A 54833-nucleotide genomic window follows, 5' to 3' on the forward strand; every position below is an offset into this window, starting at 1 on the left:
TCGCCGAGGGCGGTTCGCTCCTATACGTCGTGCCAGTGCTGTCCCTGCTGCTCGGGTGGATTTTGCTGGGCGAAGTCCCGAGTATCGCGTCCCTCCTCGGAGGCGCGGCCGCGTTGGCCGGCGTCGTCTTGCTCTCCCGGGCAACCGCATCCATCGCACCCGAGAAAGAACTGGAGCCCGCGCCATGACCGTCCCCCACTTCGAGGAGGAATACGTCGAGATTCCCCTCACTACAGCCGCGTCTGCCAAGCTCGCCGGCATCGCCGCCTCCGTCACAGCGGACGTGGGGGCATTGTTGACAACCATCTCCCTCTGGCGTCCTGGAACCGGGGACCTGGTCCGGGTGTATTCCACCATGCCGGAGCTCTACCGGGTGGGTGGGATCTCAAGCGAACTGGGCGAGGACTGGCTCGAACACTGCGTCGTGCACCAGGAATCATTCCTCGCTTCGGACCAGGGAGCCATCGATTCGGATGCGTTCGAACACCAGGATGTCCTTGGCGCGCTCAATCTCGGCGCAGCCATCAACGCGGTGATCGTCGACAACGGCCGATTCCTCGGCTGCCTCAATCTCCTGGACGTCGCAGGGGCGTACTCGGAGCCGTCGGTGCGACGCGCCGAGGCCTACGCCGCCCAGCTCGTGGAGACTCTTCGCACCCTCTGAAGTTCAAGTAACATCGATTGCTCCCCACCGGCCCAGTGCCCTTTTTGGGAACTGGGCCGGCGGGGAGACACCGACGATTGTGGGGACGCGCCTAGCTTGGACGGGCGTGCCCAGCGCGGCGCAGGACCATGTCTTCCAGGAGCGAAACGAGCGAGTAGAGAATGATGGACGCCAGAGTGATGACCACGACGGCGGCCCACACCTCATTGTTCTTGGCCCGGGAGACGGCCGAGATGATGGCGTAGCCGATCCCCTTGCCGGTCGCGAGCCATTCGGCCAGGAGCGCGCCCGTGATGGCTCCCGGAATCGAGACGCGAAGGGCCGTGAAGAATGCGGGCAACGAGGACGGAAGAGCCACTTTCAGCAGGGAGGTCCAGCGCGAGCCCCCGTATACCTCAATCACCTCGAGCATGGCCGGCGAAGCTGATCGCAGCCCGAACACCACGGTCACGAGCGCCGGAAACAGCACCACGATGCCGCCGATTGCCGCCACCGCGGGTTCCTGCCGCCCGAAAATCAGGATGATGATGGGCGCGAGGGCCACGAGTGGAACGGAACGCAGCAGCATGGCGATGGGCATGAGTGCATGCTCTACGCCGCGAAAGACCACGAACAGGGCCGCGATCGCCACGGCGCCCACGATACCCGAAGCGAAGCCCATGGAGGCGTCGATGAGCGTCTGTCCGAGGTTCAGGAAGATGGAGGTCCTGTTGGCCTCCGAGGCCGGAACGGTGAACAGGAAATTGAACACATCGACTGGACCCTTGCCGACGAACGGCGAGATATGGAAAAGCTCCAGGAGCCCCATCCACAGCAGCAGGACGACTCCCAGCGACACCACCAGGCCAATCAGTCCCCGTCCCAGGCCTCTAAGCAGTGATCCAGTCATTTAGAGCCGCCCTTCCGTCCGGCGATGCTTGAGGCTGCCCAAGGGACCAGCAACCTCGTCAGTACACCGAAAGCCGCGTAGCCGAGACCGGCGAGCAACCCGGCCATCAACGCAACTCCCCAGGCGCGGGCAATTTGCAGGTTCTGCTGCGCATTGACCATCGCGGGGCCGATGCCCTGGTCCACGCCACCTACATATTCGCCCAGCACAGCGCCCAGCACGGCGGCTGGAACGGCGATCTTGAGGGCGGTCAGGATCCCCGGGAGTGCAGACATGAGCTGGACCTTGAACAGTTGTTTGATCCGTCCACCACCGTAGACGGCGATGAGGTCGAGGCTGGACTTGTCTGCGCTCTTGAGCGCCGCTACTGCTCCCACCACGGTGGTGAAGAAGACCGAGATACCGGCCAGTAGCACCGCGGTCCCCGATGATTCGCCGTGCCCGGGCGAGCCGATAACGATGAAGGCTAGCGGGCCGATGGCGACGATCGGCAGGCAGTAGCTGATCACCGCCAGCTGGGTGACCAGCCGTTCCAGCGCCGGGACCACCAAGACGGTGGCGGCGAGCAATAACGCGGCGAGATTTCCCCAGAAGTATCCGATGGCGGCTTCTGTTACGGTGACGCTCACATTGGGCCAGTAGAAGCTGACACCATCGGTGACGAGCTGGCGGACGACGTCGAACGGCGTCGGAATGGCTCCACCTCCGCCGCCGGCGGAAGCCCCGACGCCCGCCAGTACCGTTACTGCGGCGATCCACCACAAGGCGATCGCGCCAAAGACTCCGGCAAGGCCGATGCCCCACGGCGGGAGGCCGCCAAGGCGGGCTCGGAGACCCGCGCCCGTTGTCATCTCGGTCATGTCAGTGCCTCGTTTCCGCGGCTAGCCCGACGTCGCCGAAGAGCAATTCGGAAGCGCGGTCGCAATAGGCGTGGAACTCCGGCGTGCGCATCATCTCGGGCGTGCGGGGGCGCGGCAGGTCCACCGTGATGATCTCCTTGATCCGGCCGGGTCGGGCGCTCATCACGGCAACCACGTCCGAAAGGAAGATCGCCTCGGAAATTCCATGGGTCACCATGAGCGTCGTGGCCGGTTTCTCGGTCCAGATCCGCAACAGCTCCAGGTTGAGCCGCTGCCTTGTCATGTCATCGAGTGCACCGAACGGTTCGTCAAGGAGCAGCACCGAGGGCTTGAGGACAAGTGAACGGGCGATCGACACGCGTTGCCGCATGCCTCCGGAGAGTTCTGCCGGTTTCGCCTTTTCGAAGCCTTTCAGCCCGATCAGATCGATCAGCTCGTCCACCAGCTCCTGATCCACGGGCCTTCCTGCCACTTCAAAGGGCAGACGGATGTTGGCTTCCACGCTGCGCCACGGCAAAAGGGCCGAGTCCTGGAAAGCGATGCCGAGTTCGTGGCCGGCCCGGAGCTCGGCCGGGGTGTGCCCGTCTACCACCACCTCACCGCTGCTTGGATCCTCCAGCCCGGCCAGAATCCTCAGGATGGTGGATTTTCCGCAACCGGAAGGCCCCAGGAGGGAGAGGAAGGATCCCCGGGATGTCCGAAGATTGGCGTCTTCCAAGGCCACGACTTTTCGCCGGCCCACGGTGAACGTTTTGTTTAGGTCCCTGAGCGAGATGCCGGTGCCGGAGAGGAACCCGGATCCCGATGTCGAAGTAGTCTGAGCGCTGGTTTCCATGTGACTGCAGTCCTTGCCCCGGGTCTTACTTGAGGCCCGGGTTTTCCTTGTAGACCTCGCCAAGGAGGCTCATGTCGAAGATCTTGTCCGCCGTGGTGTCGTAGCCGGCCAGCTTGAGGATCTCGATGTTCTTGGCCATCAGCGCATCTGAAACCGTGAAAAGACCATTCGCCTTGGTTTCATCGCTGACGATCAGCTTGGTGTTCTGGGCTTCGGCCTGGCCCTTTTCCTTGGCTGCGCTCAGGCCAAGCTCCTTACCGTAGACCTCCACTGCGAGACGCGCCGATTCCGCTGAATCGGCTACGGCGTCCTTCCAACCCTTGATGGAAGCCGCCAGGAAGGCCTTTAGCTCCGCGCGCTTGTTCTTGATGGCGTCCTCTGTGGCCACGAAGCTTTCGGCAATGAACGGCAGGCCGTTGTCGGCGAAGGGCAACACGGCCGTCTTGTGTCCGCCGAGCTCCAGCGTGAGGACTTCGTTGGTCAGGTAGGCGAAAAAACCGTCGACATCCCCGTTGGTCAGGGGCTGGGGATCGTATTGGACCGGCACCTTGGTGACCTTGCCGGCGTCGATCTTGTTGACCTTCAGGAGGGCATCAAACAGTGTCTCGTTCACGCCGGCCTGCACCCCGATCTTCTTGCCGATCAGGTCCTCGGGCTTGGTGATCGGCTTCGCGGCGAGCGAGACGATGGTGAAAGGGTTCTTTTGGTAGGTAGAGCCGATGATCTTCAGCGGAGCGCCCTCATTGAGGATGACCGGCGCAACGCCCACTGGCGACGACGTACCTACCAGCGCCTTGCCTGAGAGCACCATGGTCTCCGCAGAAGCACCACCGGGGCCACCGGCAATCAGGTTGACCTTCTCGAAGCCAGCTGCCTTGTAGTAGCCCTTGGAGTCGGCAAAGTACTCGCCGGCGAACTCCGAGTTCTTCAACCAGGACAGCTGGACTTCGAGAGTTCCGAACGAGGCAGCAGTCGGAGTGCCCGACGAGGTGGCTGCCGAGCCGGTACCGCAGCCGGCCAAAGCCAGCAGGCCGAGCGAGGAAATGCCCGCAATTACCGCTCTGCGCGAGGGGCGGGCGGTGGCCTGTTCCTGAATGCTGCTGCTCATTGTGATCTCCATATCGGGATGCCTCCGGTTCAATCGGGACACAATCGTCCCGTGACGTTCACGCTATGGAACAAATGTTTCAGCGAATGGATGTGGCTTGTTTCTGGCGGGTAACAAGTTCCATCGGCGCCGGGCCGGGAGGGCTACTTCCGGGCGCGCCACTCCGAGTCGAGCATGGCGTAGATGACTTCGGTGGACCATTGGCCCTTGTAGTGCCAGTTGTCCACCAGCTCGGCTTCGCGTCGCATCCCAAGCCGCTCGCACAATCCCGACGACGAGGTGTTCAGTGCATCCAGCTTGGCATCGATCCGGTGGAACATGAGGGTCTCAAAACCCAGGCGGAGCACGGCCTCGGCCGCCTCGGCGGCGTAGCCCTGGCCACGGCTTTCCGGCGCCAGGATCCAGCCGATTTCCGCTTGCCCCGTGCCCGGCAGCCACTTGAGCACCACTTCGCCGAGCAACCCCGGCGAGTCCGCGCGCTCGATGGCGAGGCACACCCAGTCGCCCTCTTGCTCGAAGGTGAAGTTGGCGTAGCGGCCCAGCGCTTCCATGGACTGGGTGAGGGTCAATTCCTGCCGGAGCAGGAATCGTGCAGTCTCGGGCAATGACTGGTAGGCGTGGAACCGCTCCAGGTCCGTGGCCTCGAACCTGCGAAGGACGAGCCTCGGAGTCCGGATGGGAAGTTCGATAAGCGGCATTCCTCGAGGCTACTACGTCGGGGTTTTGGGGGTCCGGAACCGTCCCGCCGAGCGATCACCTCTTGACAGTTCAAGCAAACTGGGATTACCTAATGAACATTCGGTAAATAAAGCTGGAGGCAATGACGCATGGTTGAGACCACCCTTTCTGGCGCAGCGCAGCACCAGATCCTCAAGAACGACTACGCCTCCGAGTGGATGGGCCTGGAGGTGCTTAAGGTCGACGACGGCCACGCCACCGTCCGCATGAAGCTTCGGCAGGAAATGCTCAACGGCTTCGGAATGGCCCACGGCGGAATGATCTTCGCCTTCGCGGATTCAGCGTTCGCCCTCGCGTGCAACCCGGCCAACCCCTCACCGTCGGAAGCTGACACCATAACTGTCGCCGCCGGCGTCGACATCAACTTCCTCAAGCCGGCCTATCAAGGCCAGGTGATCACCGCCGTCGCGAACCGTCGCGCCAACAACGGGCGCAGCGGCCTGTACGACATCCAAATCTTCGCGGCCGACGCAAGCGAAGCTGCCGCCGTCGGGTCGCCCGATGATCCGGGCAGCTACGGCGAGCTCATCGCCGAGTTCCGTGGCCGCAGCCGCACCATCTCCAAGAAGTAGGAAAACCATGACACAGAACACCGTCGCCGCTCCCGACACACCCGTGCTGGACCGCGAAGAAACCATCTCCCGCGACGAGCTCGAGGCCCTGCAGCTCAGCCGCCTCCAGCACACCGTGGCCTACGCCTACGATCGGGTGCCGCTGTACAAGCGCAAGTTCGACGACGCCGGCGTCCACCCCTCCGATCTCCGCGAACTGTCCGATCTCGGCAAGTTCCCGTACACCACCAAGGAAGACCTCCGCCAGGAATACCCCTTCGGCATGTTCGCCGTGCCGCAGGACGAAGTAGCCCGCATCCACGCGAGCTCCGGCACCACAGGCCGGCCGACCGTCGTCGGGTACACCAAAAACGACCTCGCCAACTGGGCCACCCTGGTGGCCCGCTCGCTCCGTGCGTCCGGAGTCCGCCCCGGCATGAAGGTCCACAACGCCTACGGCTACGGCCTGTTCACCGGCGGCCTGGGCGCCCACGCGGGTGCCGAAGCGTTGGGGTGCACTGTCATCCCGATGTCCGGCGGCCAGACCGAACGCCAGATCCAGCTGATCCAGGACTTCAAGCCGGATGCCATCCTGGCAACCCCCACCTACCTGCTCACCATCGCCGACGCGATGGCCCACATGGGCGTCGATCCGGCGTCGACCTCGCTCAAGTACGCGGTGCTCGGCGCCGAACCGTGGACCGAGGAAATGCGGCACGAGCTCGAGACCACCATGAACATCAAGGCCTGCGACATCTACGGGCTCTCCGAGGTCATGGGCCCGGGTGTTGCGGGCGAGGCCGTGGAGACCCAGGACGGCTGCCACATCTGGGAAGACCACTTCCGCCCTGAGATCATCGATCCGTTCGACCCCTCCCGCGGGGAAAGCGCCGTGCTGGCCGACGGAGAGCCGGGCGAACTGGTGTTCACCTCGCTCACCAAGGAAGCGCTGCCGATCATCCGGTACCGCACGAAGGACCTCACGCGCCTGCTGCCCGGCACCGCCCGCCCCGCGCACCGCCGCATGGGCCGCATCACCGGACGCAGCGACGACATGATCATCCTGCGCGGCGTGAACCTCTTCCCCTCCCAGATCGAGGAAATCGCCCTGCGCATCCCCGAGCTCAGCCCGCACTTCCAGCTCGAACTCACCCGCCCCGAGGGCAAGCGCATGGATTCGCTGACGGTCAAGATTGAGCGCCGCGAGAACGTTTCCATCGAGGCGGGCACGACGGCGGCACACGCCTTGCGCGAACAGATCAAGATCCACGTGGGTTCTTCGTGCGTCGTCGACGTGGTGGAGCCGGGTTCCCTCGAGCGTTCCAACGGCAAACTGCGCCGTGTGTATGACCTGCGACCCAAGAGGTAACCTGGCCGGGCGCGTGCACGAATCAACCGACCGTTCATGAGAAAATGGCCAGCATGCCTAGTGAAACAGCAACCAAGCGGGGACGCCCCGGATACGACCAGCAATCAGTGCTGCTCATCGCCGTCGACGTCTTCAACCGCCACGGTTACGACGCCACGTCCATGGGCATCCTGGCCGAAAACCTCGGGATCTCAAAGTCGGCCATCTACCACCATGTGCCGTCCAAGGGCGATCTCCTGAAGCTCGCCCTGGAGCACGCACTGGGTGGGCTCGAGGCCATCCTGGAACAGCCCGAGGCGTTGTCCGGTCCTGCTGATTCCCGGCTCGAGTTTGTCCTGCGCCAGACCATCGCCGTCCTGGTGGACCGGCTGCCGTTCGTCACGCTGCTCCTGCGGCTCCGCGGCAACACCGACATCGAGCGCGACGCCCTGGAACGGCGTCGTGCCTTCGACCACAAGGTGGCTGCACTGATTTCAGCCGCCCGCGAAGAAGGCACGCTGCGCCAGGACATCGATCCACGCACCGTGACCCGGCTCCTGTTCGGCACCATCAACTCGATCGTGGAATGGTACAAACCGGGAGGCTCCCTCTCCCCGCAGCGCCTCGCCGACGACGTCATCACCATGGCGTTCGACGGCCTCCACGCCTCGGCGTAGGGCTCGTTCCTCCCTCCCCTGCCCTCCCCTGCGACGCCCGCTCACATATATGGCCCTTTCGACCGACGCCCGCTCACATATATCGCCAATTGACAGAACGCTCTCTCACTAAAAAGTGAGCGAGCGTTCTGCGCGGTGTTCGTGAGTGCTTTTCAGCCGGTCAGAGCTGGTATTCGGCCTGGATACCCAAGCTTTCATGGACGCAGAGGATGTTGTTTTCCGTGTCCATGAACCAGGCACAACGGTCGGCGTCGGTGGTACAAATGTGGTGTTCGGTCTTGAGATCGGGGAGGTAGTAGTCCCGGAATTCGACGCCGCTCGCCTCCATTTCGTCGACTGTCCGCTCGATGTCGCTGACTTCAAAGGAAAGGGCAGTGTGCGATGAGTGCATGCCGTCCTTGATGGGCATCAACTGCAGCATGGGACCGCCGTCGATGCCGAACAAATCATTTCCATCCCAGGTCATGCCGCGATGAGGGAGGCCGAGTTTCTCTGCGTAAAAGCTGCGGGCTCGGGCTACGTCGTCGACGGGCAAGACGGTTGTGGCCGTTCTGAGTGCTAGGTTCATTTCGCCACCTCCTACGCAAAAAATCTTACGCCGGGCGGGATCGGAAAGACCTTGTGAGCGAGCGTTGACCTAGACCGTTGTCAGGGCGACGACCTCGGCCTAGTATGTGCACAGCCCCCTCGCAGGGGAACAACTCCGGGACCTTCCCTCAACGGGTGATGGGAGCACCTTAGGAGGCCCGAGTCCTGGACATCACGGGACGGGAAGACAATGACCAAATATCTATTCGAAGCAAACTACGTAGGCGACGGAATCAAGGGGCTGTTGCGCGAGGGCGGCACCAAGCGCCGCGATGCTGTGGTCGATGCACTCAAATCCGTAGACGGATCGCTCGAATGTTTCTACTACGCTTTCGGCGAGACCGACGTCGTCGGGGTCTTCGAAATCCCGGACGCGGCCAGCGCTGCCGCTCTCTCACTCATGATCAATGCGACAGGCGCTGTGCGCCTACATTTGAAGCCGCTCATGACGGTTGAGGATCTCGACGAAGCTGCCAAGAAGTCCCCGACATACCGCGCACCCGGGCAATAGAACCAACCAGCCGGCCAGAGGGATTCCCTCCAGCTTAGACACGGAACGCTCCCCATTGATGGGGAGCGTTCCACGTATGCAGTACACATGTGAGCGAGCGTCCGGCCAAACACCGACACAAGTGAGCGAGCGTCCGGCCAAACACCGACACAAGTGAGCGAGCGTCCGGCCAAACACCGACATAAGTGAGCGAGCGTTACTTCTCCACGAGGGTCAGGACGTCGTAGGTGGCTACGATTTCATCGTTCTGGTTGGTCAGCACGGCGTCCCAGGCTACTTCGCCGTATTCGTCGGTCTCGCGCGGCGTGATCTTCTTGGCCGTGAGCGTGACGCGGATCGAATCTCCTGCGGCCACGGGAGTGATGAAGCGCAGGTTCTCCAGACCGTAGTTGGCCAGGACGGGGCCCGGAGCGGGTTCCACGAACAACCCCGCTGCCCAGCTGAGCAGCAGGTACCCGTGCGCCACGATTCCCGGGAAGAACGGATTGGCCTCCGCCGCTTCCTGGTTGGTGTGTGCGTAGAAGGTGTCGCCGGTGGAGTTGGCGAAAGCGGTGATGTCGTCCAGGGTGACCTGCCGCAGTCCGGACCGCACGGCGTCGCCGATCCGCAGAGTCGCAAGCGACTTCCGGAACGGGTGCGTTCCTTCCGTCTCCACCGTGAAGTTGCGGTCCGCGCCAGTGTGCCAGACGCCGGTCACAGCAGTGAGCATGTTCGGCGAGCCCTGGATGGCGGTGCGCTGCATGTGGTGCATGACGGAGCGGATGCCACCGAGCTCCTCGCCGCCACCGGCGCGGCCCGGTCCGCCGTGGACCAGGTGCGGAACGGGCGAACCATGCCCGGTTGACGAGCGGGCATCCTCGCGGTTGAGCATCAGGACACGGCCGTGGTGGGCCGCGATTCCGGTCACCAATTCGCGGGCAACGGCAGGGTCATTCGTGCATACGGAGGCCACGAGGGAGCCGCCACCGCGGGCGGCGAGGCGGACGGCGTCGTCGAGGTCCGAGTACCCGATCACGGACGATACCGGACCGAAGGCCTCGAGCGAGTGGACAGCTTCCGAGTCCACGTCAGCCCAGCTCAGGACGACGGGCGACATGAACGCGCCGTCCTCCACGACGCCAACGGTGCCGTCGAGTGAGGTGACCGACGGCGAATCGAGCGTCCCGTACGCAAGCTCGCCACCGGCGTCGAGCATTGACTGCACGGCGGCGCGGACGTCGGCGAGCTGCTCGAGCGACGCCAGGGCACCCATCGTGACGCCATCTGCGCGGGGGTCGCCGACCACGACGCGCTCGTCGACGCGCGCGCCGATGGCGGAGACGACGTCGGACACCAGGGCCTGGGGCACGATAGTGCGGCGGATCGAGGTGCACTTCTGGCCGGCCTTGACCGTCATTTCGGTGACGACCGACTTGATGAAAGCGTCGAACTCGGGGGTGCCGGGCACGGCGTCGGGTCCCAGGATGGCGGCGTTGAGCGAGTCGGTTTCGGAGGTGAAGCGGACGCTGCCCTGGACAACGTTGACGTGGGACTTCAGCGAGTTGGCGGTGGAGGCGGAGCCGGTGAAGGCGAGAAGGTCGCGGTAGTCAAGGTGGTCCAGCAGGGTGCGGGCCGATCCCGAGATGAGCTGCAGCGAACCTTCCGGCAGGATGCCCGACTCGACAATTGCCTTGACCACGACGGCGGCAACGTAACCGGTGGGGGTGGCCGGCTTGACGATGGTGGGGACGCCGGCGATGAATGCAGGCGCAAACTTCTCGAGCATGCCCCACACGGGGAAGTTGAAGGCGTTGATCTGCGCCGCGACGCCCGGGATGCGGGTGTAGATGTGCTCGCCGGCGAATGAACCGTCCCTGGACAGGACTTCCATGGGACCGTCCACCACAACCTGCGAGTTCGGCAGTTCGCGGCGGCCCTTGGAACCGAAGGTGAAGAGCACGCCGATGCCGCCGTCGATGTCCACCATCGAGTCGATCTTGGTGGCGCCGGTCTTGAAGGACGAAGTGTAGAACTCCTCGCGGCGGCCGTTGAGGTACTGGGCCAGTTCCTTGAGCTTGAGGGCGCGCTGGTGGAAAGTGAGCTTGCCGAGTTCGCACTGGCCCACCGTGCGGCCGTAGTTCACGACGCCGGCAAGGTCCAGTCCGTCCGTGCTGACCGTTGCGAGGAGCTCTCCTGTGCTGGCGTCGCGGACGGGAACGCCCGCGGAGGCGTCGGCGCGGGGGGTCCACCACTCGCCCTGGACGAAACTGGGCACGGTTTCAACGGTTGTGGCTTCCGGAGCGACTGCGGTACTGGTCATCGTCGACGGGTCCTTCCAAGGCACGGGCACGAAATGGACTGAACGGCCGCAAATTACTGACCGGCCGTTCGGTAATATCCCCAGAATACATGAGAGCCCCGATCTGCACACTAGATGCTTCTTGGGACTGCATCCTTCCTGACCCTCTTTGACGCGTTTTGACGCCCGGAAGTTGCGACTCGCCGTGTCGCAAGCGCTTTCCGAAATCAAAGAAGGTCACGACGGCGCGTGGCCGGCACTGCTTCTACCGCGCCGGGGCGTTGAGCTTGGCACGAATGGCGGCGATTTCGGCTTCCGAGACGCCGTTGGTTCTCAGGAAGGCTGCTGTGTCCAAGGAATGCGCGAATTCCAAGAGGCTCACACTGCGTGCTGCCAGCATGGCTTCAAGTGCGTCTTCCTCAAGAAATGCATCATGGGCGTGCGGGGCGCGATGGTGGCGGTGGCGCTCGTTGATTCCTCGCATTCCCTGCTGGTAACCCCGTACGATTTCCTCGTCGCCGGCTCCGGCCAGGTTCTGCAGCATCACGGCTATGATCCCGGCGCGGTCGCGCCCGGCCGCGCAGTGCACTACTACCCCACCGCGCGCTGCGGCTATGGCCTTGAAGACCGCGGCAAGCCTGTCCGGGAAGAGCCTCAGATAGTCGGCATAGTGTGCTGGGTCTTTCAGGTACGGGCCAAAGAGCTCGGTGAACTCTTTGTTCGCCGGGTCCTCGGTGGGGCAATGGACGATGTCGAAGCGTGCAGTCGCCTCCGCTGAAACCTCGGGATCGACTTCCCTGGGCTGCTGCTCGCGCGGAGTCCGGAGATCGATCACGGTGCGGACGCCGGCGTCGTACATTTGCTGCCACCCGGCGTCGGTGAGCCATTCCCGCCGACCCATCCGATACATGCCTCCGGCGATATGCCAGGCGTTCACCGCGCCGTCCCAATGGATGCCCCGTTGCTTGGCGGCGGTTGAGATCCCATCCATACCGGATAGCTAACCACACGACGAGATAGGTGAGCGAGGGTCTGTGGGAAAGGCGAGATAGGTGAGCGAGGGTCTGTGGGAAAGGCGAGATAGGTGAGCGAGGGTCTGTGGGAAAGCCCACATAGGTGAGCGAGGGTTGGGTCTTGCGCGCTTTACGTGACTTATGTCATACTTTTTCTCGATGCGCATCGACGATGCGTATCGACAACACGGAACCACACATCACACCAAGACCACTGGACCCGGCGAGGAGGCCTGGAAGTGCCCACCAGCAAGGATGTCGCCCAGGCGGCCGGCGTAGCCCAAAGCACCGTTTCGTATGTGCTCAGCGGCAAGCGGCCCATTTCCGAGAAGACCCGGAAAAAGGTCGAGGCCGCCATCGACCAGTTGACGTACCAACCCAATGCGGGCGCCAGAGCCTTGGCAAGCCGAAAAACCCGGGTCATCGGCCTGGTCATTCCGTTCATCCCGGAGCTGGAAATGGGATCGATCATGGAATTCGTCTCGGTCATTGCCAGCACGGCCCGGCAATTCGACCACGACATTCTCTTGGTCACCGACGACGAAGGCGCCGCCGGGCTGCGCCGCGTCGTCGGGCAGCAGATCTGCGACGGCCTGATCCTCATGCAGGTTGAGGACGAGGACGAGCGCCTCCCCGTGGCGCGCAGCCTGAACGTCCCGGTGGTGCTGATCGGCATCCCTCGCGATCCGTCGGGCCTGGTCTGCATCGACGCGGACTTCGAAATGGCCGGTGAGCACTGCGTCCGCGATCTCGCCGCCGCCGGCCACTCCGTGATTTCCGTCATTGACTGGCAGCCCGCAGTGATGGACCGGCATGTGAACTACGTCGACCGGTTCTTGCACGGCACGGATGTCGCGGCCAAAGCTCTCGGCGTGACCGTGCTCCACCTTCCAGGCGGGACCGACCGCGCCACCATCTCCGAATCGGTCGACAAAGCACTCGCCAGCACCACGGGCAAGCCCGCATTCATCGCCCCCGATCGCACCATCCAGGACATTCTGCGCCGCATCTTGAGCAGCCGCGACCTGACCCTGGGGCTGGATGTTTCCGTTATCGGAAGCGCCTCCCCCACCCTTGCCGAGCTCCAACCCATACCGCTTTCCACCATCGATCTGCGGCCGGCAGAAGTATCCCGGCGCGCAGTCAAAATCATGTGCCAACTCCTCGAAGCCGACTCCCACGGACCACACGAATCCTTGGAGTTGGTGCCCGCGGTCATCACGCACCGTTCCAGCACCCTCCATCCGCAGTGAATCGCCACCCCTGATTCGCAGCGGGAACCTTTTTGTTCCAGCTCCATATCCTTTCGCTTCAGCATCGTCGATACGCATCGATGAATTCGCTTCCCATCAACAAACGCACCATTCCCTTCCTACACCAACAAAGGAACAGACAATGAAGTCAGCTATCAGGACACGCCGCCCGCTCGCCCTGGCCGTGGCAGCTCTAGTCGGCCTCCCGCTCGCCATCTCGGGCTGCGGTACCACCGCCTCCGCCTCCTCCACGGACGCCGTGAAGGAAATCTCCGTGATGGACTACTACAACAATGAGCCGGACAAGTCCTTCATCGGCGATGCCCTGACCGCCTGCGGCACCAAGGCCGGTGTGACGATCAAACGCGAGACCGTGCCGGGCAAGTCGTTGATCTCCAAGGTGCTCCAGCAGTCCTCTTCCAAGACGCTGCCGGATGTACTCATGCTCGACAATCCGGACCTGCAGCAGATTGCCGCTACGGGGGCGCTGGCTCCGTTGTCCGATTTCAACATCAGCACCGCCGATTTCGCGCCCGGGGTCCTGAGCGCGGGCACCTACAAGGACAAGGTGTATGGACTCGCCCCCACTGTGAACACAATCGCGCTCTTCTACAACAAGGACATTCTGGCCAAGGCCGGAGTCACCCCTCCCACCACCTGGGACGAGCTGAAGGCGGCGGCCACCAAGCTCACCTCAGGCGAGCAGTACGGCTTGGCTTTCAACGCCAACCCCACCTACGAGGGCACGTGGCAGTTCCTTCCTGTCATGTGGTCCAACGGTGGCGACGAGAAGAACATCGACACCCCCGAGACCGCACAGGCCCTCCAGCTCTGGACCGACCTCGTCAAGGACGGATCCGTGTCTTCGTCGGCGCTGAACTGGACGCAAGCAGACGTCAAGGACCAGTTCATGGCGGGCAAGGCAGCCATGATGGTCAACGGCCCCTGGCAGATTCCCGCGCTCGACAAGAAGACCACGCTGCAGTACGGCGTCGTCAAGATCCCGGTCCGTGATGCTAGCCAGACAGCCGTTGCCCCGCTTGGCGGCGAAGTGTGGACCGTTCCGCAGACGGGCAACAAAGCCCACCAGGCCAAGGCCGCAGAAGTGGTGGCCTGCATGAACAGCGACGAAAACCAGCTGGCCATGGCCAAGGTCCGCAACACCATCCCGTCCAAGACCTCGCTGGCCGCGAAGTTCGCCACCGACAACCCCAAGCTCGCCACCTTCACCGATCTCATCAAGACCGCCCGGGCCCGCACCGGCGAACTCGGAGAAGGATGGCCGGCACAGGCGACCAAGATCTACACCGCCATCCAGACTGCGCTGACGGGCAAGGCCTCTCCGGCCGATGCCCTCAAGCAAGCCCAAGGCCAGTAAGCAGCTGGACATGTCCCTCACAACTGATTTGTCGCAGGCCAAGTCACGCGCCAACCAGCGCGCCAAGTCACGCGCCAAGTCCGGGTTGGGCAACACCCGGGCCCGGGAAGCAAGCCCATCACCCCACAGGCGCAACCGCAAACGCCGCGAGCGCCTCTTCCAATGGCTGTTCCTGGTTCCTGCCGTGACCTACATGGCGCTGTTCTTCGGCTACCCCGTGGTCAAGAACATCGTGATGAGCTTCCAGGACTACACCACGGCCACGTTCTTCACGGGCGAGGCCCCCTGGGTAGGGTTAGCGAACTACGCGAAGGTGCTGTCGTCGTCGTTGTTTTCAACGTCTTTGGTGAACACTGCCCTGTTCACCCTGGGATCCATACTGGGCCAGTTCGTGATCGGCCTGGCGTTGGCGATCTTCTTCCAGCGCAAGTTCCCGCTCAACGGAATACTGCGTTCGCTGCTCCTGCTCCCCTGGTTGCTGCCGCTCATCGTGTCCAGTGCCGTGTGGAGATGGATCCTGGACAAGGACAGCGGAGCCTTGAACCGCTTCCTCGGCGAATTGCACATCGTGAACACGGGCGTTCCGTGGCTGACCAGTACCTCGCTGGCGCTGATCGCCGTGGTGGGAGTGAACATCTGGATCGGCATCCCGTTCAATCTGACCATTATCTATGGCGGCCTCCAGGAAATTCCGGATGAGCTCTATGAAGCCGGTTCCCTGGACGGCGCGACCGGTTGGAAGGCGTTCCGGCACATCACCTGGCCGATGCTGCGTCCGGTAGTGAGCGTGGTCCTGGTGCTCGGCGTCGTCTACACCCTGAAGGTGCTGGACATCATCCTGGGCCTGACCAACGGCGGCCCGGCGAATTCGACCCAGACCATCGCCACCCAGTCCTACGATCTGTCCTTCCATGAGTTCAAATTCGGCGAGGGCGCCGCGCTGGGCAACGTCCTGGTGGTCATTTCCCTGGTCTTCGCGGTCCTGTACTTGCGTGCCAGCCGGCGGTCCGTCGATGAGTGAGGAAACCATGACGACGACGAAAATCACCATCCGCCGTTCGGCGCCGGCGAGCGCCCGCAAAGGTAGCGCCCGCAAGGGCCACGGACCCGAGCGCGCCGCGAACGGGCCCGGACGCAAACAATGGGGCTACACCGTCCTGGCCATCTTCTTCCTGGCCATCATGCTGTTCCCCGTCTACTGGATGATCAACGCTTCTCTGCAGCCCAACGGCACCACGTTGGAAACCTCGTGGCTGCCGCTCAAGCCGGACTTCTCGGGATACGCCACGGCCATCAGCGAGCAGGGCGGGAACCTGGTCACCAGCCTCGTGATCTCGCTGGGCAGCGTGGTGCTCAGCCTGGCCATCGCCGCGCCGGCCGCTTATGCCTTGGCTTATTTCAAGGTCAAGGGCGCTGGCGTGGTCCTCTTTGCGATCCTGATCAGCCAGATGATCCCCGGGATCGTGGTGGCCAACGCGCTGTACACGGCCTACAACGATCTTGGCCTCCTCAATTCCATCCCGGGCCTGATCCTGGCTGATTCCGCCCACGGCATACCGTTCGCGATCCTCATCATCAGGGCCTTCATGAACGGCATGCCGGCGTCGGTCATCGAGGCGGCACGGGTGGACGGTGCCGGGCATTTGAGGGCGTTTTGGTCCATCGTGGTGCCGCTGAGCAGGAACTCGCTCATCACCGCGGGGCTCTTCACCTTCCTTTTCACCTGGAGCGACTTCCTGTTCGCCCTGACCCTGACCACCACCGAGGCTGTGCGGCCCGTGACCCTGGGAATCTTCCAGTACATCGGCGCCTACGTGAACGACTGGAGCTCCGTCATGGCGACGGCGGTGCTCGCCTCCATTCCTGCCATCATCCTGCTGGTCGCGGCGCAGAAGTACATCGCTGCGGGCACAACCGGCGGCGCGGTCAAATAGACCGCCCTTCAACATCAACAAGGAGAAACCATGTCTGAACCAATCCGCGTTACCGTCTGGAGCGAAAACCGGCACGAAAAGCGCGACGAACTGGTGGCGCGCCTCTACCCCGAGGGCATGCACGGGGCCGTGAAAGCCGGCATCGAGGAGAACCTCGGCGCCAAGGTGAGCGTCCGAACCGCCACCCTGGACGAGCCCGAGCACGGCCTCACCGAGGAAGTCCTCGCCAAGACGGACGTCCTCACGTGGTGGGGGCACATGTCCCACGGTGATGTCGACGACGAGATCGTCGATCGCGTGCACCGCCACGTCCTGTCCGGCATGGGCCTGATCGTGCTGCACTCCGGGCACTGGTCGAAGATCTTCACCAAGCTCATGGGCACTTCGTGCACATTGCGCTGGCGCAGTGAGCAGGACCGTGAACTGGTCTGGACCGTGGACCCTACCCATCCCATTGCGAAGGGCGTGCCTCACCCCATCGTGATCGATCAGCAGGAAATGTACGGCGAATTCTTCGACATCCCCACGCCCGAGGAGCTCGTGTTCATCAGTTCCTTCAGCGGCGGGGAAGTCTTCCGCTCGGGATGCACCTTCCGCCGCGGCCACGGCAAGATCTTCTTCTTCAGCCCCGGCGACCAGGACTACCCGGTCTACCACCACAAGGATGTCCGCCGGGTCATCTCCAACGCCGTCGAATGGGCAGTGACCGATCGGCCGGAGCGCGCCCACCCCGAACTGCTGCGATATGAGACCAACGACTTCTTCAACGGCAAGAGCTACCAGGGAGCCAACGCATGAGTACCCCTTTCGCCACCATTCCCGACGACGGCACTCCCGTTCGCGTCGTCGTCGTCGGCGCCGGGGGCATGGGCCGCGCGTGGCTTCGGACGGTGCAGGAGTCATCGCTCGTGGAGCTCGCGGGCATCGTTGACCTCGATCTGGACGCCGCCCGCGCAGGCGCGGCGGCTATCGGGCGTCCCGATCTGCCGGTGGGCACCGGGACGGCGCAGTTAGCGTCCGACGTCGGCGCCCAAGCGGTCATCAACGTCACCGTTCCGGTAGCCCACCATCCGGTGACCACCGAGGGGCTGGCGGCAGGGCTCCCGGTGCTTGGCGAAAAGCCCGTGGCCTCCACGGTGGCCCAGGGGCTGTCGCTAGCCGCGGCGTCGGAGCTTACTGGCCAGTTGTTCATGGTCAGCCAATCGCGCAGGTACAACAGGCATCTTTTCGAGGCCAAACGGCTCGCCTCGGCGCTCGGCACTGTGGGCATCGTGTCGGCGGAATTCTTCAAGGGCCCGCATTTCGGGGGTTTCCGGGATGCCATGGACCACCCGCTGCTGCTGGACATGGCCATCCATCAGTTCGACATGGCCCGGTTCCTGCTCGACGCGGATCCCGTCTCGGTGTTCTGCGAGGAATACAACCCGTCCTGGAGCTGGTACCGCGGCGATGCAGGGGCCACCGCCATCTTCGAAATGACAGGCGGGGAGCGCTTCGTGTTCACCGGGAGCTGGTGCAGCCCGGGTCAGGAGACCTCCTGGAACGCGGCATGGCGGATCAGCGGCGAACGCGGCACGGTCCTGTGGGACGGCGACAGCGAACCTGTGTCCTCGTTGCTCTTTCCGTCCGGAACCGGTTCGGAGGACCCAGGCCAGGAGATCGCCGGCTCATTGCGTGACTTCGTGGCGGCCCTGCGCACCGGGAGCACTCCCATGGGCCAAGTCCACCAGAACATCATGAGCCTGGCCATGGTGGAGGCGGCCATGCTCAGCGCCTCCACCGGAGCGCGCGTTTCCGTTGATGCGCTCCTTGAGGAATCCTACGCACAGGCCGTCCTGACTGAACGCGACCCGGACGTGCTGGAGGTCCTCAAGTCCTGGACCTCGGTCCGCAGCGCCCTTACTCTTCCTGCCCACCAACCCAACTAGCGGGCGGTTAGCTGGAGGCGAGGGATTTCGTCAGGATTGTCCCGCCGACGCCGATCAGTACAGTCCCCGATCCGCCGGTGATGATCCGCTTCACTCGGGGACGGGCCAGTGCCGAGGCGATTCTCTTGAGCGCATGCACCAGCAGCACGTACCAAACCAGCGCGGTGAGCAGAAAGATGCCCGCCATCAACGAGTGCTGGCCCAAAGGGGGAAGCGGTGCGAGGTTGAATTGAGGGAAAAGGGAAAGATAGAAGACGGCGACCTTGGGGTTGAGCAGATTGCTGACCATTCCCTGCAGGAACGGTGAGTTCCCGCGGAATCCTAGCCTGGGTTCCGGCGCCGTAGCTTGGCCGGCTTGACTGCGAGGGCGACCGAAGGCCTCCAGCAGGGCGCGGGCCCCAAGATAGAGCAAGTACACAGCACCGGCGATCCTGATGGCGTTGCCAAGGACTTCGGAGGCACCTAGGAGCGCCGTGACGCCGAGCACCGCGAGAAGGGCAAGGACCGTGTTGCCGACCATGATTCCGATCGCGGTGGTTGCCGCTGATCCGGGTCCGCGGGGTGCGTTTTTCAGCACAAGCGCAAAATCAGGGCCGGGAACGAGGACCACGACGACGCAGGTCAGCGCAAACGCCATCAGTTGTTCGACCATTGGGGACTGCTTCCGGAGGAATGGATCTTCGGCACGTGTTGCCTTCAAGAGTGTAGCCGGACGTGGGGGCGCCCCCGTTTCCCTCCCGCTAACCCAACTGGCTCGCACTTAATGTCGTTATCAGGGCTCAAAACGGCATCAACTGCGAGCTACTTGGGGAGGCGTGACGCGAGCCTGAACTCGAGACCGGTGCGGACCGCGGGCCACTCGTGTTCGAGGATCGAGAACACCACGGTGTCACGGAGCACTCCGTCCGAAGTCCGAGAGTGGTTCCGCAGGACGCCGTCCTGCTTAGCGCCCAACCGTGCGATGGCCTCGCGGGACTGGTGGTTGAGCCAGTGTGTACGGAATTCGACGGCAGGGCAGCCAAGGGTTTCGAAAGCGTGGCGCAGGAGCAGCAGTTTGGAGTCCGGATTGCTCCCGCGACCCTGCGCCGAGGCAGCGTTCCACGTGGAGCCGATCTCGACGCGCGGGGTGGCGGCGTCGATGTTCATGTAGGTGGTCATGCCGATCAACTTGCCGGTCGCCTTCAACCGGGTGGCGAACGGCAGCATGGATCCTTGCTCCTGCAGCCCGAGCCGGCGGTCGATCTCCGCGGCCATGCCCCCCGGCGTCGGAACCGAGGTGTACCAGAGTTTCCACAACTCGCCGTCTTTAGCGGCATCCACAAGGCCGTCGTGGTGCTCGGGGCTAAGAGGTTCCAAGGTTACGAAGCGGCCGTCCAGGGTCACGGGTGCAATGAGAGTCACCCAGCCAGCCTAACCGACCCAACTAGCTCGCATTTGTTGTCGTTATGGCGGCTGAAAACGACAACAACTGCGAGTCAGTTGGGGTTCCGGGGCGGTTGCCTGTGGATAACCCAAAATGGCGTTCCAGGATTTGCAACGATAGGGCGATGAGGACCCCGCAACCCTTGCCTGCGCTGCTGGCGTGCGCCCCGTTCACCTTTCAAGAAGCGGTCGACGCCGGCGTGAGCCTCCGGCGGTTGCGGCACCGATCGCTGCCCGCGCCCAGCCGGGGCATCAGGATTCCGGACCAGGCCTGTGCCCAAGGGCAACCAAAGGAGGTCAGTTTCGTCCGGCCTTTCACCGCGGTGACCGAGTTCTCGGCAGCGTCTCACGCCACGGCCTTCGGTCTGTGGTCGTTCCCGGGGTTCCTGCCAGGCAGCGATGATCCGCGCATCCACATTTCGCGTCCGGACACCATGGCCATTCCCCGGCGAACCGGAGTGGTTGGGCATGTGGGGCAGTTCTTCGACGACGAAATCACGAGTCTTGACGGCCTTCTGGTCACCACGCGCACCCGGACCTGGCTTGATGTGTCCAGGAAGATGAGCGTGGACGAACTGACCGTTGTGGCCGACCATCTGGTGCGGATCCCCCGGGCGGAGTTTGAAGGCCGGACAGAGCCGTACGCAACATTGGAACAACTGGCCGACATGCTGGACCGGCACAAAGGCACTCCCGGGATCCGCAAGGCGCGCCTGGCCCTCGAACAGGCGCGGATCGGCTCAGACTCGGCCCCCGAAACGCGGCTCCGGCTGGCCCTTGAAAACGGCGGACTGCCGGAACCCCAACTGAACGTAGCCACTGAGCTAAGTGCCGGCGTCGTACGTCAACCGGATCTCGCCTATCCGGAACACCGTGTGGCGGTCGAATACGACGGCGAGCCGCATTCCGAGCCGGCCCAGATAGTCCGGGACATCGCCCGAGAAGAGGATTTCGCCCGTGCGGGCTGGCACTTGGTGAGGATCTCCAAACGCCACATGGCTAACGAAGCACGGTCCGCCGTCGCGAAAGTCCGTGCCGTGCTCTTGGACCGAGGCTGGACGCCCAAGTGACTCGCATTTGTTGTCGTTATAGGGCCTGAAAACGACAACAAATGCGAGCTAGTTGGGCGCACGAGGCGCTAGTCAGTCCAGTCGAAGAAACCCTTGCCGGTCTTGCGTCCCAGCTCGCCGCGGGCAACCTTGTCGCGCAGGATCTGCGGCGGGGCGAAGCGCTCCCCCAGCGTCGAATGCAGGTACTCGGCGATGCCGAGGCGCACGTCCAGGCCCACGATGTCCGTGGTCTTGAGCGGTCCCGTGGGGTGCTTGTAGCCGAGCACCATGGCGGCGTCGATGTCCTCCGCGGAGGCCACGCCTTCTTCCACCATGCGCATCGCCTCGAGTGCGATCGCGACGCCCAGCCGCGACGAGGCAAAGCCGGGCGCATCGTTGACGACGACGGCGGTCTTGCCGAGTGCCTCGGTCCAGCTTTTCGCCGTGGCGGCGAGCTCCGGCGAAGTCTCCTTGGCCAGGACCACCTCGATGAGCGTGGAAGCCGGGACCGGGTTGAAGAAGTGCAGGCCCACGAAATTGGCGGGCCGCCGGAGCTGCGAAGCGAGCCCGGTCACGGAGAGCGACGAGGTGTTGGAGGCCAGGAAGGCGTCGGCGGAGAGGTGCTCCTCCACAGCTTTGAGGGCCGCAACCTTGAGCTCGTAGTCCTCGGGCACGGCTTCGACCACGAGCCCGCAATGGACGAAGGAGTCATAGTCGGTTGAGGTGCTGAACCGGGACAAGGCCTCTTCAGCGGTTTCCGTCAGGGTGCCTCGGGCGGCGGACTTGGCCACGGCCTCAGCAACGCGACCCTGCGCACCGGCGGCGGATTCGTGGTCTCGCTCGACGACGATCACCGTAGCGCCCTTGATCAGGAAGGCATGGGCGATGCCGGCACCCATGCGGCCACCGCCGAGGACACCGACAACATGCGGGATAGCGGGCGTTGCTGTCATTTTCGGGTCCTGTCTGGATTGTCGCTGGACTGCTTGGCGCTGGATTGCTTGGCGCTCTTTTTGTCCAGGAACGCCTGCATCCGGTCGAACTTGGCTTGCGATTCGAAAAGCATGCCCTGGGCCAGGGTGTCGATCACGGGGTGTGCCTCGGCCGGAGCGTGGAACACGGACTTGGTGATCCGCACGGCCAAGGGGTCCTGCCGGCCGATCCGGTCCGCAAGGTTGTGGGCCGCTTCCATCAGCACTGGGGCTTCATGGATCTGGGTGATGAGATTGATGCGGAGGGCTTCCTCGGCGCGGAGGACGGCGCCCGCCAAGAGGATTTCCTTGGCGATCGGTTCCCCCACGAGTTCCTTGAGGCGCCACGTGGCCCCGGCCGCGGCCATGATGCCCAGTCCGGTTTCCGGGTTGCCGATGCGCAGGCTCGGCGTGCCGATGCGGAAGTCCGCGGCGTAGGCGAGCTCGGCCCCGCCGCCCAGGCAATAGCCGTCCAGGGCCGCGATGACGGGCATGGGCAGCTTCGCGATCCGCACGAAGATGGTCGAGTTGATGCCGCGCAAGGCGTCGTCGCGCCGGCGTTCCCTCAGCTGGCCGATATCGGCACCTGACGCAAAGACGCCTTCGACGCCGGCAATAATCAGGATTTTGGGCTCGCGTTCAAGGTAATCGCACACCTGATGGAGTTCGTCCACCATTTGCTGGTCGATCGCGTTGCGGACCTCGGGCCGGTTCAGCAGCACGGTGACGCGGTCCTCGCGTTCCTCGATGAGCAACGTTCCGAATTCCTCGGGCTTCAACGCCATTACATGCCTTCCAGGAGAATCGCAGCGCCCTGCCCGACGCCGATGCACATCGTCGCGAGGCCGATCTTACGGTCGGCGGTGCCCAGCTCGCGTTCCATGCGGCCCAGCAAAGTGATCGCGATACGTGAGCCGCTGGAACCGAGCGGGTGCCCCAGGGAGATGGCACCGCCGTCGAGGTTCACGATGTCAGGATCCAGGCCCAGACGCCGCATGCTCGCGAGCGATTGTGTCGCGAACGCTTCATTGAGTTCGACGGCGCCAAGGTCGCCGACTGTGAGTCCGGAACGGCCCAGGATCTTCTGGGTGGCCGGAACAGGGCCGATGCCCATGATTTCCGGTTCACAGCCCGCCGAGCCGCCGTCGATGATGCGGGCCCGCGGGGTGAGGCCGAACTTTTCGATGGCAGCCCCGGACGCGACGATGATGGCTGACGCGCCGTCGTTGAGCGAGGAGGAGTTTCCGGCCGTGACAACAGAGCCGCCGGGAACCACTGGACGGAGCCCGGCGAGGACCTCCACGGTGGTTCCCTCGCGTGGGCCTTCGTCGGTGTCCACCACGGTTTCGCCCTTGCGTGTCCTCACGGTGACCGGCACGATCTCTTCCTTGAAGCGACCGCCGGCGATGGCAGCCAGCGCGCGTTCGTGCGAGCGTACGGCGAAGGCATCGGCGTCTTCGCGGGAGATACCGTCCACGCGGGCGACTTCCTCAGCAGTTTCAGGCATGGAATACGTCATCTTGCCGCCGCGGGACAGCTCGCCCTTGCTGAAAAGGGGGTTGGCGAAGCGCCAGCCGATGGAGGTGTCGAAGATCTGGCCTGGCTTGGCGAAGGCCGTGGTGGGCTTCTCCTGCACCCAGGGGGCCCGGCTCATCGACTCGACGCCGCCCGCCACCACGATGTCCGCGGCACCGGCCTTGATCATGTGGCTGGCCATGATGATGGCGCTCATGCCGGAGGCGCACAGGCGGTTGACCGTGATGCCGGGGATGTGGAGGGGCAGTCCCGCGAGAAGGGTGGCCATCCGGGCGACATTGCGGTTTTCCTCGCCGGCGCCGTTGGCGTTGCCCAGGATGACTTCATCGATCGCGTCGGGGTCGACGCCGGCACGGGCCACGGCTTCGCGGACCACGAGGGCTGCCAGGTCATCGGGCCGGACCGCGGAAAGGGCGCCGCCATAACGGCCTACAGGGGTGCGGGCACCGCCAACAAGAAAAGCCTCGACCATGAGAACATCCTTCGCGAAGGGAGCGGGGCCGGTGAATAATTTACCGACCGTTCGTTCTATAAAGATTACACGGCGCCGCCCCGCGGTCAACCGTCACGTCGTCAACCACCACCTCGCGACCCCGTTGCTCCACTCAGATCACCCGGATACCCAGGTGTCCGGCCAAAAGGGGTGCCAAAAGGCTGAGCTGGTAATCGTCAATGACCACGCCGGACAGTCCACCAAGTCCATTGATCATCCGGAAGTCCGAGCCACGCAGGTCCACATCCTTGAGCTTGGCCCCTGTGACATCCAGCGTCCCGATGGTGCAGTCCTTGAGCACCATCCGCGTCGCGGTACATGCCCCGAGGTCGAGCTCATTGATGATGCAGCCCGTGATCACCACATCCGTGAGCTTGGATCCACGCAGGTTCAGGAAGTCCAGCTTGCCGCCGTCGATCTTCACCGAATGCCAGGCGCCCTCGTACATCTCCGCAGAACCCCAACGCGGGTTGCTGATCTCCACTTCACGCCACGAGGTGCGTGCAGCGGTAAACACCGGCGCGTAGGGCTCATTCAGGATGCAATCCCGGAAGTTCGCGCCACGCAGCTGTGCCTCGTTGAATGAGACTCCGTTGAATTCACACTCGATAAAGTCCGCTCCGCTCAGCTCCGCTCCGTCAGCCACGGCCCGGGTGAGGCGGACGCCGTCGTACCGCTCCCCGCGCTGGAAGTCCGGCGCGGGATCGTCGCGGAGCTCGTCAAGCCTGATCGGGGAAATCCGGGGTGCCGTCACCTTGGCGACCGCCGCCATCAGAGCGCCTCCGCTTTCGCCGCGATCTCGGCGAGATCCTTCGCAAGCGCCTTGCGCGTGACGCTCATCCCGAGCTTTCCGAAGGCGGCCATCATGAGCTTGCTGAAGAAAGTCGACTTGACGACCTCGGCGCCGAAGAACAGCGCGAGTTCAGTCCCGCCGTCGCGCTCTTCCAAGGTGAATCGGGTGGTGTAGTCCGCGCCGCCCTGACGCGCCTTGACCGTGGTGCCGCGCGGAGGATCGCACTGGGAAACGTGCATTTCCACGGTTTCCTCCCTGCCCATCATGGCGCGGGTTTCCTTCCACCGCATGCCCTCACCATAGGGTCCCTCGCTGAGCATCTGAATGGCTTTGACGCCCGAGAGGGTCTTGGCCGAGCCCGGAATGTCGGTGATGACGGCCCAGACTTTCTCCCGGGAGGCGTTGACGTGCTGGCTGAGAGTGGTGCTGTGGTCCATGGATCGAGCCTAGCTGCGACCGCTGACAAAGACACTTGCGCGGACCGTCGGGATGGCAAACACTGGGCCTACGCCCGCAATCGGATCGGCCAACGAAAGGCTTCCACACCATGGTGCACATCGACTTGAGCGCGGACAGTGCGGCGGCAGGAGGCTCGCGGACCCTGCAGGGGTACCTTGCCGAGCCCGACGGCGAAGGGCCGTTTCCCGGCGTCGTACCTTTCCACGAAGCCTTTGGGCTCGACGACATGATGCGGCGGCACACAGACAGGCTCGCCTCGGCCGGCTACTTGACGCTCGCCGTCGATCTCTATAGCGACGGCGGCGCGAGGCGCTGCCTCGTGGCGACCATGCGCTCCCTGATGTCGGGCACGGGCCGGGCATTTACGGATGTGTCCACGGCACGTTCCTGGCTCCGCAGCGATGCCCGGTGCACAGGAAAAGTGGGGGTCATCGGTTTCTGTATGGGAGGCGCCTTCGCCCTGCTCGCGGCCCACGACGACTTCGACGCGGCCTCCGTGAACTACGGCCAATTGCCACGGGACCTGGAGCAGGCTTTGGAGGGCGCTTGCCCGGTGGTGGCCAACTATGGAGGCAAGGACCGGACGTTGCGGGGAGCGGCCGCGAAGTTGCAGGCTGCGTTGACGAACCTTGGGATCGAGCACGACGTCAAGGAACTCCCGACGGCGGGCCACGCCTTCATGAACGACGTTCCGGTCGGGCCCCGGCCACTGCGGCCGTTGATGCGGGTAATGGGCATCAAACCCGATCCGGCTGCGGCTCCGGAAGCCTGGCAGCGGATCGAGGACCACTTCGCGAAGCATCTGAGGGACTAGCGGCTGAACAGAGTACGACGGCGGGCGCCCCCGGAGCGGGAGGCGCCCGCCGTCGTGTGGGCCCACTCCGCCAGGGTTCCCTGGCCGAGCTTGCGAGGCGAGGGTGGCGGTGGGGACTAGCTAAACAGCTCGCTCTTCGGCTCGTTGTTCTTGACCTTCTGCCAGCCGAGCCACAGCACCAAGGCGAAGAACGGGATGGTCGCGAGGGTCCAGAGGCCCAGGAGGAACACCTCGCCCGTGGCCTTGTCCGTCATGGTGTCCATGCCGATCAGCACGGTGATGGCCAACAGGGCGATCAGGCCAACCCAGCTGGTCCACGGCGAACCCGGCATCGGCAGGCTGGAAACGTTGCCCTTCTTCTTGCGCAGCGCGATCTGGCTGGCGAAAATCGAGCCCCATGTGAAGATGACGCCGATCGAGGCCGTGTTCAGAGCGAGGTCGAAGGCGTGCGAACCGCCCAACCAGATGTTGAGCAGGATGCCCACGAGGTACACGGCGCCGATTGCCAGGATGGCCGCGTACGGCACGTGGCGGGTGGACATCTTGGTGAGCCACTTGGGGGCATGTCCGTTGTTGGCCATGGTGCGGAAGATGCGGCCGATCGAGTACAGGCCGGAGTTGCACGAGGACAGCGCGGCGGTGATGACGACCATGTTCATGACGTCGCCCATCCAGGGCAAGCCCATCTGGCCGAAGACCGTGACGAACGGGGAGGTTCCCGCGTGGTACTGGTCCGAAGGCAGGAGCATCGCCAGCAGCATGACGGAACCGACGTAGAAAACCACAATGCGGACCACGACGGCGCGGATCGCCTTGGGCACTTCGCGTTCCGGGTTCTGCATCTCGCCAGCGGTAATGCCGACCAGTTCGATGGCGTTGTAAGCGAAGATCACGGCGTTGAGGACCAGGATCATCACCAGGCCGCCCTTGGGGAACATTCCGCCGTCGGCAGCGAAGAGGTTCCCCACGGAAGCGTGGCCGGTGCCGACCTGCGCGTTCGTGACCACCATGAAGGTGCCCACGGCCAGGAAGATCAGGATCGCGGCCACCTTGAGGCAGGAAGCCCAGAATTCGAACTCGCCGAAGGCCTTGACGCTGAACAGGTTCACGGCCACCAGCAGCACCAGCGCGGCGATGGCGGACAGTTCAACGGGAACGTTCGGGAAGAAGAACTGGAAGTACAGGCCGATGGCAATGAGTTCGGCGATGCCCGTCATGGCCCAGTTGATGAAGTACATCCAACCGGAGAGGAAGGCGCCCTTTTTGCCGAACATTTCACCGGCGTAGCTGACAAAAGAGCCGGAGGTCTGGCGGTACATGATCAGTTCGCCGAGGGCCCGCATCAGCAGGTAGGCGATGACGCCGGCAATGGCGTACGAGAAGATCAGGGCCGGCCCGGTGGAGGCAAGGCGTCCACCGGCACCCATGAAGAGGCCGACGCCGATCGCACCGCCCATCGCGATCATCGTGACGTGGCGGCGGCTCAGGGTCTTCTGGTAGCCCTCGGCGCTGAGGTTTTCGGAAGTTGTAGAGGTACTGGGCGCAGCCAGGGTTCCCGGCTCGCGCTGAAGGTCGGTTGTGGTGTTTTGAGGCACAGCTGTTCCTTGTGGGTTGAGGAGATGCCGGCCCTGGCTTCACGCGCATCGGCACAAGCAATTCGAGCTTTCACCCTGTTGGCGAGTCGAATCAGTAGCGAATACACGGAAGCGTCGAAGGTAAATCCGGCAAAACCATCCTACCCGGTGATTTCGGCGGAGAGTGACGCGGGCAACAAACAGGGGCGTTACGCTGGGCATATGGGCACCATTCCGTCAGCCGGCAGGCTATACCGTTTCACGGGCTTGGACGCTGCGGCTTTCGGACTCTATGTGTCATTGGCGGCCGTTCTGAGCCTCGCCACCGCCCCGGTGACGACTTTCGTGCAGCGGATCTTTCCCGATCCGGCCACCGCCGTCTTCGCCATCAACCTCGCTTTCTACGCTTCGGTCGGCCTGTTCGCGGTTGCGGCTGCGTGGCGCGTCATAGCCCGCGACCTCCTGATCCTGGCCACCCGTCCGTGGTTCACGCTTGCCATGATTCCGCTGTCCATCGTGGCGATGCTGGTGATCACCGCCATCCTGGTGACGGTTACCGGCTCGGCCAAGTCGTCGCAAAACCAACTGGGCTTGCAGTCCCTCGTGCTGCAACTGCCGGCTTGGTTCGTGGTGCCTTTGCTGGTGGTGTTGGGTCCCTTCGTGGAGGAATACCTGTTCCGGCACCTGCTCATCGGCAAGCTGTCCCGTCGTGTCAACATTTGGCTCTGTTGCGCCCTGTCCGTGCTTTGCTTCGCCGCCATCCACGTGGTGGGACGTGAAGGCCTGGTGCTTCCCGCGCTGGCCCCGTACCTCGGAATGGGCGTTGTCCTGGTGGCCGTTTACGTCTGGACAGGCAGGAACGTGATGTTCTCCTACTTCGTTCACGCCGCCAAGAACCTGTTGGCGGTCGTGCTGATCTACGCGATCCCGCCGCAACTCCTGGGCGGCTGACCCAACCCACCTAGCCCACCCAACCTGCCTAGCCCACCCAACTAACTCGCAGTAGATGTCGTTTTCAGGCCGCTAAGCGACAACAAATGCGAGTCAGTTGGGAAACCCGGACCGGAACTGTCCGCTAGGCACTTCCCCGGCCACGCGCCGTCGTCGTAGGTTCAGTCCATGGCACTGAACTTTCAGGTAGTGATCGACTGCAAGAATCCGCACGTCCTCGCCGATTGGTGGGCCGAGACGCTCGAGTGGATCGTGGAGCCCCAGGACGAAGCGTTCATCCGGTCCATGGTCGATCAAGGCTTCGCCACGGAGGCTGAAACGACCACCCACAACGGCAACCTGGTGTGGAAGGACGGCGCGGCCATCGGCCCCGAAGAAGACCAGGACAAGGACACCCGCCGCCGCTTCCTGTTCCAGACCGTTCCGGAGGACAAGACCGTCAAGAACCGGGTTCACTGGGACGTGCGCCTCAACGGACAGGACAAGGACGAAGTCCGCGCCGCATTGGAAGCGCGCGGCGCGAAATACCTCTGGACGGCCAGGCAAGGGCCGCACGAATGGCACACCATGGCGGATCCCGAAGGCAACGAGTTCTGCATCAGCTGAGCGGATTACTAGACTCTGAGGGTGAGCAACGACTTCCCCGCCAAGGTATCCGACGTCTTTGACCCGTCGCGCTGGCGTACCGTGTCCGGTTTCGACGATTTCCAGGACATGACGTACCACCGGCAGGTCGAGCGGGACGCCGACGGAAAATTGACAAGGGACCTTCCGACGGTCCGGATTGCCTTCGACCGCCCGGAGGTCCGCAACGCCTTCCGTCCCGGCACCGTTGACGAGCTCTACCGCGCCATGGACCACGCCCGGATGACTCCGGATGTCGCTACAGTGCTGCTCACCGGAAACGGTCCCTCCCCCAAGGACGGCGGCCATTCCTTCTGTTCCGGCGGGGACCAGCGGATCCGCGGACGAGACGGGTACCGGTACGCCGACGGCGAGACGCAGGAGAGCATCGACCCCGCCCGCGCCGGCCGCTTGCACATCCTGGAAGTCCAGCGGCTCATGCGGACCATGCCCAAAGTGGTCATCGCCGTCGTCAACGGCTGGGCCGCTGGCGGCGGGCACTCGCTTCACGTTGTCTCTGACCTCACCATCGCCTCCCGAGAGCACGGCAAGTTCAAGCAGACCGACGCCACCGTGGGAAGTTTCGACGCCGGCTACGGCTCGGCGCTGCTCGCCCGCCAGATCGGGCAGAAAGCCGCCCGCGAGATCTTCTTCCTGGCCCGTGAATATTCCGCGGAGGACATGGTGCGCATGGGTGCAGTCAACGAAGCCGTGGACCACGAGCGCCTCGAGGAGGTTGCCTTGGAGTACGCGGCGGACATCGCGCGCCAATCTCCGCAGGCCATCCGTATGCTCAAGTTCGCCTTCAACCTGGCCGACGACGGCCTGGCCGGTCAGCAGGTGTTCGCCGGGGAGGCCACGCGTCTGGCCTACATGACGGACGAAGCCGTCGAGGGCAAGGAAGCCTTCCTCGAGAAGCGCGATCCGGACTGGTCCAACTTCCCTTACTACTTCTAGGACTCGCCCGTGAACATCGATCCCGTTCTCAATGCCCTCGCCGCCGCCCTCCACGACGAGGGCCCCGCCGTCGAAATCTTCGTCCGGGAGGACGGCACCCCGGTGGCGGTCCCCGTTGAGACACCCGGTTTCGATGACGCCGCGGTAGTGGTCCGCACCTCCGGTTCCACCGGTACGCCCAAGGCCACGGTGCTCACGGTCGACGAGCTCGCTGCTTCTTCCATGGCCACGGCCATCGCGCTCCGGGGCGAGGGCCAATGGCTCCTGGCCCTGCCGCTGCAATACGTCGCCGGGGTCCAGGTGCTGGTCCGCTCGCTCTTCGCCGGCACGCGTCCATGGGCCATGGACCTCTCGAACGGCTTCACACCGGAGGCCTTCACCGCCGCCGCCGAAGAGCTGACCGACACGATCCGCTTCACCTCCTTGGTGCCGACGCAGCTGCAGCGGCTCCTGGACTCGCCCTCGCCGCAGACCCTCGCGATGCTTCGCCGCTTCAATGCCATCCTTCTAGGCGGCGCGCCCGCGCCCGCCGCGCTGCTGGACGCCGCCAGGGAGGCCGGGCTGAAGGTCGTGACCACCTATGGCTCGGCTGAGACGTGCGGCGGTTGCGTGTACGACGGAAGGCCGCTTGACGGCGTCAGGGTCATGCTCGACGACGACGGCCAGGTCCTCCTGGGCGGCGACACCGTAGCTTCCGGTTACCTGGACGCGCCCGAGGCGACTGCCGAAGCGTTCTTCGAGGAGGACGGCACCCGCTGGTACCGCACCAACGATCTTGGCGGGCTCGCCGCTGACGGTACGCTCACTGTGCTGGGACGCGCCGACGACGTCATCATCACCGGCGGCGTCAAAGCCTCCGCCGCGTTCATCCAGGCGGAGCTTGAAAAGTTCGACGGCGTCACGGCGGCTTTCGTGGCCGGGGTGCCTTCCCGTGAGTGGGGCCAGGCGGTGGCAGCCTATGTTGCCGTGGAGGACAGCTCCCCGGAAAGCATCGCGGACTACAAGGCCCACTGCCAGGAATCGCTAGGTACCCTCGCTCCGAAAACAGTGCTGACCACGGATGGACTCATCATGCTCCCTAATGGAAAGCCGGACCGGCTGGCGATGATCGAGCTTCTCACCGAGGTGCATCAGGGAGAATAGACACGTTCTCCCCGACCGTCATTTGCCTTCCCCCAACGCGAAACAACACGAGGTACTGAACGTGGCAACAGCTGCACAATGGATTCAAGGCGCCCGCCTGCGCACCCTGCCGGCAGCGATCGCGCCGGTGCTGATCGGCACAGCGGCCGCCTACGAGCTGCAATCTTTCCGGATCTTGAATGCCATCCTCGCCGCCCTCGTGGCGCTGCTGCTGCAGATCGGGGTCAACTACGCCAACGACTACTCGGACGGCATCCGTGGCACCGATGAGGACCGCGTGGGTCCGCTCCGGCTGGTCGGTTCCGGCGCGGCACGCCCCGACCACGTCAAGTGGGCCGCCTTCGGAGCCTTCGGCCTCGCCATGATTTTCGGCCTGGTCCTGGTGATCATCACGCAGAGCTGGTGGCTGATCCTGGTGGGCGTCGGCTGCGTCCTTGCTGCCTGGGGGTACACCGGCGGCAAGAACCCGTACGGCTATATGGGCTTCGGCGACCTGTTCGTGTTTGTCTTCTTCGGCCTGGTGGCAACGCTGGGCACCACCTACACGCAGGCCGGGCAAGTGAGCCTTCCGGCCGTCATCGGCGCCATTGGCACAGGATTGATCGCCTGTGCCCTGCTGATGGCCAACAATGTGCGCGACATCCCCACGGACATGGTGGCGGGCAAGCGGACACTGGCCGTGCGGCTGGGCGACCGCCACGCCCGCGAGAGCTACGTCCTGATGCTGGCAGTCGCGATCCTATTGGTGGTGGTGTTGGCGCCTACCAAGCCCTGGATGCTTATAGTGCTGCTGCTGATCCCCGCCTGCCTCATGCCGGCCTGGCTCATGGTCAACGGCAGGAAGCGCAAGAGCCTCATCCCGGTGCTCAAGCAGACCGGACTGATCAACCTCGGCTACAGCGTGCTGTTCTCGCTGGGCCTCATCCTGAGCCACGGCTTCTAACCCTCGCTCACATATAGCCCGGATTTCCCGAACCCTCGCTCAGTCATGTGAGCGAGCGTTCGTCGAAAGTGGCCTAAAAGTGAGCGAGCGTCCTCCTCCAAACCCTCGCTCACATATAGGCCGGTTTTCCCGAACCCTCGCTCAGCTTTGAGTTTCTAGGATTCCTTGGGGCGTCGGTCGTTCTCGACCGTTACCGCAGGGTTTTCATCGACCAGCCGGTCCTCGATCGAGGCATCTTCAATCTCCAACGCAGAGCGGATGGGCTTGGCCCGCCCGGAGAAACGTTCGCGCATAGCAGCAGTGGCGGCGTCGCGCTGCTTCTGGAAGAACAGGTAGCTGACGGCGAACGCGATGAGGCCCGCGAAAATCGCTGCCAGGAACAAACCCGTCTGAAGGAGGGCGAAGAGGACGAAGAGCGGTACGAAGATCGCCAGGCGGATCAGGGAGTATTTGAGGAAAGCCACGGATCAAGTTTAGCCTCCCAGCCTGATTGCACCCTGATCGCACAGCTATCGTTGGACCCGGCGGCGACTAGACTTGACGGTATGCTCCGCGTTGTTGCAGTTGTCGCCGTCCTGCTCGTGTTCGTCTATGGGCTGGTGGACGTCATCCGCACCGACCGCCGCTCTACCCGGGGAATTTCCAAAACCGCATGGATTGTCGTGATGATCCTGCTGCCGGTTCTCGGCGCGGTCCTCTGGTTCCTTATCGGCCGTCCCTACAACATCCGGCCCACCCCGCAGCCCACGAGCCACCCCACCGCCCCCGACGACGACCCCGACTTTCTCCGCAACCTGGAGGTCCGCCGTCGCAACCAGGCCGAAGCCGAACGGCTGAAGAAGCTCAAGGCCGAACTCGAAGCCAAGGAACGCAAGCTCAAGGGCGAAACCAAGGCTGACGACAGCGGCGACGTCAACAGCTGACTGGGCCATGGCACGAGCGGGCGTCAGGGTCTTGCTAAGGAGCGCATCGCCGACCAGAGCTGAATGAGGCCGCCCGCGGCCGAATGAGGCGTCGGGAGGTGTCTAAGCGACGGCAAGGCGCTGATGCCCGCGGGCACCAGCGCCTTGAACTTACTGCGAGAGCCCCGAGTAAGAGTGCAGGCCGTTGAAGAACACGTTGACCACCGTGAAGTTGAAGATCACGCACAGGTAGCCCGCAATCGACAACCAGGCCGCGCGGGTTCCCGTCCAGCCGCGGGTGGCGCGCGCGTGCAGGTACCCGGCGTAGACCACCCAGATCACGAAGGTCCAGACTTCCTTGGTGTCCCAGCCCCAGAAGCGGCCCCAGGCTTTCTCGGCCCAGATGGCGCCGAACATGAGGGTGAAGGTCCAGCCCACGAATCCCACGGTGTTGATGCGGTAGGACAGGTTTTCCAGGCTCAGCGCGTTGGGTACGAGCCGCATGAAGCCCAATTTGTCGACCCCGCCGGCCGCCAGGGTTTTCTGCCGGTGCGATTGCAGCAACTGCAGGGCTGACATGGCGAACGTCAAGGTGAACAGGGAAGCCGACATCACGGCGATGGAGACGTGGATGACCAGCCAGTAGCTTTGGAGTGCCGGAACCAAGTGACCGACCGGGGTCCAGTAGGTCACGGACGCGGCCACCATCATGATCACGGCGAGGCCCAGCACGAAGGTGCCCAGGAAGCGAAGGTCGCGGCGGATGAGCGAGAGCAGGAAGACTGCAACCACCAGGAAAGCACCGGTGGTCAGGAACTCGTACATGTTGCCCCACGGCACGCGGCCTGCGCCGATCGCACGGGTGATGACCCCGGCACCATGGATTGCCACTCCGATGATCGCGACTGCCACCGCCACACGGGCGGGAATGCGGCGCTCGGCGGCGTACTTCATGTCACCGCCGGCGGTCTGGTTGACGGAGGTGATCGCCGACGTCGGGCGCTCGGTACGGCCGGCAGGTCCCCCGACGTCGTTTCCACCGGCACGGCCGGCGGCGACCGGAACCTTGACCTCGGCCACCACCGAAGAGGCTGCCTTCAGGTCCACTGCCTTCAGCATTTTGCTGCTCTTGGCGAGGTCCCACGCGAAAGCGACGAACGCCACCGTGTAGGTGCCGGCCGCGAGCAGCATGAAAAGCTCGCTGTATTGGCCCATGGTTTCGTTGATGGGGAACATTACTGGTCCTTCGAGGTTGAGGAAGAAACGGTGTCGGTGGACTGCTCTGTGGTGAGCAGCCATTCTCGTTGCAGCAGTTCGCGGATCGCGGCAGCTTCGCCGGCCAGCCTGTGGTCCTCGCCGCGGGCAAGGAGACCATACTCCACCATTGTGCGCCCGTCGTCGTGGGTTCCGGTCCGGACCCAGACTCGGCGTCGGTTCAGGTAGAGGGAGAGAATCAGTCCGGCGACCGCCAACAGGGCGAACACGAGCGCGGTGGCCTGGCCCGGATTGTGGTGGATGTCGACGCCAACGTACTTCTTGACGCCGTCAAAGGTGATGCTGCCCTTGCCGTTCGGAAGCGTGTAGGTGCCTCCGGGGGCGATTGCGATGGCCTTGTCCGCCATGCCGCGGCCATTGAGCGGGGTCAGCTTGGCTACGTCGAGTTCGAAGACGTTCTGCGGGGTGCCCTTGTTCAGGCCGAGGTCGCCATAGTACGAGTTCAGGTTCAACTGGGGGTTGATGAGTGAGGGATCGCCGCTGTAGGAGACACCCTTGTCCGTCACCATGGCGGTGGGAAGGAAAAACCCTGCAAAGCCGAGCTGATCGGGCTTGGCATCGGGAACCTTGATGACCACCGAGGAGTAATAGTTGTCACCTTGCAGCTTGGCCACCACCGGTCCCTGCATCGCGACGTTGCCGGCGCCGTCCCGGACGGTGACGACGGGAGCGTAGCCGTTGCCCGTCAGGTAAATGCTGGTATCGCCAAGTGACACGGGATCGTTGACCTTGAGGACCTGCTTCTTGGCAGGCGCGTCCGGGGTGTCCTTGGTGGTGACGTCGGCCGTGAAGTCGATGGGCTGGCCGAAGTGCGCCGGCGATTCCCGGTCGAACTGGACGTCGAACTTGTTCAGCTGGATGGAGTACGGCTGCAGCCAGCTGCTCTGGAAGTTGGTGCCGGGGCTGAATTGGTCATAGCCCACCAAGGTGTTCACGAAGGTGTCACCTTCCACCAGGATGCGCTGGCCGCTGTAGCCGAACAGCCCGCCGACCGCCACCGAAACCAGCACTCCGATCAGCGAAGCGTGGAACACGAGGTTGCCCACTTCCTTGAGGAAGCCGCGCTCGGCACCCAAGGAAGGCATGGCGGCGTCGACGTCGCGTACCTCCACACGGTAGCCGCGCTTCTTCAGCACCGCGGCGGCGTCCGAGATAGCCTTCGACGCCGGGATCCCGGCGTCGGCGGGCAGCACAAGCGTGCCGTACTCCGGGAGGCGGGACAGGCGCTTCGGGGTCCGCGGCGGCTGGGAGCGCATCGCCTTGTAGTGGGCGATGGCCCGTGGCGTGACACAACCGATCAGGGAGATAAACAGAAGAATGTATATCGCCGAGAACCAGGCAGAGGAGTACACGTCGTAGAGCTGCACGGAGTCCAGGAGCTTGCCGTAGTCCGGGTGGTCGCTGATGTACTGCGTCACGATCGAAGGGTTCGCCGGGCGCTGCGGGAACAGCGATCCGGGAACTGCCGCGACGGCCAGGAGAAGCAGCAGGAACAGCGCTGTGCGCATGCTGGTCAGCTGGGTCCAAGCCCAGCGCAGCATGCCTACGATGCCCAGGACCGGCAGTGCCGCTTCGGCCTTGGCCTTGTCGATCGCCTTGTCATTCGCCTTGTCAGCTGCGTTGTCAGCTTCCGCGGATTCGCTGGCGGACTTGTTTGACTTCTTTTTACCTTGCACGGGCTCGCTCATCAGATCGGCAACTTCACATCGGTTTGGAACCAGTACTGGAGCCCGGTTACCCAGGCGCCCCACACTCCCGTGGCCATCAGGATTCCCAGGAGGATCAGGATGCCCCCGCCCATCCGCTGGATCGCGAGGCGATGCTTGCGGAAGAAGGACATCACACCCATCCCCCGGCGGACTGCCAGGGCTATCAACAGGAAGGGAATGCCAAGGCCAAGACTATAGACAAACGCCAGGAGAGCCCCCTTTGCCGCGGACGATCCCCCGGAAAGGCTCAGCAACTGGACGGCGGAATAGGTGGGACCAATACAGGGCGCCCAGCCGAGTCCGAACGTGATGCCCAGCAACGGCGCACCCCACAGCCCGGCAGGCGGCTTGGCATGGATTTTGGCGTCGCGCTGCAACCACCCGAAGCCACCCAGGAAGACGACGCCCATGATGATCACCAGTACGCCCAGCAATTGCGTGATCCACGCGTTCTGCGGACCGGTGATGAGGGTCCCCAGTTGGCCGAAGGCACCACCGAGCAGGACAAAAATCGCGGAGAATCCGAGGACGAACAGGCCGATTCCCGCGAGCATGCGCCCGCGCCTTTGCTTCTGGAGGTCGACGCCGGTCAGCCCGGTCACGTAGCCAAGGTAGCCAGGTACCAGGGGCAGGACGCAAGGCGACAGGAAGGACACGAGTCCGGCCAGCAAAGCCACGGGGATGGCCAGCAGCAAGGAACCGCTCAGGATGGTCTCGGCGAAAGGGCTGTTCACGCTGTCGAGGCCACCTACTCGGCAACCGCGGTGGTGATGAGCGCCTTGAGCGTGCTCTTATCGATCTCGCCCAGGACGCGGGCGGCAACCTTGCCTTCTTTGTCCAGCACCAGCGTCGTCGGCACCGCACCCGGGGGAACAATGCCGGAGACCGACAGCAGCACGGCGCCGTCTTTGTCGTTGAAGCTGGGGTACGTGAGGTTGAACGTCTTGTCGAACGCGTCCGCCGTCGCCTTCTCGTCCCGGAGGTTCACACCGTAGAACTGGACACCTTTGGGCTTGAACTCCTGGTGCAGTTCCTCAAGAATCGGCGCTTCAACCCGGCACGGCGCACACGCGGCGAACCAGAAGTTGAGGACGGTCACCTTGCCTAGCAGGTCCTGCGGGGTCACGGCAGTTCCGTCGAACAAAGTGCCTTTGATCCCGACGGCGGCCTTGCGGTCCGCTTTGGCGAATTCGGTCACCGAGCCGTCCCCGGCGACGTAGTTCTTGTTGTCGCCGGCTTTGGCCTGCTGGGCCAGGGCGTCTTCCTGGGCACAGGCGGACAGGCCCATGGTCAATGCAGAAAGTGCCACGCCCCCGACGGCGAGGAAACTGCGGCGCGAGGTCAAGGTTGCATTGGCCTTCTGGCCGCTGGTCTTGCGGCTGGTGATATTGCGGTCCATTGTCATGCTCCGGGGGTCCTCGCGGCACCGGGCAGCAGCACGGCGGCGGGTTCGCTGTACTCCACCCGCGCAACCTTGCCGTCGTCGAACACGAGGGAAGTCAGGGACGTCAGAGTGCACTCGCGTTTGCGCGGATCGTGCCACAAGGGGCGGCCCTCCGCGCTGAGGCGCGTGGCGTAGATGGGGAGCTGGTGGCTGACGAGGATGGCTTCGGCGCCATCGCCGCCGAGTTCGGTTGCTTTCAGCCGGGCGTCCTCGACGGCGGCACGCATGCGGGTGACCTGGTCCTGGTAAGACTCGCCCCAGGACGGACGCAGCGGGTTGCGGTACTCGCGCCAGTGCTTGGGCTTGATGAATTCGGAGATGTTGGCCCTGAGCCCTTCGAAGTGGTTCTCCGCCTCGATGATCCGCGGTTCCGTGTGGATCTGGAGGTCCAGCGCCTGCGAAGTGGGAAGGGCGGTTTCCTGCGCGCGGGTCAACGGCGAGGAAACAAGGTAAACGATGTTGGCCCCCTGCGCGACACGGGCAGCGAAGTGGTCCGCGAGCATCTTGGCCATCTCGCGGCCGCGTTCGGAGAGGTGGAATTCAGGCAGCCTGCCGTACAGAATGCCGTCGGGATTGTAGACCTCGCCATGGCGGAGCAGATGGACAGTTGCTTGGGGCATGTTTACCAGTTTCTCAAAGAAGGCGGGCGATCTGAAATCTTCTACGTTTCGTAGAACTGAAAGTTTCTTCAGAATGTTCCCTGAAGGTGGAATAAAAGATGCATTTGCATGTTTATACTTGACACAAGGTTCGGTTGACACTTCAACTAAGTGCGGCCGAACGCCCGATGAAGCTACGATCACACCTTCCCAAGGAGAACCCCATGACTCTTCCCGCAAACGTCACCACCGGCGTCTGGACCCTCGACAACTCCCACAGCGAGATCGGCTTTACGGTCCGCCACGCAGGCATCAGCAAGGTCCGCGGCCAGTTCACCGAGGCCGAGGCCACCCTTGACCTTGGCAGCAGCCTGACCGACTCCAAGGTCGCCGCAACCATCCAGACCGCCAGCTTCGACTCGGGCGACGCCAACCGCGACGGCCACGTCAAGGGCGAGGACTTCTTCGATGTGGAGAAGTTCCCGGAAATCACTTTTGTCTCCCGCCACGTCAAGGCCAACGGCGACAGCTTCGACCTCGTGGGCGAGCTGACGATCAAGGGTGTCTCCCAAGAGGTCACCATCGAGACCGAGTTCAACGGCGTGGCCGTTGACCCGTTCGGCAACACCCGCGCAGGCGTCTCCGGTGAGACCACCATCAGCCGCAAGGACTTCGGCCTGACCTGGAACGCAGTGCTCGAGGCCGGCGGCGTGCTGGTCAGCGACAAGGTTGTCATCAACCTCGAACTGGCTTTCATCGCGCCTGCCGCCTGATCCACCGGTTTCCCGGACTGAATGGCGCCTCCGGGGCTGCACATGATCCCGTGTGCAGCCCCGGAGGCGCCATTTCTTTGCTTGCGGTGTCACCCGCCTATTGTTCGGCGAAAAGCCGATACTTAGCGGCGAATTAGCCAAGAATTTCCTATGAATCCTTAAACCTCAGGTCTAAAGTGATGCCATGAGTAACCCAAACGAAGCTCCTCAGCCTCAACAGCCCGGGGCCCAGCCACCGCAGCCCGGCAACGTCCCTCCTGCGGGTTACCAGCCTCCGCAGGGATACCAAGCACCTCCTTCTTACCAAGCGCCCCCCTCCTACCAGCAGCCCGCCCCTGGAAACCAGCAGCCGGGCCAACCCGCCTATGGCATGCCAGCGGGTCCGAATAGCGCCCCGCCGGCAGGGCTGGGCTACGCGGCGCCGGCGCGGAACACTTTTGGACTCGACTTCAACAACGTCGCCCAGCGCTTTCGGGACACCACGGGAGTGCCGCAGCAGCTGACCATCTCCTACTGGTTGTGGGTCGCGGCTGCCGCCTTGGGTATTGTTGCCAGCTTCCTGAACATCTTCACGATGCGCGGCCTCTTCGGCGAGATGATGGTGGGCCCTGGCATTGTGGGCCTGATTTTCAGCCTGGTGTTCGCAGCCCTCTACATCTTCATTGCCATTCGGCTCAAAGAGGGATCCCGCTGGGCGCGACTTGTCCTGACCATCCTCGGAGCGTTCGCGGTAATTTCCCTTCTAGTCCAGGTGGTTACCCTTAACCTCAACTTCATCGGATCGGCGGTAGCCGTCGCGGCTGCGGTCTTGATGTGGCTTCCGGAGTCCAGGAAGCACTTCGTCTAGCAACAACGCAGCACCCATGGCTGAAGGCCGCGGCAGGTCCCGGGAGGGCCCCGCGGCCTTCCGTTTGTCCTCGCACCATTCAGGGGAGATCCGCCGAAGCTTGTTTAGCGAGAATTCTTCCCGTGAATCATCACCAGCACTGTGCCGCCGGGGTACGGTGGAATTAAGCCGAGCTGGGGGCAGGGCACGTTGCACCCGGCAGCCGTATCTGCAGTCGACACGCAAAGGAATGCCATGAGCACCCCTCCGTACCCGCCGTCCACTCCCGGCGAGAACCCCACCCCTGAGGAGCCGAAATACGGGCAGCAGGCACCCCAGCAGGGTCAGCAGCCGCAATACGGCCAGCAAGCTCCGCAGTACGGCCAGCAGACGCCTCAGTACGGGCAGCAGGCACCGCAGCAGGGTCAGCAGCCCCCTTACGGCCAGCCTTCCGCGCCGCAATACGGACAGCCTTCCGCGCCCCAGTACGGGCAGCAGGCTCCGCAGTACGGCCAGCAGGCACCTCAGCAGCCGCAGTACGGCCAGCCTTCCGTCCCGCAGTACGGCCAGAGCGGACCGGTCATCTGGCCGAGCCAGCAGCCCGCCGCGACGTCGGGAGTCCCACAGCTGGTCACCATCTCCTTCTGGCTCATGCTTGCCGCCGGTTTGCTGACCTTGATCGGCATCCCCATCACCATCGCCGGGCTGAACTCGCCCGCGGGCAAGAGCATGATCGACCAGGCGTTGGCGGGGCAGGGGACCAACGCTTCAGGCCTGGACACAAACAGCGTCATCGGCATTGCTGTCACCTTCGTGGTTGTTTTCTCGGTGATCTTTGCCGGGCTCTACGCACTGGTTGCGTTCAATGTCCGCAAGGGGAAGAACTGGGCCCGAATCCTGGGCACGGTCTTTGCCGGAATTTCCCTGCTGGGCCTGACCCAGGTCGGGATGGGCACCATCACCATCCTCTTGGGCATCGCCGCGATCGTGCTGCTGTACTTGCCGGCCTCGGCGCCGTATTTCCGGAAAGCCCAGCCGTTCGCGAACCCCTACGGCCAGGCGCCTTACGGCCGCTAGGCCAGACGGCGAACGGCCACGGGGCCTATAGCCAAGAACAAAACCAACAACGGGCGCAGACCCGAATTGGCCTAGAGGGCCTGGCGCGGAGTCTGCGCCCGTTGTGCGTGATACGCCAGGATTTGAAGCTCAGTTGCCATGTCCACCTTGCGCAGATTCACGTACGGCGGAACCTGCAACAGCACAGGAGCAAAGCTGAGGATGCTGCGGATGCCCGCGCTGATCACGCGGTCGCAGACGTCCTGTGCCACCGCGGCCGGGAGGGCCAGGACAACCATGTTCGTGCCGGTCCGCTGAAGGACCGTTTCAAGATTGGCGGCGTCGCTGACCCGCAGCCAGCCGACTTCGTTCCCGATGATCATCGGATCGGCGTCGAGGATCGCCACCACGTCGAAACCGCGCGACTCGAATCCGCCGTACCGTGCCAAGGCTTTGCCAAGGTTGCCGGCGCCCACAATGGCCACTTTCCAGTCGTGGGTCAGGCCGAGCGCCGCCGCGATGTGCCGGCTCAAGTACTGGACCTCGTATCCCACGCCACGCGTTCCATAGGAGCCGACGTAGGAGAGGTCCTTGCGCAACGTGGACGAGCTGACTCCCGACGCCTCGGCCAGCGCCTCGGAGGAAACGCGTTCCACGCCTTCGCCCAGCAGGGAGTTCAGAGCGCGCAGATAAAGCGTCATCCGGGCCACAGCCGCGGGTGGTATCTGCTTCGCGGCAGAGTCCTTGTCCCCGGGTACAGCTTCGGCAGACGGTTCCAGCGCAGTCACGTTCTTCTCCATTGCGTCGCTTTGTTTTCCCACTCTATTGCCAACAAAGCTCTGCACGCATGTTCAGGCGGCGATGGCCTTCTTCAGGACCCGCACCAATCGTGCCTCATCGATTTTCCAGAAATCCCGCTGGATTCCGTCCACGAACACCACCGGGATCTCCTCGGCGTAGCGCTCGCGCAGTACCGGGTCAGTGTCGATCGACTGTTCCGTCCACGTGAGGCCAAGGCTTGAGGTCACGCGTTCGACGGCGTCACGCGCCGCGGCGCAAAGGTGGCAGTCAGCTTTGGTGAGGAGTACGACGTCGGGATTTGGCATGGTTCAACGGTATCGCTTCAGCGTCGGCACAACCGTCGCGAACGGCAGGGGGCCGGGCGATTGACTAGACTCAAGGCATGCCCGTCGAGAAGAACGCCGTTGTGGCCACCGCGCCGGCTGCAACGCAGCAACACGGCGAAGCCGCATTCTTCGACGTCGACAACACCCTCATGAAGGGTGCCAGCCTCTTCCACGTCGCCCGGAAGATGTATGAACGCAAGGCCTTCACGCTCTCCCAAGCCGCGGGCTTTGCCTGGAAGCAGTTCAAGTTCGTCCTGCGGGGCGAAAAAATGGAGGACGTCCATTCCGTCCGGGATTCCGCGCTGATCCTCGCGGCCGGTATCAAGGTGTCAGATATCAAGGAGCTGGGCGAAGAGGTCTACGACGAGATGATCGAGTCGCGGATCTGGCCTGGTACGAAGGCCCTGGCAGAACAGCATCTGCGTGTTGGCCGGAAGGTCTGGCTCGTGACCGCCACGCCCATCGAAGTTGCCACCGTCATTTCCACGCGCCTCGGCCTGACCGGCGCCCTGGGTACCGTGGGCGAAGTTGAAGATGGCGCCTACACGGGCCGGCTGGTGGGCGAGATCCTCCACGGGCCGGCCAAGGCCGTGGCGGTGCAGCGCGTGGCGGACGAAGAAGGCCTGGACCTGAAACGCTGCTGGGCGTACAGCGATTCACATAACGACATCCCGCTGCTCACTTTGGTGGGCCACCCGGTGTGCATCAATCCCGATGCCGGGCTGCGCCGCCATGCGCGGGAGAACAACTGGCCTGTTTACGACTTCCGTTCCGGCCGCCGGGCAGCCACGCTCGGCCTCAAAGCCGCGACCGTCGGTGGCGCCGTCTACGGTCTGTGGCGGGGTTTCTCCAAGTTCCGCAGCCCGAGGGCCTAACCCGCGTTCTTCCTGCTACGCGCAAAGAGCTGCGCGACACAGAAAATCCCTGGCGACACCTGTATTCGGGTGTCGACAGGGATTTTGCGCGTCGCCAGCCAATTTGGGCGTCGCGCGACGTCGCCACCCCACCCCCGGACGCAAGAATGCCCGCCGCCTCGGGAGGCAACGGGCATTCACGCTGTAGGAAGTATCTCTACTTCTTATTGCGACGCTGGTGGCGGGTCTTACGAAGCAGTTTGCGGTGCTTCTTCTTGGCCATACGCTTGCGGCGCTTCTTAATAACTGAACCCACGTAAGTTCCTTACCAAACTAGATTGAGATTCTGTCTGCTGGGTGAGGTCCTTGAACTGAGCAACAGACTTTACAACTGACAGATTCTTACAATGACGTAAAACGTTCCTTAACAGGGTACCGCTTATCGGGGGCACCCAATGACCGCCGGCCCCTTCGGGAACCAGGCATGGCTCAAGCCGTCTCCGAGTGTCCGTCGACGACCGCGCCCTTGAGGTACTGGCTCACGGCTTCTTCGGGGACCCGGAATGATCGTCCAAATCGGACGGCCGGCAATTCTCCCGAGTGGACCAGACGGTACACGGTCATTTTGGAAACCCGGAGGACTTCGGCAACTTCAGCCACTGTCATGAAACGCGCGTTCGAGAAGTTAGTCTCTGCGGACATTTCTCCATATTCCTTTGCTCTCAGCGGTTAGCGGCGAACCCCAGCATTCATTACCTGGTGTGCCGATGCTGAGCCATCAAACAACCATGTGCTAGATACTCTAGAGGCTGCTGGTACCAAAGTGAAAGTCTTTCGGCCAACTGGAGACTAGGTTTCACTTAGTTGGAAGCAGCCATCCGACGCTTGCGGGCCGAGGCCGCCAACTGGTCCAGGACGGACACCGTGACGTCCCATTCCATGCAGGCGTCCGTAACGCTCTGGCCGTACACCAGCTCTTGTTCGCCAGCAGACTGCCGCTCCACATCCAGGTTCTGCGCCCCACCGACAAGGAAGCTCTCCAGCATGACGCCGGCGATCGGCGAAGCCACGTCATCTTCCAACTGCGCACCGATCTCCAAGGCGACTTCGGCCTGGCGATGGTGGCTCTTGCCACTGTTGGCGTGGCTCGCGTCAACGATCAGGCGCGGATTCAGCCCCTTCGCCGAGAGTTTCTCCGACGCAACCGCGACTTGCTCGGCGGCGTAGTTCGGACCCTTGCGGCCACCGCGCAGGATCACATGCGTGTCCGGGTTGCCCGCAGTCGCCACCAGGGCGGCGCGGCCATCACCGTCGATCCCCAGGAACGCCTGGGGAGCGGCAGAAGCGCCGCAGGCATCGATCGCTACCTGGAGGTCGCCGTCGGTCCCGTTCTTGAAGCCGATCGGCATGGACAGTCCCGAGGCGAGCTGACGGTGGATCTGGCTCTCGGTGGTCCGCGCACCGATGGCGCCCCACGCCACGAGGTCGGCCATGTATTGCGGGCTGATGGGTTCCAGGAACTCTGTGGCGGTCGGCAAGCCCAGGGCCGTGACCTGCTGAAGAAATCCGCGCGCCGCACGGAGTCCGGCCGCAATGTCGTGGCTGCCGTCCAGGTGGGGATCGTTGATGAGGCCCTTCCAGCCAACCGTGGTCCGCGGCTTCTCGAAGTACGCCCGCATGACGATCAAAAGGTCTTCCTTATGCTTCTCCGCCTGGCTGACCAGCCTGCGTGCGTATTCCAGGCCGGCCTTCGGATCGTGGATGGAGCAAGGGCCCACTATCACCAGGAGGCGATCGTCCACGCCGTCCATGATCGCGCGGACTCCATCGCGTCCGCGCTCGACGACGGCGGAAGACCTCGCGTCAAGCGGCAGTTCCGCGCTGATTTCCTGCGGCGTGGGGAGCGGCTCGAAGCGGCTGACGCGCAGGTTCGACGTCGACTGGGCGCGGGAATTCCCGACGTCGACGTTATGTGTGGTGGGCTCTGCGGCGATGCTGGTCATGAAAGGGGTCCTGTTCCGAAAGAGGTGCGGACCCTACTCAGAGCCCGCCTGGAAATGGCGAAGGGCAGAGAATGATCTCTGCCCTGTTGGCTCTGAAGGAAAGTTGGATGCGTGTCAGTTAGACGCGGGCCCCTCCAGAGCCAACGAAAAATACGCATACCAACGCTTAGTCATAGCCAAACCATAGCGTCAGGCTCCGGATGCCCGCAAATCGAAATGCAACGACATCAAGGGAAACCGTTTCCCCACGCACTATAAACTTCACCTCAGAACACATGTCGCCGCCGCGTTGGAACAGGGCGGCCCCGGCTCCAGGAAGGAAACCATGCCAGGCAGAAGGAACACCCGGCGAGTGGGCATCGCAGATGTGGCATCCATGGCCGGTGTTTCGCATGCCACGGTTTCCCGCGTCATGAACGGAAACACCACCGTGGACGCGGACATTGCCGCTCGCGTGCGCGCGGCCGCCTTGGAGCTGAAGTACAAGCCAAACCCGGTAGGTCGGAGCCTGGCCTTGGGAAAGACGGACACCATCGGAATCGTGGTGCCGGACCTTTCCAACCCCACGTTCCAGGCCATTCTCCGCGGGCTGAGTATTGCCGCCGCCCGCGACGGCTACCGCGTGTTGATTGCCGACTCGTCCGAAGTCTCCAGCGAAGAAGCGATCCTCGCCGGGGAGGCGCGTAGGCGATGCGACGGCGTCGTTCTTTGTGCCCCCCGCATGAGCGACGCCGACCTGGAAGAACTCGCCCCCTCGCTCTATCCGCTCGTCCTCATCAACCGGACCACCGAGTCGGTGCCGACTCCCAGCCTCGTGGTGGACTACGGCCAAGGCATCCAGGAACTTGCCGCCCATCTGGTGGAGCTGGGTCATCGCAAACTGGCCTACCTGACGGGACCGGACCGCAGCGCGTCCAACGTGCAGCGCCTCCGCGGGCTCGAGAAGTTCACCGCCGAATTCCCGGACGTCGAATTGCAGCTCCTTCCCGGAGGCAACACGTTCGACGCCGGATTCGAGTCAAGCGATGCGGTCGCCTCATGCGGTGCCACCGGCATCCTCGTCTTCAACGACGTCGCGGCGATGGGCCTCTTGAGCGGACTAAGCCAGCGCGGGATCCGCGTACCGGAAGACTTGTCGCTCACTGGTTTCGACGACATGCCCTTCGCCCGGTACACCATGCCTCCGCTGACCACCGCCGCCGTGCCGATCACCGACCTCGGGGACCTTGCGTGGCGCCGCATGCGGGAGCAGATCCAGACCAACGACGCCGCCTCCCCCACGAACTACTTCCCGCCGCGGATTGAGCTCAGGGGCAGCACCGGACCCGTCAAGGCCTAGGTTCCGCAGGAGCCTGCCCCAGCCCGGCTTCCCGGTAGTACCCCTCGATGTGTGCGGCAACGAGGGTCGCTGCCCGGCCGCCGTCGCCGTCGTTCACGGCCTCCAAGATGGCGCGGTGCTCCGACCTCAGGCGCTGGGCGGTGCTATCCCAATCCGGCAGGTTCGCAGTGAGCGCCGCGGCGTAACCCTCAATCGCTTCACGCAGCGATCCCATGATGGTGCTCACCACGGCATTTCCGGCGGCTTCCGCCAGCGCGAGGTGGAAGGCGACGTCGAGCGCGAGGAAGTCGTCGACGGCGGCACTCACGTCCATTTCGTCCAGCAGCCTCGCTGCCTCCTTGAGTTCGGGGGCATCGGCCTTGGCGCGGGATACCGCCCATGATTCGAGCAGGACCCGTGTTTCCACGATGTCAGCGACGGGCAAATGCTGCGTGGCCACGTGGAGGCGGAGCGCGGAGCCGAGTGCCGTGGCCGGTTCCGCGATGACCACGGTCCCGGCGTCCTTGCCGGAGCCGACACCGGCCCGCACCACACCCATGGCTTCCAGGATCCTGATGGCTTCGCGGACCGAGGTCCTTGAGACTTCCAGCTGTTCTGCCAGCGCCCGCTCGGCAGGAAGCCGCCCACCAAGCACCAAGTGCCCGTCGGACAATTGCTTTTCGATCCAACTCAGGACGAGCTCGTGCGTTCGCATGGATAAATAGTAGTTGATGTGGTTGGACCACATGGCATAGAGTGTGGTCTAACCACACAAGCACACTGGAGACAGCACCATGACGCAGACCGTCCAGCCGAGCAACGCCCCTTCCCTTGAGGTGCCAGCGAACGTCCCCACCGCCGTCGGGCGCCCCGCAGCACTCAAGCGCCGGGTTCCCAAATACTCGGACCTCGCTCCTCTCATGAAGTTCAAGAAGCCCGAGTTCAGCAACGCGGCGAAGCTGCGCCGCGCATCCACCATTTGGGAACTGCGGGACATGGCCAAGCGACGCACTCCCCAGGCGCCGTTCGACTACACGGACGGTGCAGCGGAGGCGGAGATCACACTCCGCCGGGCCCGCCAGGCGTTCCAGGACATCGAGTTCCGGCCGGGAATCCTGCGCGACGTCTCCAGTATCGACCTCAGGACCGGGATCCTGGGCAAGGAATCACGGCTTCCGTTCGGCATCGCGCCTACGGGATTCACGCGCATGATGCAGTCGGAGGGTGAGTACGCGGGTTCGCAGGCGGCCGAAGCGGCCGGTATTCCGTACACTCTCTCCACGATGGGCACGGCTTCCATCGAGGACGTGGCCGCGGCGGCTCCGAACGGCCGCAACTGGTTCCAGCTTTACCTCTGGACGGACCGGGACCGTTCCCTGGAGCTGATCGAGCGCGCCGCCAAGGCCGGAAACGACACCCTCATGGTCACGGTGGACACCGCCGTCGCGGGCGCCCGGCTGCGGGACGTCCGCAACGGCATGACCATTCCGCCGGCGCTCACGGTGAAGACCGTCCTGGATGCCTCGTACCGGCCTGCATGGTGGTTCAACTTCCTCACGCACGAGCCGTTGACTTTCGCTTCGCTCTCCCGCTACACGGGAACCGTGGCCGACCTCATCAATTCAATGTTCGATCCGACCCTGACCTTCGACGACCTCGACTGGCTGCGCGAAACTTGGAAGGGCAAGCTGGTAGTCAAGGGCATCCAGACGGTGGAAGACGCCCGCAAGGTGGTGGACCACGGCGCGGACGGCGTCGTGATCTCCAACCACGGCGGGCGCCAACTGGACCGGGCACCGATTCCGCTGCACCTCGTTCCGGAGGTCGCCGCCGCACTGAAGGCGGACAACAGCGATGCGGCCATCATCCTGGACACCGGCATCATGAGCGGCGCCGATATCGTCGCAGCCCTGGCCCTCGGCGCCGACTTCACGCTGATCGGCCGCGCCTACCTCTACGGGCTCATGGCCGGCGGGAGGGCCGGCGTGGACCGCACCATACAGATCCTGGAGAAGGATATGGCCCGCACCATGGCCCTGCTCGGAGTCACGAAGATTTCGGAACTGAACCCGGACCACGTGCGCCTGCTGCAGCACTAGGTCCGGCTGCCCAACTAGCTCGCAGTAGGTGTCGTTTTGAGCCTTCAAAACGACAACAAATGCGAGTCAGTTGGGGTGGGGTGGGCAGGATGGCGCGGGTGCGCGCGTGTGTGCATTGGGCCTAAATGAGGCCCTGCGCCAACATGGCGTCGGCGACCTTCACGAAGCCGCCGATGTTGGCACCCAGGACATAGTTGCCGGGCGCGCCATATTCCTCGGCGGTTTCGGCACAACGATCGTGGATGCCCACCATGATTTCTGTAAGGCGTGCTTCGGTGTATTCGAAGGACCAGGAATCGCGGCTGGCGTTCTGCTGCATCTCCAACGCAGACGTCGCCACACCACCGGCGTTGGCTGCCTTGCCCGGGGCAAACAGGATGCCCGCGTCCTGGAAAACCGCAACGGCATCACGGGTGGAGGGCATGTTGGCGCCTTCGGCGACTGCCAGCAGACCGTTGCTGACGAGCTTGGCCGCGGCGTCGCCGTCGAGCTCGTTCTGCGTCGCACACGGCAGCGCAACCGTGCCGTTGACGTCCCAGACCGAGCCGCCGGCCACATAATTGACTCCCCGGCGGCGCTCCGCGTATTCAGTGAGGCGGCCCCGTTCGACTTCCTTGATCCGGCGGAGCAGCGCGACATCGATGCCGGCCTCGTCCACGACGTACCCGCCGGAATCGGAGCAGGCCACCACGGTGGCGCCGAGGGCCTGGGCTTTGGCGATGGCGTAGATGGCCACATTGCCCGAACCGGAGGCCACCACACGTTGGCCATCGAAGGACCGGCCCCGGGTCTTGAGCATCTCCTGGGCAAAGATGACCGTGCCGAAACCAGTGGCTTCCGGACGGACGAGGGAGCCGCCCCACGACATTCCCTTACCCGTCAGCACGCCCGACTCGTAGCGGTTAGTGATGCGCTTGTATTGGCCGAACAGGTAGCCGATCTCGCGGCCTCCCACGCCGATGTCGCCGGCAGGAACGTCCGTGTATTCGCCGATGTGGCGGTACAGCTCAGTCATGAAGGACTGGCAAAAGCGCATGATTTCGGCGTCGGAGCGGCCGCGGGGATCGAAGTCCGAGCCACCCTTGCCGCCACCGATCGGCATGCCTGTCAGGGCATTCTTGAAGATCTGCTCGAAGCCGAGGAACTTGACGATGCCCAGGTAGACCGAGAGGTGGAAGCGCAGTCCACCCTTGTAGGGGCCCAAGGCTGAATTGAACTCGACGCGGAAACCGCGGTTGACGTGAACCCGCCCGGCGTCGTCGGTCCACGGCACGCGGAAGATGATTTGGCGCTCCGGTTCGCACAGGCGCTCAAGGACCGCGCCCTCCAGGAATTCCGGGTGCCTGTCGTGTACCGGGCCGAGGCTTTCAAAGACCTCGGTGACGGCTTGGTGAAATTCCAGCTCGCCCGGGTTCCGCGCCAAGACGGTGTCCCGGACTGCTTCCAGCCTCGAATCCATGTGACTCCCTACAACTTCTGCGCCTAAAGGCGGGTCTGCGTACAATCCCGCCATGCTCGCATCAGAGGCGCGGCAGTCTCCATCCGAACCGATTACGACCGAGCAGCTCGCGAGGCAGCGGCAGTCGAAAAGCGAAGGGTTTCTCTTCAGGAACGCGACACTAGATCCAAGGGACCCAATATGCGGGCCTCTGACCGGGGCCTATTCACATTATTGCTTCCGGGATGTCGAACCGCCTCCCAATGAGTATGCGAATGGCCGCGAGTAGAGGCTGATCTTCCAGCGCAACGCCCTCGTCCCCGTAATACACGCCCGTTTCGTCGCCCACTGCTTCGATGTCAAAAAGGTTGAGGACCTCGGCCACACGTAACTGATACTCGGTGGCAGTCATTTGGCGAGACGCGCGGACTGGAATTGTGCTGAGTGTGAGCGCGACCTCGGCATCGGATTCATTCACTTGGGCGCGTCACGTTACTTCCGCAATAGTCGGTCGCCGTCTGGATGTCACTGCTTACCACCTTCCAGTTCACCGCCCTGGTTCCGTAGTTGAAGACATGGTCATAGCCGCCGGTGTCCGCGTAGCGCTTGGCGGTGCCGGAGTAAAACGTGGCCGGCGCGTAGGAGTAAGTCACGACGTGTACCCACACGACCTGCCCCACGGGGCAGAGTTTTCAATGCTTCCCCCCCGAGCGTCCGGACGGGATTACGGTGCAGGCCCGCCACTTGGTTTTTACAGTCCTGGAACTTCGAAAATGCCAAAAAAGTCATACCTACCCCCGATAGTAAAGACGAATTGGACTACCGAGAATAGATGATGGCCTGAGTGCTGACAAGATCTTTAAACAAACAGGTCAGAGGATTTTTTTGGCGAAGCATGTGATGTATTTGTCAGCACTCAATTCATGCTCAACACCACTCAAAACGTAGCTTCTATGTACTCAATTTCGGCTTTTCACCACTCAGCAGGTCCGGGGAATGCCTCCGCAGGAGCGAATCATGGCCTGACCGGGATCACCCCGGTTTACTGCTACTTCTTCCGCCCGAACTTCGGCAGGTTGGGTAGGTTCGGCAGGTTCGCCAAGAGGTCCGCAGCCTTGGTGGCTGCCCGGCCAACCGTACGGCCGATCTGCTGCGGCATGGTGTCGTCGATACCCGCGACGGAGGCAACAGCTCCGGAGGTAGGAACGGTTTCAGGCGAGCGTTCGACGTCGGTGCTCGCCGGAGACGTGCCGAGCGGCTCGCCGTCGGGCTGTGTCCGCGCGGTGCCCGGCTGGCCCGCGGCACCCTGGCCAACCGCACGTGCGCGGGGGCTGCGGGCCAGTGTGGCGGGCTCGGCCGCGGGCTTCGCGGGACCGACGTCGAACGTCTCCAGCCAGCTGGCAATCCCGGCGAGCGGTTTCGGGTTCAACGCGTAATAGCGTTTCTGTCCCTGCGCGCGCATGCTGACGAGATCCGCCTCGCGGAGCACCTTCAAATGCTTTGAAATGGTGGGCTGGCTCGCTGCGAGCTCCTCCACCAGTTCCCCCACAGCCTTATCCCCAGAGCGGAGGGAAACCAGAATGTCACGCCGGGTTGCCTCAGCAATGACGGCAAATACGTCGTCAGTCACCATGCCTCCCACCCTAGCGACATATACGCCAAAAGGCATCAACTATTTCGCATGTGCACGCGGTGTTGACCCCGCCTTGCGCCAGCTGGACGAACCCGCATCAGTCGAACCAGGGATCCAGCCCGTAGAGCGGGAAAATCTCCTTGCGGGTGGCAATGATGGTGCGGTCCACGGCATCCGCGGGGTCGTACCCGACCTCCCACGAACGCCACCACGTGTCGACGCCGTCGCCCATGAGTTCGGGCACCGTTTCCCCGTACTTCTCCCTGACATAGCTCCGGAAAGCCTCCGGGACCGGAGCCGTCAACTGGACGGGATGTTGGGCCACGATGCCGATCAAATGGCTCCACGTCCGCGGTACCACTCCCGTAATGTTGTAACCCCCTCCACCGGTGGCGATCCAACGGTTTTCGCAGAACCTGGCAGCGAGGCCCGCGACGGCGGTGGCCGCCTCGCGTTGGCCGTCCACGCTGAGGTTGAGGTGCGTGAGGGGATCGAGTTTGTGGGAGTCGCAGCCATGTTGGCTCACGATGACTTCCGGCTCAAAGGCCTGCACGAGTTGCGGCACCACGGCGTGGAAGGCGCGCAGCCACCCGGCGTCGCCCGTCCACGCAGGCAACGCCACGTTGACGGCCGTGCCCAGCGCGTCCTGGCCGCCGATCTCGTTGGCGAATCCCGTTCCGGGGAACAACGAGAGGCCGCTTTCGTGCAGGGAAATCGTCAGGACCCTCGGGTCGTTCCAGAAGATGCTCTGAGTGCCGTCGCCGTGGTGGGCATCGACGTCGATGTACGCGACCCGCCGGACACCGCCGTCGAGCAGCCTCTGCACGGCGAGTGCGGCGTCGTTATAGATGCAGAAGCCGCTGGCACGCTCGCGGGAGGCGTGATGCATGCCGCCGCCGAAGTTGACGGCCCGGACCGCGGTCCCGGACAGGATCGCCTCGGCCGCGAGTAACGACCCACCGGCAATCCGGGCGCTGGCTTCGTGCATCCCGGTAAAAGCGGGATCATCTTCGGTGCCGAGCCCGCGTTCCGGGTCCGGCGTCGTCGGGTCTTCGCTTGCACGCCGCACCGCGGCGACATATTCGGCACTGTGCACTGCCAGGAGTTCGACGTCGGACGCGACCTCGGGCGCCTGGACGGACACATGCTCCAGGTCGAAGAGTCCGAGCGCCGCGGCGAGCCTGGCCGTCAGTTCCAGCCGGGCGGGGGCCATCGGATGCGAGGGACCGAAATTGTATGCGGTCATGGCAGGATCCCACGCCACCGTCGTTGGTAGCGGGGACGGACGGAGGCCTGCCCAGGAAGTCATCAATGACAGGCTACCCGAGCGGCGGGAACCCACCTGCCCCGTTACACCGGGTGATTAGTGGTTTACTACTCAGGAAAGCAGAATCAATCGACCAGAAGCGAACAGCACTGCCATGACTCAGAGCCAGTCGAGGTCCCGAGACCCGGCCAGCTGGCAAACCGTCCAGCCGGAGCGGGGAGGCCTGTGGATTTTCACGGGTATCCGCGACTTCATCGACAACATCGCCAACTCCTCTCCGGCGCGATTGGCGCTCACGGCGTACGTCTTCGCGATTCTCTTGTTCACCGGTCTGCTTTCCCTGCCGGCGGCATCGGCGGACGGTTCGGTCACTCCTATCCACCAAGCCTTGTTCACCGCTGTTTCCAGCGTTTGCGTGACTGGCTTGACGGTTGTGTCGACGGCGACGCACTGGACGTTCTTCGGCCAGCTCGTGATTCTCGTGGGCATCTTCGTCGGTGGATTGGGAACCCTGACACTCGCTTCCCTCCTGGCACTCATGGTCAGCAAACGGCTGGGCGTGAGGGGCAAGCTCATTGCCCAGGAGGCCATGAACAACGCCGGACGCTTGGGCGAAGTGGGTACTTTGTTGCGGATCGTCATCTCGACGTCCGTGACTATCGAGGCCGTCCTGGCCGTCGCGATGATTCCCCGGTTCCTGACACTCGGCGAGGACTTCGGGCAGGCCGTCTGGCACGGGGTTTTCTACTCGATTTCTTCCTTCAACAATGCCGGTTTCACACCCCATTCCGACGGAATCGTGCCGTACGAGACCGATCTGTGGATTCTTGTGCCGCTCATGCTTGGCGTGTTCCTCGGCAGCCTCGGCTTCCCGGTCATGTTGGTGCTCCGACGGCACGGCCTCAATTGGAAGAAGTGGAGCCTCCACACAAAGCTGACCATCCAGGTATCCCTGATCCTCCTCGTTGCCGGCGCAGTCCTCTGGGCCCTGATGGAATGGGACAACACCAACACCATCGCCAACATGAGCTTTGGGGACAAGATCACGCATTCCATTTTCGCCTCGGTCATGACGCGCTCCGGTGGCTTCAACCTGGTCGACCAGGGCCATATGGATTCAACCACCAGGCTGCTGTCGGACGCGCTCATGTTCGCCGGCGGCGGTTCGGCATCGACGGCGGGCGGCATCAAGGTTACGACCATCGCGGTCATGTTCCTCGCCATCGTCGCTGAGGCCCGGGGCGACGACGACGTCAAGGTCTACGGCCGCACTATCCCCGAAGGCACCATGCGGGTAGCCATCTCGGTGATCGTTGCCGGCGCCACCTTGGTATGCGCATCCGCATTCTTGCTGCTGGCCATCAGCGGCGCCAGCCTGGACCGGGTACTCTTCGAAACCATTTCGGCCTTTGCAACCGTAGGACTCAGCACGAACCTCAGCGCCGAACTGCCGCCGTCGGGGGTCTACGTTCTCGCCGCCCTCATGTTCGCCGGCCGCATCGGCACCATAACCCTTGCCTCCGCCCTGGCCCTCCGCCAGCGCAGGCAGCTATTCCATTATCCGGAAGAGAGGCCGATCATTGGCTAATTCAACAGGCGCCCCCAACCGGCCGGCGCACAACGCGCCCGTGCTGGTGATCGGCTTGGGCCGATTCGGTGCAGCCACCGCCGAGCAGCTCGTCAAGCAGGGACGCGAAGTCCTGGCCATCGAGCGGGACCGCACGCTCGTCCAGAACTGGGCTTCCGTGCTGACCCACGTAGTCGAGGCGGACGCCACCAACATCGATGCCCTCCGCCAACTCGGCGCGCAGGAATTCAGCTCCGCCGTGGTGGGCGTGGGAACGTCGATCGAGTCCTCAGTGCTCATCACGGTTAACCTCGTGGATCTTGGCATCGAACACCTTTGGGTGAAAGCCATCACGGCCTCGCACGGCAAGATCCTCACCCGCATAGGCGCCAACCACGTCATCTACCCCGAGGCCGACGCCGGCGTCCGTGCAGCACACCTGGTCTCCGGGAGAATGCTGGACTTCATCGAGTTCGACGACGATTTCGCCATCGTGAAAATGTACCCGCCCAAGGAAACCGTGGGCTTCACGCTGGATGAGTCAAAGGTCCGTTCCAAGTACGGCGTGACCATTGTCGGCGTGAAATCCCCGGGCGAAGACTTCACCTACGCCCGACCGGACACGAAAGTCTCCGGCCGCGACATGCTGATCGTGTCCGGA

The 54833-nt window shown here is 63.6% G+C and carries 61 protein-coding genes (2 of these 61 running past the window's edge); 28 read left to right on the plus strand and 33 right to left on the minus strand.

Translation table 11 applies throughout. The annotated features are described in order from the left end of the window. Positions 1-188, plus strand: partial view of a DMT family transporter gene (locus ABH924_RS05815; RefSeq protein ID WP_404497626.1) — the final stretch only. Its footprint begins 673 nt before the window's first position; the window shows 188 of its 861 coding nt (coding positions 674-861); the start codon falls outside the window, past its left edge; the stop codon is at positions 186-188. Then, complete coding sequence (locus ABH924_RS05820) at positions 185-664, plus strand: hypothetical protein (RefSeq protein ID WP_404497627.1); 480 nt, start codon at positions 185-187, stop codon at positions 662-664. Before ABH924_RS05815 ends, ABH924_RS05820 begins: the two co-directional genes overlap by 4 nt. Positions 665-755: 91 nt before the next feature. Here ABH924_RS05820 and ABH924_RS05825 read toward each other — a convergent pair whose 3' ends face one another. From ABH924_RS05825 to ABH924_RS05845, 5 genes are all read right to left on the minus strand, one after another. Beyond that, the gene (locus ABH924_RS05825) at positions 756-1553 is read right to left on the minus strand and encodes an ABC transporter permease (protein WP_404497628.1); all 798 of its coding nucleotides are present in this window, start codon (positions 1551-1553) and stop codon (positions 756-758) included. Further along, positions 1550-2413 carry an ABC transporter permease gene (locus tag ABH924_RS05830; RefSeq protein WP_404497629.1) on the minus strand — a complete coding sequence of 288 codons (864 nt, stop codon included), beginning with the start codon at positions 2411-2413 and terminating at the stop codon, positions 1550-1552. Before ABH924_RS05830 ends, ABH924_RS05825 begins: the two co-directional genes overlap by 4 nt. Before the next feature lies 1 nt (position 2414). Further along, positions 2415-3248, minus strand: a complete 834-nt coding sequence (locus tag ABH924_RS05835; protein ID WP_404497630.1) for an ABC transporter ATP-binding protein — start codon at positions 3246-3248, stop codon at positions 2415-2417. 25 nt (positions 3249-3273) lie between these two features. Then, the gene (locus ABH924_RS05840; protein WP_234748812.1) at positions 3274-4356 is read right to left on the minus strand and encodes an ABC transporter substrate-binding protein; all 1083 of its coding nucleotides are present in this window, start codon (positions 4354-4356) and stop codon (positions 3274-3276) included. 143 nt (positions 4357-4499) lie between these two features. Then, positions 4500-5054, minus strand: coding sequence for a GNAT family N-acetyltransferase (locus ABH924_RS05845; protein WP_234748811.1), 555 nt, complete (start codon positions 5052-5054; stop codon positions 4500-4502). Between the two features lie 129 nt (positions 5055-5183). Between ABH924_RS05845 and ABH924_RS05850 the strand changes: the two genes are divergently transcribed. From ABH924_RS05850 to ABH924_RS05860, 3 genes are read left to right on the plus strand one after another with little or no spacing between them, the layout of a single operon-like run. Further along, a complete protein-coding gene (locus ABH924_RS05850; protein WP_234748810.1) occupies positions 5184-5666 on the plus strand; it encodes a hotdog fold thioesterase in 483 nt (160 codons plus the stop codon). Between the two features lie 7 nt (positions 5667-5673). Further along, positions 5674-7014 (plus strand): phenylacetate--CoA ligase PaaK, encoded by a 1341-nt coding sequence (gene paaK, locus ABH924_RS05855; RefSeq protein ID WP_404497631.1) that lies wholly within the window; start codon positions 5674-5676, stop codon positions 7012-7014. Positions 7015-7067: 53 nt separating this feature from the next. Beyond that, positions 7068-7670 (plus strand): TetR/AcrR family transcriptional regulator, encoded by a 603-nt coding sequence (locus ABH924_RS05860; RefSeq protein ID WP_284983403.1) that lies wholly within the window; start codon positions 7068-7070, stop codon positions 7668-7670. A gap of 160 nt (positions 7671-7830) precedes the next feature. Here ABH924_RS05860 and ABH924_RS05865 read toward each other — a convergent pair whose 3' ends face one another. After that, positions 7831-8238 carry a VOC family protein gene (locus tag ABH924_RS05865; protein ID WP_404497632.1) on the minus strand — a complete coding sequence of 136 codons (408 nt, stop codon included), beginning with the start codon at positions 8236-8238 and terminating at the stop codon, positions 7831-7833. A 210-nt stretch (positions 8239-8448) separates the two neighbouring features. Here ABH924_RS05865 and ABH924_RS05870 point away from each other — a divergent pair, with 210 nt between their 5' ends. After that, positions 8449-8769, plus strand: coding sequence for a GYD domain-containing protein (locus tag ABH924_RS05870; protein ID WP_345448958.1), 321 nt, complete (start codon positions 8449-8451; stop codon positions 8767-8769). Positions 8770-8965: 196 nt separating this feature from the next. Here ABH924_RS05870 and paaZ read toward each other — a convergent pair whose 3' ends face one another. Beyond that, positions 8966-11068: a phenylacetic acid degradation bifunctional protein PaaZ gene (gene paaZ / locus ABH924_RS05875; RefSeq protein WP_404497633.1), complete on the minus strand. Its 2103-nt coding sequence runs from the start codon at positions 11066-11068 to the stop codon at positions 8966-8968. A gap of 244 nt (positions 11069-11312) precedes the next feature. After that, on the minus strand, positions 11313-12038 hold the full coding sequence (locus ABH924_RS05880) for a tyrosine-protein phosphatase (RefSeq protein WP_404497634.1): 726 nt from the start codon (positions 12036-12038) through the stop codon (positions 11313-11315). A 261-nt stretch (positions 12039-12299) separates the two neighbouring features. On the opposite strand from ABH924_RS05880, the gene ABH924_RS05885 reads away from it, so the two are divergent. The 6 genes from ABH924_RS05885 (at position 12300) to ABH924_RS05910 (ending at position 18553) form a co-directional block, all read left to right on the plus strand. Further along, a complete protein-coding gene (locus ABH924_RS05885; protein ID WP_404497635.1) occupies positions 12300-13313 on the plus strand; it encodes a LacI family DNA-binding transcriptional regulator in 1014 nt (337 codons plus the stop codon). A 142-nt stretch (positions 13314-13455) separates the two neighbouring features. Further along, the gene (locus ABH924_RS05890) at positions 13456-14691 is read left to right on the plus strand and encodes a sugar ABC transporter substrate-binding protein (protein ID WP_284983399.1); all 1236 of its coding nucleotides are present in this window, start codon (positions 13456-13458) and stop codon (positions 14689-14691) included. Between the two features lie 10 nt (positions 14692-14701). Further along, complete coding sequence (locus tag ABH924_RS05895; protein WP_404497636.1) at positions 14702-15712, plus strand: carbohydrate ABC transporter permease; 1011 nt, start codon at positions 14702-14704, stop codon at positions 15710-15712. A gap of 160 nt (positions 15713-15872) precedes the next feature. Continuing rightward, entirely contained in the window at positions 15873-16625 is a 753-nt protein-coding gene (locus tag ABH924_RS05900) for a carbohydrate ABC transporter permease (RefSeq protein ID WP_269997554.1), read from the plus strand. Positions 16626-16655: 30 nt separating this feature from the next. Then, the gene (locus ABH924_RS05905; RefSeq protein ID WP_404497637.1) at positions 16656-17423 is read left to right on the plus strand and encodes a ThuA domain-containing protein; all 768 of its coding nucleotides are present in this window, start codon (positions 16656-16658) and stop codon (positions 17421-17423) included. Next, on the plus strand, positions 17420-18553 hold the full coding sequence (locus tag ABH924_RS05910) for a Gfo/Idh/MocA family protein (protein WP_404497638.1): 1134 nt from the start codon (positions 17420-17422) through the stop codon (positions 18551-18553). The genes ABH924_RS05905 and ABH924_RS05910 overlap by 4 nt, the downstream gene beginning before the upstream one ends. Before the next feature lie 7 nt (positions 18554-18560). Here ABH924_RS05910 and ABH924_RS05915 read toward each other — a convergent pair whose 3' ends face one another. Together ABH924_RS05915 and ABH924_RS05920 are read right to left on the minus strand one after the other, a co-directional pair. Then, positions 18561-19205, minus strand: coding sequence for a LysE family translocator (locus ABH924_RS05915; RefSeq protein ID WP_404497639.1), 645 nt, complete (start codon positions 19203-19205; stop codon positions 18561-18563). A 149-nt stretch (positions 19206-19354) separates the two neighbouring features. Continuing rightward, complete coding sequence (locus tag ABH924_RS05920; protein WP_404497640.1) at positions 19355-19954, minus strand: GNAT family N-acetyltransferase; 600 nt, start codon at positions 19952-19954, stop codon at positions 19355-19357. A gap of 146 nt (positions 19955-20100) precedes the next feature. Here ABH924_RS05920 and ABH924_RS05925 point away from each other — a divergent pair, with 146 nt between their 5' ends. Further along, positions 20101-21045 carry an endonuclease domain-containing protein gene (locus tag ABH924_RS05925; protein WP_404497641.1) on the plus strand — a complete coding sequence of 315 codons (945 nt, stop codon included), beginning with the start codon at positions 20101-20103 and terminating at the stop codon, positions 21043-21045. A 68-nt stretch (positions 21046-21113) separates the two neighbouring features. On the opposite strand, the gene ABH924_RS05930 is transcribed toward ABH924_RS05925, so the two are convergent. From ABH924_RS05930 to ABH924_RS05950, 5 genes are all read right to left on the minus strand, one after another. Beyond that, positions 21114-21977, minus strand: a complete 864-nt coding sequence (locus tag ABH924_RS05930) for a 3-hydroxyacyl-CoA dehydrogenase family protein (protein ID WP_404497642.1) — start codon at positions 21975-21977, stop codon at positions 21114-21116. Next, complete coding sequence (locus ABH924_RS05935) at positions 21974-22780, minus strand: enoyl-CoA hydratase/isomerase family protein (RefSeq protein ID WP_404497643.1); 807 nt, start codon at positions 22778-22780, stop codon at positions 21974-21976. The genes ABH924_RS05930 and ABH924_RS05935 overlap by 4 nt, the downstream gene beginning before the upstream one ends. Further along, on the minus strand, positions 22780-24003 hold the full coding sequence (locus ABH924_RS05940; protein ID WP_404497644.1) for a thiolase family protein: 1224 nt from the start codon (positions 24001-24003) through the stop codon (positions 22780-22782). The genes ABH924_RS05935 and ABH924_RS05940 overlap by 1 nt, the downstream gene beginning before the upstream one ends. A gap of 133 nt (positions 24004-24136) precedes the next feature. Continuing rightward, positions 24137-24796, minus strand: a complete 660-nt coding sequence (locus ABH924_RS05945; RefSeq protein ID WP_234748791.1) for a pentapeptide repeat-containing protein — start codon at positions 24794-24796, stop codon at positions 24137-24139. Beyond that, complete coding sequence (locus tag ABH924_RS05950) at positions 24796-25254, minus strand: SRPBCC family protein (RefSeq protein ID WP_404497645.1); 459 nt, start codon at positions 25252-25254, stop codon at positions 24796-24798. Before ABH924_RS05950 ends, ABH924_RS05945 begins: the two co-directional genes overlap by 1 nt. 110 nt (positions 25255-25364) lie before the next feature. Between ABH924_RS05950 and ABH924_RS05955 the strand changes: the two genes are divergently transcribed. Beyond that, positions 25365-26090: a dienelactone hydrolase family protein gene (locus ABH924_RS05955; RefSeq protein ID WP_404497646.1), complete on the plus strand. Its 726-nt coding sequence runs from the start codon at positions 25365-25367 to the stop codon at positions 26088-26090. 116 nt (positions 26091-26206) lie between these two features. Here the strand turns inward: ABH924_RS05955 and ABH924_RS05960 are convergent, their stop codons facing one another. Then, positions 26207-27685, minus strand: coding sequence for an amino acid permease (locus tag ABH924_RS05960; protein ID WP_234748788.1), 1479 nt, complete (start codon positions 27683-27685; stop codon positions 26207-26209). Between the two features lie 201 nt (positions 27686-27886). Between ABH924_RS05960 and ABH924_RS05965 the strand changes: the two genes are divergently transcribed. From ABH924_RS05965 to ABH924_RS05985, 5 genes are all read left to right on the plus strand, one after another. Beyond that, complete coding sequence (locus ABH924_RS05965) at positions 27887-28615, plus strand: lysostaphin resistance A-like protein (protein WP_404497647.1); 729 nt, start codon at positions 27887-27889, stop codon at positions 28613-28615. Positions 28616-28783: 168 nt separating this feature from the next. Further along, positions 28784-29221, plus strand: coding sequence for a VOC family protein (locus tag ABH924_RS05970; RefSeq protein WP_404497648.1), 438 nt, complete (start codon positions 28784-28786; stop codon positions 29219-29221). Between the two features lie 21 nt (positions 29222-29242). Further along, the gene (locus ABH924_RS05975; RefSeq protein WP_404497649.1) at positions 29243-30196 is read left to right on the plus strand and encodes a 1,4-dihydroxy-2-naphthoyl-CoA synthase; all 954 of its coding nucleotides are present in this window, start codon (positions 29243-29245) and stop codon (positions 30194-30196) included. A 9-nt stretch (positions 30197-30205) separates the two neighbouring features. Further along, positions 30206-31339, plus strand: coding sequence for an AMP-binding protein (locus tag ABH924_RS05980; RefSeq protein ID WP_404497650.1), 1134 nt, complete (start codon positions 30206-30208; stop codon positions 31337-31339). 61 nt (positions 31340-31400) lie between these two features. Further along, positions 31401-32282: a 1,4-dihydroxy-2-naphthoate polyprenyltransferase gene (locus tag ABH924_RS05985; RefSeq protein WP_404497651.1), complete on the plus strand. Its 882-nt coding sequence runs from the start codon at positions 31401-31403 to the stop codon at positions 32280-32282. Positions 32283-32437: 155 nt separating this feature from the next. Here ABH924_RS05985 and ABH924_RS05990 read toward each other — a convergent pair whose 3' ends face one another. Continuing rightward, positions 32438-32746, minus strand: coding sequence for a DUF4229 domain-containing protein (locus tag ABH924_RS05990; protein WP_234748782.1), 309 nt, complete (start codon positions 32744-32746; stop codon positions 32438-32440). Between the two features lie 81 nt (positions 32747-32827). Here ABH924_RS05990 and ABH924_RS05995 point away from each other — a divergent pair, with 81 nt between their 5' ends. After that, entirely contained in the window at positions 32828-33205 is a 378-nt protein-coding gene (locus ABH924_RS05995; protein WP_234748781.1) for a PLD nuclease N-terminal domain-containing protein, read from the plus strand. Between the two features lie 150 nt (positions 33206-33355). On the opposite strand, the gene ccsB is transcribed toward ABH924_RS05995, so the two are convergent. From ccsB to ABH924_RS06020, 5 genes are all read right to left on the minus strand, one after another. After that, positions 33356-34420, minus strand: coding sequence for a c-type cytochrome biogenesis protein CcsB (gene ccsB / locus ABH924_RS06000; protein WP_404497652.1), 1065 nt, complete (start codon positions 34418-34420; stop codon positions 33356-33358). Continuing rightward, complete coding sequence (locus ABH924_RS06005; protein WP_404497677.1) at positions 34420-36000, minus strand: cytochrome c biogenesis protein ResB; 1581 nt, start codon at positions 35998-36000, stop codon at positions 34420-34422. Before ABH924_RS06005 ends, ccsB begins: the two co-directional genes overlap by 1 nt. Before the next feature lie 146 nt (positions 36001-36146). Continuing rightward, on the minus strand, positions 36147-36902 hold the full coding sequence (locus ABH924_RS06010) for a cytochrome c biogenesis CcdA family protein (RefSeq protein WP_404497653.1): 756 nt from the start codon (positions 36900-36902) through the stop codon (positions 36147-36149). Between the two features lie 14 nt (positions 36903-36916). Beyond that, complete coding sequence (locus tag ABH924_RS06015) at positions 36917-37567, minus strand: TlpA family protein disulfide reductase (RefSeq protein ID WP_372460883.1); 651 nt, start codon at positions 37565-37567, stop codon at positions 36917-36919. A gap of 2 nt (positions 37568-37569) precedes the next feature. Next, a complete protein-coding gene (locus tag ABH924_RS06020) occupies positions 37570-38232 on the minus strand; it encodes a histidine phosphatase family protein (RefSeq protein WP_404497654.1) in 663 nt (220 codons plus the stop codon). A gap of 203 nt (positions 38233-38435) precedes the next feature. On the opposite strand from ABH924_RS06020, the gene ABH924_RS06025 reads away from it, so the two are divergent. The 3 genes from ABH924_RS06025 (at position 38436) to ABH924_RS06035 (ending at position 40887) form a co-directional block, all read left to right on the plus strand. After that, positions 38436-38984 (plus strand): YceI family protein, encoded by a 549-nt coding sequence (locus ABH924_RS06025; protein ID WP_234748776.1) that lies wholly within the window; start codon positions 38436-38438, stop codon positions 38982-38984. A gap of 184 nt (positions 38985-39168) precedes the next feature. Continuing rightward, positions 39169-39831 carry a hypothetical protein gene (locus tag ABH924_RS06030; RefSeq protein ID WP_404497655.1) on the plus strand — a complete coding sequence of 221 codons (663 nt, stop codon included), beginning with the start codon at positions 39169-39171 and terminating at the stop codon, positions 39829-39831. Between the two features lie 234 nt (positions 39832-40065). Beyond that, the gene (locus ABH924_RS06035) at positions 40066-40887 is read left to right on the plus strand and encodes a hypothetical protein (RefSeq protein ID WP_404497656.1); all 822 of its coding nucleotides are present in this window, start codon (positions 40066-40068) and stop codon (positions 40885-40887) included. Positions 40888-40958: 71 nt separating this feature from the next. Here ABH924_RS06035 and ABH924_RS06040 read toward each other — a convergent pair whose 3' ends face one another. Beyond that, complete coding sequence (locus ABH924_RS06040; protein WP_268818795.1) at positions 40959-41666, minus strand: redox-sensing transcriptional repressor Rex; 708 nt, start codon at positions 41664-41666, stop codon at positions 40959-40961. 51 nt (positions 41667-41717) lie between these two features. Beyond that, positions 41718-41972 (minus strand): glutaredoxin family protein, encoded by a 255-nt coding sequence (locus tag ABH924_RS06045; RefSeq protein ID WP_234748772.1) that lies wholly within the window; start codon positions 41970-41972, stop codon positions 41718-41720. 77 nt (positions 41973-42049) lie between these two features. Here ABH924_RS06045 and ABH924_RS06050 point away from each other — a divergent pair, with 77 nt between their 5' ends. Then, a complete protein-coding gene (locus ABH924_RS06050; RefSeq protein ID WP_234748771.1) occupies positions 42050-42868 on the plus strand; it encodes an HAD family phosphatase in 819 nt (272 codons plus the stop codon). 196 nt (positions 42869-43064) lie between these two features. Here ABH924_RS06050 and ABH924_RS06055 read toward each other — a convergent pair whose 3' ends face one another. The 3 genes from ABH924_RS06055 to ABH924_RS06065 all read right to left on the minus strand — a co-directional run bounded on the left by ABH924_RS06055 (position 43065) and on the right by ABH924_RS06065 (position 44850). Further along, positions 43065-43163: a 30S ribosomal protein bS22 gene (locus ABH924_RS06055; RefSeq protein ID WP_003792170.1), complete on the minus strand. Its 99-nt coding sequence runs from the start codon at positions 43161-43163 to the stop codon at positions 43065-43067. 173 nt (positions 43164-43336) lie between these two features. Next, entirely contained in the window at positions 43337-43549 is a 213-nt protein-coding gene (locus tag ABH924_RS06060) for a helix-turn-helix domain-containing protein (RefSeq protein WP_078107672.1), read from the minus strand. A gap of 158 nt (positions 43550-43707) precedes the next feature. Beyond that, positions 43708-44850, minus strand: coding sequence for a 3-deoxy-7-phosphoheptulonate synthase (locus ABH924_RS06065; protein WP_404497657.1), 1143 nt, complete (start codon positions 44848-44850; stop codon positions 43708-43710). A gap of 325 nt (positions 44851-45175) precedes the next feature. On the opposite strand from ABH924_RS06065, the gene ABH924_RS06070 reads away from it, so the two are divergent. After that, positions 45176-46189 carry a LacI family DNA-binding transcriptional regulator gene (locus ABH924_RS06070; protein WP_404497658.1) on the plus strand — a complete coding sequence of 338 codons (1014 nt, stop codon included), beginning with the start codon at positions 45176-45178 and terminating at the stop codon, positions 46187-46189. Here the strand turns inward: ABH924_RS06070 and ABH924_RS06075 are convergent. After that, positions 46179-46883, minus strand: a complete 705-nt coding sequence (locus tag ABH924_RS06075) for a FadR/GntR family transcriptional regulator (RefSeq protein ID WP_404497659.1) — start codon at positions 46881-46883, stop codon at positions 46179-46181. The genes ABH924_RS06070 and ABH924_RS06075 overlap by 11 nt on opposite strands. A 79-nt stretch (positions 46884-46962) precedes the next feature. On the opposite strand from ABH924_RS06075, the gene ABH924_RS06080 reads away from it, so the two are divergent. Then, positions 46963-48267, plus strand: coding sequence for an alpha-hydroxy-acid oxidizing protein (locus ABH924_RS06080; RefSeq protein ID WP_404497660.1), 1305 nt, complete (start codon positions 46963-46965; stop codon positions 48265-48267). A 121-nt stretch (positions 48268-48388) separates the two neighbouring features. Here the strand turns inward: ABH924_RS06080 and gdhA are convergent, their stop codons facing one another. The 5 genes from gdhA to ABH924_RS06105 form a co-directional block, all read right to left on the minus strand. Beyond that, the gene (gdhA, locus tag ABH924_RS06085) at positions 48389-49726 is read right to left on the minus strand and encodes an NADP-specific glutamate dehydrogenase (RefSeq protein ID WP_404497661.1); all 1338 of its coding nucleotides are present in this window, start codon (positions 49724-49726) and stop codon (positions 48389-48391) included. A gap of 205 nt (positions 49727-49931) precedes the next feature. Further along, positions 49932-50117 carry a hypothetical protein gene (locus tag ABH924_RS06090; protein ID WP_404497662.1) on the minus strand — a complete coding sequence of 62 codons (186 nt, stop codon included), beginning with the start codon at positions 50115-50117 and terminating at the stop codon, positions 49932-49934. A 58-nt stretch (positions 50118-50175) separates the two neighbouring features. Then, positions 50176-50385 (minus strand): hypothetical protein, encoded by a 210-nt coding sequence (locus ABH924_RS06095; protein ID WP_404497663.1) that lies wholly within the window; start codon positions 50383-50385, stop codon positions 50176-50178. Between the two features lie 368 nt (positions 50386-50753). After that, positions 50754-51338: an ArsR/SmtB family transcription factor gene (locus ABH924_RS06100; RefSeq protein ID WP_404497664.1), complete on the minus strand. Its 585-nt coding sequence runs from the start codon at positions 51336-51338 to the stop codon at positions 50754-50756. Positions 51339-51435: 97 nt separating this feature from the next. Then, complete coding sequence (locus ABH924_RS06105) at positions 51436-52647, minus strand: acetoin utilization protein AcuC (RefSeq protein WP_404497665.1); 1212 nt, start codon at positions 52645-52647, stop codon at positions 51436-51438. A gap of 112 nt (positions 52648-52759) precedes the next feature. Between ABH924_RS06105 and ABH924_RS06110 the strand changes: the two genes are divergently transcribed. Continuing rightward, entirely contained in the window at positions 52760-54193 is a 1434-nt protein-coding gene (locus tag ABH924_RS06110; protein ID WP_404497666.1) for a TrkH family potassium uptake protein, read from the plus strand. Between the two features lie 40 nt (positions 54194-54233). Beyond that, positions 54234-54833: the 5' portion of a TrkA family potassium uptake protein gene (locus ABH924_RS06115; RefSeq protein WP_171983496.1), read on the plus strand. 39 nt of this gene lie beyond the right edge of the window; the window shows 600 of its 639 coding nt (coding positions 1-600); its start codon is at positions 54234-54236; its stop codon lies off the right edge, out of view.

Origin of the sequence: Arthrobacter sp. GAS37 (assembly GCF_044908325.1) — a bacterium.
Taxonomy (GTDB): Bacteria; Actinomycetota; Actinomycetes; order Actinomycetales; family Micrococcaceae; genus Arthrobacter; species Arthrobacter ramosus.

Coding starts and splice junctions, on each gene's coding strand:
- ABH924_RS05890 (WP_284983399.1), top strand. CDS start 13,456: ATGAAGTCAGCTATCAGGACACGCCGCCCGCTCGCCCTGGCCGTGGCA.
- ABH924_RS05850 (WP_234748810.1), top strand. CDS start 5,184: ATGGTTGAGACCACCCTTTCTGGCGCAGCGCAGCACCAGATCCTCAAG.
- ABH924_RS05935 (WP_404497643.1), bottom strand. CDS start 22,780: ATGGCGTTGAAGCCCGAGGAATTCGGAACGTTGCTCATCGAGGAACGC.
- gdhA (WP_404497661.1), bottom strand. CDS start 49,726: ATGGATTCGAGGCTGGAAGCAGTCCGGGACACCGTCTTGGCGCGGAAC.
- paaK (WP_404497631.1), top strand. CDS start 5,674: ATGACACAGAACACCGTCGCCGCTCCCGACACACCCGTGCTGGACCGC.
- ABH924_RS05915 (WP_404497639.1), bottom strand. CDS start 19,205: ATGGTCGAACAACTGATGGCGTTTGCGCTGACCTGCGTCGTCGTGGTC.
- ABH924_RS05880 (WP_404497634.1), bottom strand. CDS start 12,038: ATGGATGGGATCTCAACCGCCGCCAAGCAACGGGGCATCCATTGGGAC.
- ABH924_RS05845 (WP_234748811.1), bottom strand. CDS start 5,054: ATGCCGCTTATCGAACTTCCCATCCGGACTCCGAGGCTCGTCCTTCGC.
- ABH924_RS05995 (WP_234748781.1), top strand. CDS start 32,828: ATGCTCCGCGTTGTTGCAGTTGTCGCCGTCCTGCTCGTGTTCGTCTAT.
- ABH924_RS05905 (WP_404497637.1), top strand. CDS start 16,656: ATGTCTGAACCAATCCGCGTTACCGTCTGGAGCGAAAACCGGCACGAA.
- ABH924_RS05950 (WP_404497645.1), bottom strand. CDS start 25,254: ATGGACCACAGCACCACTCTCAGCCAGCACGTCAACGCCTCCCGGGAG.
- ABH924_RS05870 (WP_345448958.1), top strand. CDS start 8,449: ATGACCAAATATCTATTCGAAGCAAACTACGTAGGCGACGGAATCAAG.
- ABH924_RS05940 (WP_404497644.1), bottom strand. CDS start 24,003: ATGGTCGAGGCTTTTCTTGTTGGCGGTGCCCGCACCCCTGTAGGCCGT.
- ABH924_RS05970 (WP_404497648.1), top strand. CDS start 28,784: ATGGCACTGAACTTTCAGGTAGTGATCGACTGCAAGAATCCGCACGTC.
- ABH924_RS06080 (WP_404497660.1), top strand. CDS start 46,963: ATGACGCAGACCGTCCAGCCGAGCAACGCCCCTTCCCTTGAGGTGCCA.
- ABH924_RS06035 (WP_404497656.1), top strand. CDS start 40,066: ATGAGCACCCCTCCGTACCCGCCGTCCACTCCCGGCGAGAACCCCACC.
- ccsB (WP_404497652.1), bottom strand. CDS start 34,420: ATGTTCCCCATCAACGAAACCATGGGCCAATACAGCGAGCTTTTCATG.
- ABH924_RS05910 (WP_404497638.1), top strand. CDS start 17,420: ATGAGTACCCCTTTCGCCACCATTCCCGACGACGGCACTCCCGTTCGC.
- ABH924_RS05900 (WP_269997554.1), top strand. CDS start 15,873: ATGCTGTTCCCCGTCTACTGGATGATCAACGCTTCTCTGCAGCCCAAC.
- ABH924_RS05945 (WP_234748791.1), bottom strand. CDS start 24,796: ATGGCGGCGGTCGCCAAGGTGACGGCACCCCGGATTTCCCCGATCAGG.
- ABH924_RS06100 (WP_404497664.1), bottom strand. CDS start 51,338: ATGGTGACTGACGACGTATTTGCCGTCATTGCTGAGGCAACCCGGCGT.
- ABH924_RS05925 (WP_404497641.1), top strand. CDS start 20,101: ATGAGGACCCCGCAACCCTTGCCTGCGCTGCTGGCGTGCGCCCCGTTC.
- ABH924_RS05830 (WP_404497629.1), bottom strand. CDS start 2,413: ATGACCGAGATGACAACGGGCGCGGGTCTCCGAGCCCGCCTTGGCGGC.
- ABH924_RS06065 (WP_404497657.1), bottom strand. CDS start 44,850: ATGACCAGCATCGCCGCAGAGCCCACCACACATAACGTCGACGTCGGG.
- ABH924_RS05895 (WP_404497636.1), top strand. CDS start 14,702: ATGTCCCTCACAACTGATTTGTCGCAGGCCAAGTCACGCGCCAACCAG.
- ABH924_RS05860 (WP_284983403.1), top strand. CDS start 7,068: ATGCCTAGTGAAACAGCAACCAAGCGGGGACGCCCCGGATACGACCAG.
- ABH924_RS05835 (WP_404497630.1), bottom strand. CDS start 3,248: ATGGAAACCAGCGCTCAGACTACTTCGACATCGGGATCCGGGTTCCTC.
- ABH924_RS06015 (WP_372460883.1), bottom strand. CDS start 37,567: ATGGACCGCAATATCACCAGCCGCAAGACCAGCGGCCAGAAGGCCAAT.
- ABH924_RS06090 (WP_404497662.1), bottom strand. CDS start 50,117: ATGACTGCCACCGAGTATCAGTTACGTGTGGCCGAGGTCCTCAACCTT.
- ABH924_RS06110 (WP_404497666.1), top strand. CDS start 52,760: ATGACTCAGAGCCAGTCGAGGTCCCGAGACCCGGCCAGCTGGCAAACC.
- ABH924_RS06045 (WP_234748772.1), bottom strand. CDS start 41,972: ATGCCAAATCCCGACGTCGTACTCCTCACCAAAGCTGACTGCCACCTT.
- ABH924_RS06050 (WP_234748771.1), top strand. CDS start 42,050: ATGCCCGTCGAGAAGAACGCCGTTGTGGCCACCGCGCCGGCTGCAACG.
- ABH924_RS05930 (WP_404497642.1), bottom strand. CDS start 21,977: ATGACAGCAACGCCCGCTATCCCGCATGTTGTCGGTGTCCTCGGCGGT.
- ABH924_RS06040 (WP_268818795.1), bottom strand. CDS start 41,666: ATGGAGAAGAACGTGACTGCGCTGGAACCGTCTGCCGAAGCTGTACCC.
- ABH924_RS06020 (WP_404497654.1), bottom strand. CDS start 38,232: ATGCCCCAAGCAACTGTCCATCTGCTCCGCCATGGCGAGGTCTACAAT.
- ABH924_RS05840 (WP_234748812.1), bottom strand. CDS start 4,356: ATGAGCAGCAGCATTCAGGAACAGGCCACCGCCCGCCCCTCGCGCAGA.
- ABH924_RS05955 (WP_404497646.1), top strand. CDS start 25,365: ATGGTGCACATCGACTTGAGCGCGGACAGTGCGGCGGCAGGAGGCTCG.
- ABH924_RS06075 (WP_404497659.1), bottom strand. CDS start 46,883: ATGCGAACGCACGAGCTCGTCCTGAGTTGGATCGAAAAGCAATTGTCC.
- ABH924_RS06030 (WP_404497655.1), top strand. CDS start 39,169: ATGAGTAACCCAAACGAAGCTCCTCAGCCTCAACAGCCCGGGGCCCAG.
- ABH924_RS05825 (WP_404497628.1), bottom strand. CDS start 1,553: ATGACTGGATCACTGCTTAGAGGCCTGGGACGGGGACTGATTGGCCTG.
- ABH924_RS05865 (WP_404497632.1), bottom strand. CDS start 8,238: ATGAACCTAGCACTCAGAACGGCCACAACCGTCTTGCCCGTCGACGAC.
- ABH924_RS05965 (WP_404497647.1), top strand. CDS start 27,887: ATGGGCACCATTCCGTCAGCCGGCAGGCTATACCGTTTCACGGGCTTG.
- ABH924_RS05820 (WP_404497627.1), top strand. CDS start 185: ATGACCGTCCCCCACTTCGAGGAGGAATACGTCGAGATTCCCCTCACT.
- ABH924_RS06060 (WP_078107672.1), bottom strand. CDS start 43,549: ATGTCCGCAGAGACTAACTTCTCGAACGCGCGTTTCATGACAGTGGCT.
- ABH924_RS06105 (WP_404497665.1), bottom strand. CDS start 52,647: ATGACTTCCTGGGCAGGCCTCCGTCCGTCCCCGCTACCAACGACGGTG.
- ABH924_RS06025 (WP_234748776.1), top strand. CDS start 38,436: ATGACTCTTCCCGCAAACGTCACCACCGGCGTCTGGACCCTCGACAAC.
- paaZ (WP_404497633.1), bottom strand. CDS start 11,068: ATGACCAGTACCGCAGTCGCTCCGGAAGCCACAACCGTTGAAACCGTG.
- ABH924_RS06070 (WP_404497658.1), top strand. CDS start 45,176: ATGCCAGGCAGAAGGAACACCCGGCGAGTGGGCATCGCAGATGTGGCA.
- ABH924_RS06005 (WP_404497677.1), bottom strand. CDS start 36,000: ATGCTGCGCTGGGCTTGGACCCAGCTGACCAGCATGCGCACAGCGCTG.